The sequence below is a fragment of the Sphaerisporangium sp. NPDC004334 genome, assembly GCF_053602655.1.
Genome location: NZ_JBSGDZ010000016.1, coordinates 57,672 through 114,863 on the forward strand (window position 1 = coordinate 57,672; position 57,192 = coordinate 114,863).

50 protein-coding genes (1 of these 50 cut by a window edge) are annotated in these 57,192 nt (G+C 71.3%); 31 read left to right on the top strand and 19 right to left on the bottom strand.

What is annotated here, in order from left to right; translation table 11 throughout:
* The 3 genes in view from ACWEN6_RS21855 to ACWEN6_RS21865 are tightly spaced (at most 29 nt apart) and all read left to right on the top strand, a layout consistent with a single transcriptional unit that may run on beyond the window.
* On the top strand, window positions 1–678 hold the 3' portion of the coding sequence (locus tag ACWEN6_RS21855; protein WP_452572267.1) for a branched-chain amino acid ABC transporter permease. 432 nt of this gene lie to the left of the window's left edge; the window shows 678 of its 1,110 coding nt (coding positions 433–1,110); its start codon lies off the left edge, out of view; its stop codon occupies window positions 676–678.
* Between the two features lie 29 nt (window positions 679–707).
* The gene (locus ACWEN6_RS21860) at window positions 708–1,448 is read left to right on the top strand and encodes an ABC transporter ATP-binding protein (RefSeq protein ID WP_452572542.1); all 741 of its coding nucleotides are present in this window, start codon (window positions 708–710) and stop codon (window positions 1,446–1,448) included.
* Complete coding sequence (locus tag ACWEN6_RS21865; protein WP_452572269.1) at window positions 1,438–2,160, top strand: ABC transporter ATP-binding protein; 723 nt, start codon at window positions 1,438–1,440, stop codon at window positions 2,158–2,160. The genes ACWEN6_RS21860 and ACWEN6_RS21865 overlap by 11 nt, the downstream gene beginning before the upstream one ends.
* A 98-nt stretch (window positions 2,161–2,258) precedes the next feature.
* Here ACWEN6_RS21865 and ACWEN6_RS21870 read toward each other — a convergent pair whose 3' ends face one another.
* A complete protein-coding gene (locus tag ACWEN6_RS21870) occupies window positions 2,259–2,819 on the bottom strand; it encodes a DUF4352 domain-containing protein (protein WP_452572271.1) in 561 nt (186 codons plus the stop codon).
* Between the two features lie 886 nt (window positions 2,820–3,705).
* On the opposite strand from ACWEN6_RS21870, the gene ACWEN6_RS21875 reads away from it, so the two are divergent.
* The 7 genes from ACWEN6_RS21875 to ACWEN6_RS21905 all read left to right on the top strand — a co-directional run bounded on the left by ACWEN6_RS21875 (window position 3,706) and on the right by ACWEN6_RS21905 (window position 10,210).
* Window positions 3,706–4,245, top strand: coding sequence for a TlpA family protein disulfide reductase (locus ACWEN6_RS21875; protein WP_452572273.1), 540 nt, complete (start codon window positions 3,706–3,708; stop codon window positions 4,243–4,245).
* A gap of 44 nt (window positions 4,246–4,289) precedes the next feature.
* Window positions 4,290–6,191, top strand: a complete 1,902-nt coding sequence (locus tag ACWEN6_RS21880) for an ABC transporter ATP-binding protein (RefSeq protein ID WP_452572275.1) — start codon at window positions 4,290–4,292, stop codon at window positions 6,189–6,191.
* 33 nt (window positions 6,192–6,224) lie between these two features.
* Complete coding sequence (locus ACWEN6_RS21885; protein ID WP_452572277.1) at window positions 6,225–6,740, top strand: MauE/DoxX family redox-associated membrane protein; 516 nt, start codon at window positions 6,225–6,227, stop codon at window positions 6,738–6,740.
* Between the two features lie 66 nt (window positions 6,741–6,806).
* A complete protein-coding gene (locus ACWEN6_RS21890; protein WP_452572279.1) occupies window positions 6,807–7,307 on the top strand; it encodes a S26 family signal peptidase in 501 nt (166 codons plus the stop codon).
* Between the two features lie 413 nt (window positions 7,308–7,720).
* Window positions 7,721–8,557 (top strand): ABC transporter substrate-binding protein, encoded by an 837-nt coding sequence (locus ACWEN6_RS21895; protein ID WP_452572281.1) that lies wholly within the window; start codon window positions 7,721–7,723, stop codon window positions 8,555–8,557.
* A 4-nt stretch (window positions 8,558–8,561) separates the two neighbouring features.
* Window positions 8,562–9,413: an amino acid ABC transporter permease gene (locus ACWEN6_RS21900; protein WP_452572283.1), complete on the top strand. Its 852-nt coding sequence runs from the start codon at window positions 8,562–8,564 to the stop codon at window positions 9,411–9,413.
* 5 nt (window positions 9,414–9,418) lie between these two features.
* Window positions 9,419–10,210 carry an amino acid ABC transporter ATP-binding protein gene (locus ACWEN6_RS21905; protein ID WP_452572285.1) on the top strand — a complete coding sequence of 264 codons (792 nt, stop codon included), beginning with the start codon at window positions 9,419–9,421 and terminating at the stop codon, window positions 10,208–10,210.
* Window positions 10,211–10,453: 243 nt separating this feature from the next.
* On the opposite strand, the gene ACWEN6_RS21910 is transcribed toward ACWEN6_RS21905, so the two are convergent.
* Entirely contained in the window at window positions 10,454–10,873 is a 420-nt protein-coding gene (locus ACWEN6_RS21910; RefSeq protein WP_354919301.1) for a PaaI family thioesterase, read from the bottom strand.
* A 71-nt stretch (window positions 10,874–10,944) separates the two neighbouring features.
* Here ACWEN6_RS21910 and polA point away from each other — a divergent pair, with 71 nt between their 5' ends.
* Window positions 10,945–13,647 carry a DNA polymerase I gene (gene polA, locus ACWEN6_RS21915; protein WP_452572287.1) on the top strand — a complete coding sequence of 901 codons (2,703 nt, stop codon included), beginning with the start codon at window positions 10,945–10,947 and terminating at the stop codon, window positions 13,645–13,647.
* A gap of 300 nt (window positions 13,648–13,947) precedes the next feature.
* Here the strand turns inward: polA and ACWEN6_RS21920 are convergent, their stop codons facing one another.
* Complete coding sequence (locus ACWEN6_RS21920; RefSeq protein ID WP_452572289.1) at window positions 13,948–14,745, bottom strand: DUF2127 domain-containing protein; 798 nt, start codon at window positions 14,743–14,745, stop codon at window positions 13,948–13,950.
* A gap of 71 nt (window positions 14,746–14,816) precedes the next feature.
* Between ACWEN6_RS21920 and ACWEN6_RS21925 the strand changes: the two genes are divergently transcribed.
* The 4 genes from ACWEN6_RS21925 to coaE all read left to right on the top strand — a co-directional run bounded on the left by ACWEN6_RS21925 (window position 14,817) and on the right by coaE (window position 19,061).
* Entirely contained in the window at window positions 14,817–15,929 is a 1,113-nt protein-coding gene (locus ACWEN6_RS21925) for a polysaccharide deacetylase family protein (protein WP_452572291.1), read from the top strand.
* Window positions 15,930–16,151: 222 nt separating this feature from the next.
* Window positions 16,152–17,633: a 30S ribosomal protein S1 gene (gene rpsA, locus ACWEN6_RS21930; RefSeq protein WP_452572293.1), complete on the top strand. Its 1,482-nt coding sequence runs from the start codon at window positions 16,152–16,154 to the stop codon at window positions 17,631–17,633.
* A 342-nt stretch (window positions 17,634–17,975) separates the two neighbouring features.
* Window positions 17,976–18,434: a GNAT family N-acetyltransferase gene (locus ACWEN6_RS21935; RefSeq protein WP_354918854.1), complete on the top strand. Its 459-nt coding sequence runs from the start codon at window positions 17,976–17,978 to the stop codon at window positions 18,432–18,434.
* Window positions 18,435–18,455: 21 nt separating this feature from the next.
* The gene (gene coaE / locus ACWEN6_RS21940; RefSeq protein ID WP_452572295.1) at window positions 18,456–19,061 is read left to right on the top strand and encodes a dephospho-CoA kinase; all 606 of its coding nucleotides are present in this window, start codon (window positions 18,456–18,458) and stop codon (window positions 19,059–19,061) included.
* A 50-nt stretch (window positions 19,062–19,111) separates the two neighbouring features.
* Here the strand turns inward: coaE and ACWEN6_RS21945 are convergent, their stop codons facing one another.
* The gene (locus ACWEN6_RS21945; protein WP_452572297.1) at window positions 19,112–24,928 is read right to left on the bottom strand and encodes a WD40 domain-containing protein; all 5,817 of its coding nucleotides are present in this window, start codon (window positions 24,926–24,928) and stop codon (window positions 19,112–19,114) included.
* A gap of 318 nt (window positions 24,929–25,246) precedes the next feature.
* Between ACWEN6_RS21945 and ACWEN6_RS21950 the strand changes: the two genes are divergently transcribed.
* On the top strand, window positions 25,247–26,437 hold the full coding sequence (locus ACWEN6_RS21950) for an SLC13 family permease (protein WP_452572299.1): 1,191 nt from the start codon (window positions 25,247–25,249) through the stop codon (window positions 26,435–26,437).
* Here the strand turns inward: ACWEN6_RS21950 and ACWEN6_RS21955 are convergent.
* From ACWEN6_RS21955 to ACWEN6_RS21965, 3 genes are read right to left on the bottom strand one after another with little or no spacing between them, the layout of a single operon-like run.
* Window positions 26,427–27,236, bottom strand: a complete 810-nt coding sequence (locus ACWEN6_RS21955; RefSeq protein WP_452572301.1) for an inositol monophosphatase family protein — start codon at window positions 27,234–27,236, stop codon at window positions 26,427–26,429. The two genes, ACWEN6_RS21950 and ACWEN6_RS21955, sit on opposite strands and share 11 nt — an antisense overlap.
* A gap of 10 nt (window positions 27,237–27,246) precedes the next feature.
* On the bottom strand, window positions 27,247–27,897 hold the full coding sequence (locus tag ACWEN6_RS21960; RefSeq protein ID WP_452572303.1) for a hypothetical protein: 651 nt from the start codon (window positions 27,895–27,897) through the stop codon (window positions 27,247–27,249).
* Between the two features lie 7 nt (window positions 27,898–27,904).
* Window positions 27,905–28,933: a hypothetical protein gene (locus ACWEN6_RS21965; protein WP_452572305.1), complete on the bottom strand. Its 1,029-nt coding sequence runs from the start codon at window positions 28,931–28,933 to the stop codon at window positions 27,905–27,907.
* A gap of 161 nt (window positions 28,934–29,094) precedes the next feature.
* On the opposite strand from ACWEN6_RS21965, the gene uvrB reads away from it, so the two are divergent.
* Window positions 29,095–31,203, top strand: coding sequence for an excinuclease ABC subunit UvrB (gene uvrB, locus ACWEN6_RS21970; protein WP_452572307.1), 2,109 nt, complete (start codon window positions 29,095–29,097; stop codon window positions 31,201–31,203).
* Window positions 31,204–31,331: 128 nt separating this feature from the next.
* Here the strand turns inward: uvrB and ACWEN6_RS21975 are convergent, their stop codons facing one another.
* The 3 genes from ACWEN6_RS21975 to ACWEN6_RS21985 all read right to left on the bottom strand — a co-directional run bounded on the left by ACWEN6_RS21975 (window position 31,332) and on the right by ACWEN6_RS21985 (window position 34,205).
* Window positions 31,332–31,937, bottom strand: a complete 606-nt coding sequence (locus tag ACWEN6_RS21975) for a DUF4126 domain-containing protein (RefSeq protein WP_452572309.1) — start codon at window positions 31,935–31,937, stop codon at window positions 31,332–31,334.
* Between the two features lie 119 nt (window positions 31,938–32,056).
* Window positions 32,057–33,196: a nitronate monooxygenase gene (locus ACWEN6_RS21980; RefSeq protein ID WP_452572311.1), complete on the bottom strand. Its 1,140-nt coding sequence runs from the start codon at window positions 33,194–33,196 to the stop codon at window positions 32,057–32,059.
* A gap of 73 nt (window positions 33,197–33,269) precedes the next feature.
* On the bottom strand, window positions 33,270–34,205 hold the full coding sequence (locus tag ACWEN6_RS21985) for an acyltransferase (RefSeq protein ID WP_452572313.1): 936 nt from the start codon (window positions 34,203–34,205) through the stop codon (window positions 33,270–33,272).
* Window positions 34,206–34,358: 153 nt separating this feature from the next.
* Between ACWEN6_RS21985 and ACWEN6_RS21990 the strand changes: the two genes are divergently transcribed.
* From ACWEN6_RS21990 to der, 11 genes are all read left to right on the top strand, one after another.
* Window positions 34,359–36,029 (top strand): CTP synthase, encoded by a 1,671-nt coding sequence (locus tag ACWEN6_RS21990; RefSeq protein WP_452572315.1) that lies wholly within the window; start codon window positions 34,359–34,361, stop codon window positions 36,027–36,029.
* Window positions 36,026–36,682 (top strand): NUDIX domain-containing protein, encoded by a 657-nt coding sequence (locus ACWEN6_RS21995; protein WP_452572317.1) that lies wholly within the window; start codon window positions 36,026–36,028, stop codon window positions 36,680–36,682. The genes ACWEN6_RS21990 and ACWEN6_RS21995 overlap by 4 nt, the downstream gene beginning before the upstream one ends.
* Before the next feature lie 71 nt (window positions 36,683–36,753).
* Window positions 36,754–37,629, top strand: coding sequence for a site-specific tyrosine recombinase XerD (locus ACWEN6_RS22000; RefSeq protein ID WP_452572319.1), 876 nt, complete (start codon window positions 36,754–36,756; stop codon window positions 37,627–37,629).
* A 90-nt stretch (window positions 37,630–37,719) separates the two neighbouring features.
* Window positions 37,720–38,646 (top strand): ParA family protein, encoded by a 927-nt coding sequence (locus ACWEN6_RS22005; RefSeq protein WP_380827359.1) that lies wholly within the window; start codon window positions 37,720–37,722, stop codon window positions 38,644–38,646.
* Between the two features lie 85 nt (window positions 38,647–38,731).
* Complete coding sequence (locus ACWEN6_RS22010) at window positions 38,732–39,634, top strand: segregation and condensation protein A (protein WP_452572321.1); 903 nt, start codon at window positions 38,732–38,734, stop codon at window positions 39,632–39,634.
* Window positions 39,624–40,226 carry an SMC-Scp complex subunit ScpB gene (gene scpB, locus ACWEN6_RS22015; RefSeq protein ID WP_452572323.1) on the top strand — a complete coding sequence of 201 codons (603 nt, stop codon included), beginning with the start codon at window positions 39,624–39,626 and terminating at the stop codon, window positions 40,224–40,226. The genes ACWEN6_RS22010 and scpB overlap by 11 nt, the downstream gene beginning before the upstream one ends.
* A 947-nt stretch (window positions 40,227–41,173) precedes the next feature.
* Window positions 41,174–42,205, top strand: a complete 1,032-nt coding sequence (locus ACWEN6_RS22020) for a pseudouridine synthase (RefSeq protein ID WP_452572325.1) — start codon at window positions 41,174–41,176, stop codon at window positions 42,203–42,205.
* Window positions 42,206–42,254: 49 nt separating this feature from the next.
* On the top strand, window positions 42,255–42,614 hold the full coding sequence (gene aroH, locus ACWEN6_RS22025; protein WP_354846136.1) for a chorismate mutase: 360 nt from the start codon (window positions 42,255–42,257) through the stop codon (window positions 42,612–42,614).
* Complete coding sequence (locus ACWEN6_RS22030; protein ID WP_452572327.1) at window positions 42,611–43,705, top strand: prephenate dehydrogenase; 1,095 nt, start codon at window positions 42,611–42,613, stop codon at window positions 43,703–43,705. The genes aroH and ACWEN6_RS22030 overlap by 4 nt, the downstream gene beginning before the upstream one ends.
* Before the next feature lie 116 nt (window positions 43,706–43,821).
* Entirely contained in the window at window positions 43,822–44,457 is a 636-nt protein-coding gene (gene cmk / locus ACWEN6_RS22035) for a (d)CMP kinase (RefSeq protein ID WP_354846503.1), read from the top strand.
* Between the two features lie 62 nt (window positions 44,458–44,519).
* Window positions 44,520–45,971: a ribosome biogenesis GTPase Der gene (gene der / locus ACWEN6_RS22040; RefSeq protein WP_452572329.1), complete on the top strand. Its 1,452-nt coding sequence runs from the start codon at window positions 44,520–44,522 to the stop codon at window positions 45,969–45,971.
* Between the two features lie 27 nt (window positions 45,972–45,998).
* Here the strand turns inward: der and ACWEN6_RS22045 are convergent, their stop codons facing one another.
* From ACWEN6_RS22045 to ACWEN6_RS22055, 3 genes are all read right to left on the bottom strand, one after another.
* Window positions 45,999–47,585 (bottom strand): MFS transporter, encoded by a 1,587-nt coding sequence (locus ACWEN6_RS22045; RefSeq protein ID WP_452572331.1) that lies wholly within the window; start codon window positions 47,583–47,585, stop codon window positions 45,999–46,001.
* A gap of 44 nt (window positions 47,586–47,629) precedes the next feature.
* Complete coding sequence (locus ACWEN6_RS22050; protein ID WP_452572333.1) at window positions 47,630–48,475, bottom strand: LppX_LprAFG lipoprotein; 846 nt, start codon at window positions 48,473–48,475, stop codon at window positions 47,630–47,632.
* A gap of 299 nt (window positions 48,476–48,774) precedes the next feature.
* A complete protein-coding gene (locus ACWEN6_RS22055; RefSeq protein WP_354846150.1) occupies window positions 48,775–49,269 on the bottom strand; it encodes a MarR family winged helix-turn-helix transcriptional regulator in 495 nt (164 codons plus the stop codon).
* A 134-nt stretch (window positions 49,270–49,403) separates the two neighbouring features.
* Between ACWEN6_RS22055 and ACWEN6_RS22060 the strand changes: the two genes are divergently transcribed.
* A complete protein-coding gene (locus tag ACWEN6_RS22060; RefSeq protein WP_452572335.1) occupies window positions 49,404–50,456 on the top strand; it encodes a cation diffusion facilitator family transporter in 1,053 nt (350 codons plus the stop codon).
* Here the strand turns inward: ACWEN6_RS22060 and ACWEN6_RS22065 are convergent.
* Both ACWEN6_RS22065 and ACWEN6_RS22070 read right to left on the bottom strand, forming a co-directional pair.
* On the bottom strand, window positions 50,376–51,023 hold the full coding sequence (locus tag ACWEN6_RS22065; protein ID WP_452572337.1) for a 4'-phosphopantetheinyl transferase family protein: 648 nt from the start codon (window positions 51,021–51,023) through the stop codon (window positions 50,376–50,378). The genes ACWEN6_RS22060 and ACWEN6_RS22065 overlap by 81 nt on opposite strands.
* Window positions 51,024–51,158: 135 nt before the next feature.
* Entirely contained in the window at window positions 51,159–52,556 is a 1,398-nt protein-coding gene (locus ACWEN6_RS22070; protein ID WP_452572339.1) for an aminopeptidase P family protein, read from the bottom strand.
* 159 nt (window positions 52,557–52,715) lie between these two features.
* Between ACWEN6_RS22070 and ACWEN6_RS22075 the strand changes: the two genes are divergently transcribed.
* Window positions 52,716–53,144, top strand: a complete 429-nt coding sequence (locus ACWEN6_RS22075) for a CBS domain-containing protein (protein WP_452572341.1) — start codon at window positions 52,716–52,718, stop codon at window positions 53,142–53,144.
* A gap of 28 nt (window positions 53,145–53,172) precedes the next feature.
* On the opposite strand, the gene ACWEN6_RS22080 is transcribed toward ACWEN6_RS22075, so the two are convergent.
* Window positions 53,173–54,096 (bottom strand): NmrA/HSCARG family protein, encoded by a 924-nt coding sequence (locus tag ACWEN6_RS22080; RefSeq protein ID WP_452572343.1) that lies wholly within the window; start codon window positions 54,094–54,096, stop codon window positions 53,173–53,175.
* Window positions 54,097–54,194: 98 nt separating this feature from the next.
* Here ACWEN6_RS22080 and ACWEN6_RS22085 point away from each other — a divergent pair, with 98 nt between their 5' ends.
* Window positions 54,195–54,764, top strand: a complete 570-nt coding sequence (locus ACWEN6_RS22085) for a TetR/AcrR family transcriptional regulator (RefSeq protein WP_452572345.1) — start codon at window positions 54,195–54,197, stop codon at window positions 54,762–54,764.
* Between the two features lie 235 nt (window positions 54,765–54,999).
* Here ACWEN6_RS22085 and ACWEN6_RS22090 read toward each other — a convergent pair whose 3' ends face one another.
* The 3 genes from ACWEN6_RS22090 to ACWEN6_RS22100 form a co-directional block, all read right to left on the bottom strand.
* Window positions 55,000–55,443 (bottom strand): ester cyclase, encoded by a 444-nt coding sequence (locus ACWEN6_RS22090; RefSeq protein WP_452572347.1) that lies wholly within the window; start codon window positions 55,441–55,443, stop codon window positions 55,000–55,002.
* A gap of 78 nt (window positions 55,444–55,521) precedes the next feature.
* Window positions 55,522–56,682 carry an RNA polymerase sigma factor gene (locus ACWEN6_RS22095; RefSeq protein ID WP_452572349.1) on the bottom strand — a complete coding sequence of 387 codons (1,161 nt, stop codon included), beginning with the start codon at window positions 56,680–56,682 and terminating at the stop codon, window positions 55,522–55,524.
* A gap of 2 nt (window positions 56,683–56,684) precedes the next feature.
* Window positions 56,685–57,023, bottom strand: coding sequence for a YciI family protein (locus ACWEN6_RS22100; protein ID WP_380827342.1), 339 nt, complete (start codon window positions 57,021–57,023; stop codon window positions 56,685–56,687).
* Window positions 57,024–57,192: the final 169 nt, after the last annotated feature.

A 57,192-nucleotide genomic window follows, 5' to 3' on the forward strand; every position in this document is an offset into this window, starting at 1 on the left:
GTCACACTGGGTTTCGGAGAGATCGTCCGCATCGTGGCGCTGAACACCAACGAGATCGGCGGCGCCCAGGGGATCTTCGGCATCCCCACGCCTCCGCCGATCGGCGGGCTCGAGTTCAGCATCGCCAATCCGGTCTCGTACTACTACCTGGTGGTCGCCATGATCACCCTGGTGGTCGTCATCTCGCGCCAGCTGGAGAAGAGCCGCGTGGGACGGGCGTGGACGGCCATCCGGGAGGACGAGGACGCGGCCGAGCTGATGGGCGTGCCCACCTTCAAGTTCAAGCTGCTCGCGTTCTTCATCGGCGCCAGCATCGGCGGCTTCGCCGGCGTGGCGGAGGCTGCGAAGATCAACTACATCCAGCCGCAGAACTTCCCATTCCTGCTCTCCGCGACCATCCTGGTCTGTGTCGTGTTCGGCGGGCCGGGGAACATCCCCGGAGTCATCGTGGGAGCCTTCCTTATCGCCTGGTTGCCCGAGCGGTTCCGCGAGTTCCACGACTACCGCTACATGATCTTCGGAGCCGTCCTGGTGATCATGATGATCCTTCGTCCCGAGGGACTGATCCCCTCCCGAAGACGGCGTGCCGAGATGGCCGAGGGGTCCGGGGGAATGGGGTCCATGGGCGGAGAAGTGGCCGGCCCTGACGCGCCGATCGAGGCGGAGGTGGCCAAGTGACGGCGGTCCTGGAGATCAAGGGCGTCACCATGCGTTTCGGCGGCGTGGTGGCCATCAACGGCCTCGACCTGACCATCAACGACGGCGAGATCTTCGCCCTCATCGGCCCGAACGGCGCTGGCAAGACCACGGTGTTCAACGTGACCACCGGCGTCTACAAGCCGACACAGGGCCAGGTCGTGTTCGCCGGCCAGCCTCTGACCGGCCTCAAGCGGTTCCAGGTCACCAAACGGGGTGTCGCCCGCACGTTCCAGAACATCCGGCTGTTCCATAACATGTCGGCCCTGGAGAACGTCATGGTGGGTGCGGATACCCACCACAAGACCGGCGCGATCGGCGCGATCCTCGGGTTGCCATGGCACCGCCATGAGGAGAAGAAGGGCCGCGAGGAGGCGATGGAGCTTCTCGACTTCGTCGGTGTGGCAAACCGTGCGGACGAGACGGCCAAAAACCTTCCGTACGGTGACCAGCGGCGCCTGGAGATCGCCCGGGCCCTCGCCACCAAGCCCAAGCTGCTCCTGCTCGACGAGCCGGCGGCCGGAATGAACCCCGCCGAGAAGATCGGCCTGCAACAGCTCATCCGCAAGATCCGGGACGCGGGGCGCACCGTCCTGCTGATCGAGCACGACATGAGCCTGGTCATGGGGATCAGCGACAGAGTGGCGGTTCTCGACTTCGGCCAGAAGATCGCCGAAGGCCTCCCGGCCGAGGTCCAGCAGAACCCGAAGGTGATCGAGGCGTATTTGGGAGCTGCGGCAGATGCTTCTTGAGGTCAAGGACATCCGTGTCCACTACGGAAAGATCGAAGCCCTCAAGGGGGTGTCGATCGAGGTGGACCAGGGAGAGGTGGTCACCCTGATCGGCGCCAACGGCGCCGGCAAGACCACGACCCTGCGCACCATCTCCGGCGTCCGTCCCGTCTCCTCCGGCAGCATCACTTTCGCGGGGCAGGACATCAGTAAGATGCCCGGCCACAAGCGCGTCGTCGCGGGCATCGGCCAGTCCCCCGAAGGCCGGGGAGTCTTCCCCGGCATGACGGTGATGGAGAACCTGCTCATGGGCGCCTACACCCGCAAGGGCGACCTGAAGAAGGACCTCGGCGAGGTCTTCGAGTTGTTCCCCCGTCTGGCCGAGCGCAAGGACCAGGCAGGCGGCACGATGTCCGGCGGCGAGCAGCAGATGGTCGCCATCGGCCGCGCGTTGATGAGCAAGCCGAAGGTCCTCCTGCTGGACGAGCCCTCGATGGGCCTGGCGCCGCTCCTGGTCGCCCAGATCTTCGAGATCATCAAGGAGATCAACAACCGCGGCACCACCGTCCTGCTCGTCGAGCAGAACGCCGTGCAGGCGCTGCAGGTGGCGCACCGCGCCTACGTCCTGGAAACCGGCAGGGTCATCAAGAGCGGCCCCGCCCAGGATCTGCTCACCGACCCCGATGTGCGCGCCGCCTATCTCGGCGGCGACCTGGGGGCCGCGGCTCAGTAGAACAACGTCGACGGGGCCTGGCCGGATTCTCTCCGGCCAGGCCCCGCCGACGTTGCGACGCCGACGGGTGAGGTCGCCGGCCGGACATGAGAGGAACTTCAGCCGGGAAGCTGAGCGCGCGCGCCTTCCTTGTCCTTGAGATCGGTGAGCGTCGCCCCGCCGTACAGCACCAGTGCCTGCGGCCGCGCCTGCTTGGGAATGTCGTACCAGAGGTCGAACTCGAAGATGTCCGAGGCGCCCAAGTCGATCTTCTCCGGCTGCCGCTTGATCGTCATGGCATCGTAGTCGGGCAGGTAGGTCTTGCCGTCGCTCGCGACGAGTTGTTGCCGCCTGAGATCGAGCAGCGCGGTTGTCCGCCCATGATTGGACGCCGAGACCCGCACCCGTACGAACTGCCCGCGCGCCGCCACATCCGCGTGGCTTCCGGTGAGCTGCGGCATGTCGGTGGTGATTGCGAGCAGTGCGAATTCCGTGTCCCCGTCCGAAACGGGTCTCATCGCCAGCGGCCGCTCATCGAGTCGTACAGGGCGCGGGGGAAGCTGGTAGGTCCGGACCGGGCTCGCCGTCGGGGTGGGCGGTTGCGAAGACCCTCCTGAGCAACCGGTGACCGTACCGGCGACGGCGACTCCGACGAGCACCCATGAGTGACGCTTGCGCACACGGCAAGCGTAGAGCGCGGGCGGGAGCGGATCTCATCCGCTCGCACATCGATGCCGGATCGTTCCTTCGTGGTCTTCTTCGGGTTGGCCGTTACGACTGTTTTCTGCTTGTTCCTATTCGCCGTGCCGAGCATTTGAAACTCATGGTCACCGGCCGAACTCGGGTTTGATATTGACGTGCCATCAAGGATCTGATAGCAGGTCTTCTTTGCCGCATGCGGTCCAGATTTATGGCTCGCTGACACGTCTTGACTCGGAGAAGTTCGCCACGGATCATCGTACTGGACGACCTGGATTAACGGGCGCGCGCATCGGCGGCAGCCGGTTTCGGTTGGTTCTGCGGCGCGTTCTCGTTTCATCGACCGGAAGGAGTTCCTTGTGAATTTGATCGGGCGTATCAGCGACGCCTTGCTGTCGGCCGTCGCACCGAAAAGCAGGGCATTGGCGTCATGCGACCAGTGCGCTGGAGCGCACTATCGGTGGTGCATCGCAATCGTCGAGGGAAGCCACGTGACCTTCCAATGCAATCCTTGCGGTACATGCTGAGGAACTGACCACGCACGTGCCCTGATCGGACGCCCGGTGGTCACAGGGCGGGAGTGCGGGTCGCTCCGTACTCGGCATGGCCTCGCCGCACCTCGCGAGGTCATGCCTCAGGGGGATCCTCATGCGGTTGGCGCCGCCGGGCTCGGTTAGGCATCGTGTTCTGCCGCGGTTCCGTGGGAACGTGCTCTCTTGGCGCGCGACCGGTATGCCGGCGCGTGACCGTCAATGTTCTGGCCTATGCCGACGAGAATGGTCACCTATATCTCTACGACGGCCCATGTTGATTATTCCAATTGGCCGGATCGTGATTTGTGAACGTGTCTCGGTAAGGAGTTCCCGGGTGATCTCAAATATCGCCATCGTGTTCATCGGCGGCTTGTGCGTGCTGAATCTTGCCCTTACTTACGGTGTCATTCGCAGACTTCGGGAGCAATCGGCGACCGTGGTCGATGGTCAGAGGACGATTCGCGCCGGCATCGCCGATGTCGGCACTTCGCCGGATCCGTTCAGCGCCACCTTCACTGACGGGCGTGTGTTCTCTTCCGACAAGCTGCCGGACTGGACGATCGTCGCCTTCTTCTCCGAGTCCTGTGCGGCGTGCCATGAAGGACTGCCTACATTCCTCCGTCGGGCCAAGGAGCTCCAGGTGGACAACCAGGAGATCATCAGCGTCGTCACAGGTGACGAGCGGGCGACGGTCGCCATGGTCCGCCGGTTGGAGAAGGTCAGCAGTGTCGTCGTGGAGCCGTCGGACGGTTCAATGGTGAAGGCCTTCGGCGTGAGCCAGTTCCCTGCCTTGTGCCTGCTCGACGGATCGGGTGCCGTCGTCGCCACGGGGTGGGATCTCGACTCCCTCCTGACGCCCGCCGGGCGGTCATGACCTCCGGCTCGAAGGCGGGCGCAGGGAAGGCGCGTGGGGGTGTCGTGATCTCGGCGCTCGCCCTCGCATGGCGCGCGGCCCCAGGGATGTTCTTGCTCCAGATCGCGCTCACCGCCGCGAGCGCGCTCGTTCCGGTGGTCACGGCGTGGCTGCTGAAGCTGATCCTCGACGGCGCGGTCGGTGGAGCCGAATGGTCCGCTCTGCTGGTGATGGCGGCGCTCATGGCCGCCGTCACCGCATCAGGGACGGTCTTCCTCCACGGTGGCAACTATCTGAGGACCGAAGTCGAGCGCCGGGTGAGCCGTCTGTGCCGGTCCCGCCTGTTCGCGGCGGTCAACCGGTTCGTGGGTCTCGGCCGATTCGAGGATCCGAGCTTCCAAGACCATCTGAGAAGCGCACAGGACGTCGGGCCCACGGCCCCTGACGACATCATCAACGGTTTCCTGGGTGGCCTGCGTGGCTTGATCATGGCTTGCGGATTCGTGGTGGCGGTGGCGACGATCAACCCTGTGGTAGCGGTGGCCGTCATGCTGGCCGCGGTTCCGGCCCTGGCAGCCGAGCGGTTCCTGGTGCGCCGACGGGTGCGCGTCTTCTGGGCGATGAGCCCGGCGCTCAGGAGGGAACTGTTCTACGGCAGGCTGCAGAGCGACCTCAGGGCGGTGAAGGAACTCAGGCTCTTCGGCCTCGGGGATTTCTTCCGCGAGCGCATGCTCGCCGAGCGCCTTTCTGCGGACGCGGCGCAGCGAAAGGTCGACCGGCGTACCTGGACTCTTCAGGCCCTTTTGGGACTGCTATCGGCTCTGGTCGCGGGCGCTGTGCTCGTATGGGGCGTCGCGCAGCTGAGAACGGGCCTGCTGACGATCGGGGACGTGTCGGTCCTCGTGGCGGTGATCGCAGGCGTGCAGAGCGGGTTGTCGCAGGTGATCGGCGAGTATGCCGTAGTCCACCGAGGACTTCTACTCTTCGGGCACTACCTCGCCGTCGTCAATGCAGGCCCTGAACTGCCGGTGGCCGAGGACCCGCGTGCGATCGCGCCGCTTTCTCGGGGCATCGAGTTCCGTGATGTCTGGTTCCGCTACTCACCTGACCATCCATGGGTGCTGCGTGGGATCAATCTGCACGTCAAGAAGGGGGATGCCCTCGCGATCGTCGGGCTGAACGGTGCCGGGAAGAGCACAATGGTGAAGCTGCTGTTCCGGTACTACGACCCCACTGAGGGAGCAGTGCTCTGGGATGGAGTGGACATCCGCCTCTTCGCCCCTGAGGATCTCCGGCGCCGGGTCTCCGGAGTGTTCCAGGACCCCATGGAATACGACCTGACCGCCGCCGAGAACATCGGGCTAGGCGATCTTGATCACATGGGTGACCGCGCACGAGTGAGGGGCGCCGGCACGCTGGCCGGCATCGACATCGCGCTGCGTCGCCTCCCCGATGGCTACGACACCTTTTTGAGCCGCATGTTCGGTAAGCCGATGGACGCCCTGGGCGAGCCCGCGGCCGAGACTCGGGCGGTCGTCACGGATCCGCCGGAGGAGGAACCGCCCATGCGCGGTGAGGCCGACGCGGCACCGGCGGCCGCGGTGTCGTGTTCGACGGGCGCGGGCATGACGCTCTCCGGAGGTCAGTGGCAGCGCCTTGCCTTCGCTAGGGCGTTGTTCCGCGAGGGGCGCGATGTCCTGGTGCTGGACGAGCCCAACTCCGGCCTCGATCCGGCGGCGGAGAGCGAAATCCACTCGACGCTCCAGGCGCACCGTCAAGATTGGACCAGCATCATGATCTCCCATCGGTTGAGCGCCGTCCGGGAAGCCGATGTCATCGTGCTCATCGAGGACGGCCGTATCGCCGAGCAGGGATCGCATGCCCGGTTGATGGCGATGGACGGCCGGTACGCGGGGCTCTTCAGGACACAGGCGAGCGGCTACAGCGAGGTCCCGAGCAATGCGTGACATGCGAGACCGCTTCACGAGGATGGCAGACCGTTGATCACATATGTCGCGATCGTATGCCGCGTCGCCCTTGTCGTCGTCTTCGCGGCCTCCTTCTTCGGCAAGGTACGCAGCCGCAAGGCGTTCTACGAGTTCGCCTTGACGCTCCGAGCCGTGCCGATGCGCTCGCCCCGGTGGGCCATGCCGGTCGCGGGGGCGGTGGTGGCCGCGGAGGGCGCCGTCCCCTTGTTGTTGATCTCCACGGCCACAGCGCCGCTCGGCTTCTTCCTCGCTCTCCTTCTTCTTCTGGCCTTCTCGGCTGTGACGGCCTGGAGCCTTCGCCGTGGTGTCACCGTCCCCTGCAGGTGCTTCGGAACCTCGCGGTCCTCGCTCGGAATGCGGCATCTGGTGCGCAACGCCATCCTGATCGCCGCTGCGGCCGCAGGCCTCGCCGACGTCTCCGGTGGTCCTCTGCTTCCGGAGCACCTCCTCGTCGGTGCCATGGGGGGATTGCTGGTCGCCCTCCCGTTGATCACAATGGACCAGCTGGTCGAACTCTTCACCGTATGAGGCGCGAGGTGCGGGCCCGCTCCGCGATCGGCGGCCATGGAGGTCCGGAAGGTTGAGTGACGTTCGATGAACCCGTGGCTGTCGACCGCCGTCGTTGCCGTGTTCGCCGGCATCGTGATCGCGATGGTGGAACTTCGCCGCCGATTTCGGCTGGTGACCGTGTACGGCGTCAGCATGGAGCCGACGTTGTCGACCGGCGACAGAGTGCTGGTGCGCCGCTGCGGGCCGGCCGGCCTCAGCCGCGGCGACATAGTCCTTGTCGACATGGACAAGCCTTTCGGATGGCCCCCGGGAAGACCGATACTTCTGCCCAAGGGCTCGCAGTCGGCGATCATCAAACGGCTCGCGGCCTTGCCCGGTGAGCCCTTGCCAGATGACTTGGACGCGCGTCCGGGGGTCTTGACGGATGCCGTCGTTCCCGATGGCCACGTGGTGGTCGTCGGTGACAACCGCAGGGCGAGTGTCGATTCCCGGCAGCACGGCTATGTTCCCGTGCGTTTCGTGGTGGGGAAGGTGCTCAGGAGGGTGGAGACCCGAGGTTCCTCGAAGGTCGGCACCTCCGTCTGAGCCGGCATGCGCCGCAGGCGCCGTGACCTCGGGGCGGTCTGCCCGCATGATGCCGAGTGCGATGATCACGATCCTGGCCGGCGTGGCGCTTGGCGATGCATCCGTGTGAATCGACCGCCCTTGTTACTCCATGTCGCGCCGCCTCCCCTTGCCCCATGAGGCATCCTTGACGGCTCCGGGTTCCCGGAGCGGCTCCGAGCCGTGTGCGACGGGTGATTTGAACATCGGGGCGATGAACGGCCGGGCGGAGCCCGGAGCGCCAGGCGCGGTGATGTGTTGTGCGATCGTTTCTTTCCGGTAATACCCCTGGTGACCAGGTGCGGGACCATGGCCAGGGTTACGGTAACTTAACTTAACTCCGACATACAGCTAAAGAGGAGGACGTTGTGGTCTTTTGGTCCAGGCGTCGCCGTATGACATCAATCGGGGCGCTCGTCGTGGGCGCCGCGTGCCTTCTCTCCGCCTGCGGCGGCGGATCGGACACCGGTGCCACCGCCTCCAACGCGCCGGCCGGCAGTGCCCCGGCCGCCTCGGGGATCAAACTGATCAACCCGGGCAAGCTCACCACGTGCACCAACCTGCCCTACGAGCCGTTCCAGTTCAAGCAGGGCGCCAAGACGGTCGGCTTCGACGTCGACATCGTCGACCTGGCGGCCAAGAAGCTCGGCGTGACCCAGGACATCGTGGACATCGACTTCGCGGTGATCAAGAGTGGCGCGGCCCTGAACGCCGGCAAGTGCGACGTCGCCGCCGCCGGCATGACGATCACCCCCGAGCGTCAGAAGAACCTGTTGTTCTCCGACCCCTACTTCGACGCCACGCAGGCCCTGCTGGCCAAGAAGGGCACGGGCGCCAAGTCGCTGGAGGACGTCAAGGCCAAGAACCTCAAGCTCGGCGCGCAAGCCTCCACCACCGGCCTGGACTACGTCAAGGGCAAGGGCTTCGACCCGACCGAGTTCGCCGACTCGCCCAAGGAACTGCTCGGCCTGCAGTCCGGCCAGGCCGACGTGATCGTCCAGGACCTTCCCGTCGTGCTCACCTGGCTGAAGAAGCCCGAGATCGCCGACAAGTTCGAGCTGATCGCCAGCCTCGACACCGGCGAGCAGTACGGCATCGGCATGAAGAAGGGCAACGACGCCCTCGCCAAGGTGATCAACGAGGAGATCGCCAAGGCCAAGTCCGACGGCACCTACGAGCAGATCTTCGTCAAGTGGTTCGGCAAGAAGCCCGGCGAGCTCGGAGCCTTCTGATTCCATGACCGACCAGCCCATCACGGCCGAGTCGGCCGGACCCGCCGGGCCCGCGCCCGGCGGGTCGCGGCTCAGCCCCCGGAAGAAGCAGCGGATCAGCCGCGGCGTCCAGTACGTCATCCTGATCCTCGCGCTCGTCGCGGTCGTGCTCCTGACCAACTGGAAGAACCTCGCCGAGAACTTCGCCAGGTTCGATGTGGCGGCGCAGGCGTTCCCCGAACTGTTCACGGTCGCGCTCAAGAACACGATCATCTACACCGTCGGCGGCTTCGTCTTCGGCTCGCTGGGCGGGCTCCTGCTCGCGCTCATGCGGCTGTCCTCGGTGCGCCCGTATCGGTGGATCGCGATCATCTACATCGAGATCTTCCGCGGTCTCCCCGCGCTGCTGATCTTCTTGCTCGTGTTCTTCCTGCCGTCCGCCTTCCCCGGCTTCGAGGTTCCGGGCGGCACGTACGGCCAGGGCATCCTGGGCCTGACGATCGTCAGCGCGGCCTACATGGCCGAGACCCTGCGGGCCGGCCTGCAGGCCGTGCCCAAGGGGCAGATGGAGGCCGCGCGCTCGCTCGGGATGTCCCACGCGCGCGCGATGGTCACGGTGGTCATTCCGCAGGCGATCCGCATCGTCATCCCGCCGACGACCAACCAGTTCGTGGCGCTGCTCAAGGACTCCTCGCTGGTGCTGTTCCTCGGGGTGACCAGCCAGTACGTCGAACTGACCAAGTTCGGCAACGACCTGGCGTCGACGACGGCCAACGCCACGCCCATCATGGTGGTGGGGCTCACGTACCTGCTGGTCACGATCCCGCTGGGGTACCTGGCGGGACGCCTTGAGAAGCGTCAGGCGAAGGGGCGGTGACGGCGATGGCGCACGCGGTCGAGATCAAGGACCTGCACAAGTCCTTCGGCGACCTCGAGGTGCTCAAGGGCATCGACTTCACGGTCGACCAGGGCCAGGTCGTCTGCATCATCGGCCCGTCCGGGTCGGGCAAGTCGACGCTGCTGAGGTGCGTCAACCTGCTGGAGCAACCCAGCAAGGGCACGGTGCGCGTCGGCGGGGTCGAACTGACCGACCCCGACGTCGACATCGACGCGGCGCGGCGCAGGCTCGGCATGGTGTTCCAGTCGTTCAACCTGTTCCCGCACATGACGGTCCTGCAGAACGTCATGATCTCCCAGCGGCGGGTGCTCAAGCGGGGCAAGGGCGACGCCGAGCGCATCGCCCGCGACAACCTGGAGAAGGTCGGCGTCGCCGACAAGTGCGACGCCTTCCCGCCGCAGCTGTCGGGCGGCCAGCAGCAGCGCGTGGCGATCGCCCGGGCGCTCGCCATGGACCCCGACCTGATGCTGTTCGACGAGCCGACCTCCGCGCTGGACCCAGAGCTGGTGGGGGACGTGCTGTCGGTCATGCGCAAGCTCGCCCGCGACGGCATGACGATGCTGGTGGTCACGCACGAGATGAGCTTCGCGCGGGAGGTCGCCGACCGCGTGGTGTTCATGGACGGCGGGGTGGTCGTCGAGGAGGGGCCGCCGGAGCAGGTGATCGGCGCTCCGCGACACGAGCGCACGCGCACCTTCCTCAAGCGGGTGCTCGACCCGACGCATTCGGACGACGACGTGTCCGGCGCCGGCGAGACCTCGGCGCAGGCCCGCTGAGGCCCTCAAGACGGGCGCACCGGCCCCCGCGCGGCTTCTCGGCCGCCGGGGGCCGTTTCGGGTCCACAGGGCGCCCTCGGGAACGCAAGGAGCCCGCGGGTGGTCTTTGGGGCCATGTAGGGCTTCCCCGGCCGCACACGTTGTCTACTCGACCACCCACGGGCTCTGGCGTCACAACGCTAGCGAGCTATGAGGCTCCCGTGCAAAGAGAGTGGCAAATCGCAGCGTGATACGAGAGGAATGTCACGTGGCGTCACGGAGCATGCAGGTGAGGCGCGAGGTGCAGACCCGGCGTCCCTGCTCGTCGGTGATCTCGATGTCGTAGGTCGCGATGGTGCGCCCGCCATGAAGGCGCGTGGCGACCCCGGTGACGTGGCCGGAGGTGGCCGACCGGTGGTGGGTGGCGTTGATCTCGACGCCGACGGCCCGGCGGCCGGGCCCGGCGTGCACGGCGGCGCCGGTGGAGCCGATGGTCTCGGCCAGCACGCAGGAGGCCCCGCCGTGGAGCAGCCCGTACGGCTGGGTGTTGCCCTCGACGGGCATGCGCGCGACCACGCGCTCGGCGCTGACCTCCAGGAACTCGATGCCCATGGAGCTGATCAAGGCGCCCTTGTGGTCTCCGTCGTACACCGCGTCCAGGCGGGCCTGGTCCTCGGGCTTCATCATGGTCAAAGGGAGGCCTCCACTTGCACTGCCGGCCGTGTTCTGTCGTACATGGAGACTAGGCTGCGGGTGTGCCGAAGAAGGAACCGACCCCCTCACGCCCCTGCCTGCTCCTGCTGGACGGGCACTCGCTCGCGTACCGCGCGTTCTACGCGCTGAAGGACGCGAATCTCATGACGACCGAGGGCCAGCACACCGAGGCGGTGTACGGCTTCACCTCGATGCTGATCAACGTCCTTCGCGACGAGCGGCCGACCCATGTCGTCGTCTGCTTCGACAGGTCCGAGCCCACCTTCCGGCACGAGGCGTACGAGCAGTACAAGGCCAACCGGCAGGAGACGCCGGAGGACTTCCGCGGCCAGGTCAGCCTGATCTTCGAGGTGCTCGACGCCCTACGCGTCCCCCACCTCTCGCTCGCCGGGTACGAGGCCGACGACCTCATCGCGACCCTCGCCCACCGGGCCGCCGAGCGCGACATGAACGTCCTCATCGTCACCGGCGACCGCGACGCCCTGCAGCTCGTCAACGACCGCATCACGCTGCTGATGACCCGCCGCGGCATCAGCGACATGACCCGCTTCGACCCCGACGCCGTCGTGGAGAAGTACGGCCTCACCCCCACGCAGTATCCCGACTTCGCCGCGCTGCGCGGTGACCCCAGCGACAACCTGCCCAACATCCCCGGCGTGGGTGAGAAGACCGCCGCCAAGTGGGTCAAGGAGTTCGGCTCGCTCACCGAGCTGGTCGACCGGGTCGACGAGGTCAAGGGCAAGGTCGGCGACAAGCTCCGCGAGCACCTCGGGCAGGTCATCCACAACCGCCAGCTCACCGAGCTGCGCCGCGACGTCCCGCTGGACGTCGACGTGGCCGACCTCAAGATGGGCACCTGGGATCGCGACGAGATCCACAAGCTGTTCGACACGCTGCAGTTCCGCGTCCTGCGCGACCGTCTCTACCAGAGCATCGGCACCCCCGAGCCCGAGGCCGAGTCCGGCTTCGAGGTCGAGGTGGCGGCCCTCGGCCCCGACGAGGTCGAGGCGTGGCTGGCCGCCATGCCCGAGGGGCGCGCGGGGCTGGCGGTCAAGGGCGCCTACGGCAGCGGCACGGGCACCATCGAGGGGCTGGCCATCGCCGTGCCCACCGACGGCGAGGGGCGGCAGCGCGCCGCCTACCTCGACCTGAGCGCCCTCACCCAGGCCGACGAGAACGCGCTGGGCCGGTGGCTGGCCGACGAGTCCCGGCCCAAGGCCCTGCACGACGCCAAGGGCCCCCTGCTGGCCCTGTGGGCGCACGGGCTCGACCTGCGCGGTCTCACCTGCGACACCGCTCTGGCCGCCTACCTGGCGATGCCCGGGCAGCGCTCGTTCCCGCTGGACGACCTGGTGCTGCGCTACCTCCACCGCGAGCTGCGCGCCGAGGCCGACACCGGCGGCCAGGCGGCGCTGTTCGACGACCCCGCCGACAACGCGGGGGAGGAGCTCGCCGTCCGCGCCCAGGCCGTGCGCGACCTCGCCGAGGCCCTGGAGGCCCATCTCGCCCCCCGGGGCGGCACCCACCTGATGCAGGAGGTCGAGCTGCCGCTGGTGCGGGTGCTCGCCGAGCTCGAGCGGGCCGGCATCGCCGCCGACCGCGACTACTTCACCGGGCTGGAGGCCGAGTTCGGCGCCGCGGTCAAGCAGGCCGTCGAGGAGGCCCACCGCGTCGTCGGCGAGCAGTTCAACCTGGGCTCGCCCAAGCAGCTCCAGGAGATCCTGTTCGTCAAGCTCGGGCTGCCCAAGACCAAGAAGATCAAGACCGGCTACACCACCGACGCCGACGCGCTGGCCGCCCTGGCCACCCAGACCGACAACGAGCTTCCGACGATCCTGCTGCGTCACCGCGACCAGACCAAGCTGCGCACCACCGTCGAGGGCCTGATCAAGGAGGTCGGCGACGACGGGCGCATCCACACCTACTACAACCAGATCATCGCGGCCACCGGGCGCCTGTCGTCGGAGAAGCCCAACCTGCAGAACATCCCCATCCGCACCGCCGAGGGCCGCCGCATCCGCCAGGGCTTCGTGGTCGGCGAGGGGTACGAAAGCCTGCTGACGGCCGACTACAGCCAGATCGAGCTGCGCATCATGGCCCACCTGTCGCAGGACGAGGCGCTCATCGCCGCCTTCGAGTCCGGGCACGACTTCCATCAGGCGACCGCCGCCCGGGTGTTCGACATCCCGCCCGAGCAGGTCGACGGCGAGCTGCGCGCGCGCATCAAGGCGATGAACTACGGCCTGGCCTACGGCCTGTCCGACTTCGGGCTCGCCGGCCAGCTCACCATCCCGGTCGCCGAGGCCCGCGCGCTCAAGGAGGAGTACTTCGAGGAGTTCGGCGGCGTCCGCGACTACCTCGGCGCGATCGTCGCCCAGGCCCGCCACGACGGCTACACCGAGACCATCCTCGGCCGCCGCCGCTACCTGCCCGACCTCACCAGCGACAACCGCCAGCGCCGCGAGATGGCCGAGCGCATGGCGCTCAACGCCCCGATCCAGGGGTCGGCCGCCGACATCATCAAGGTGGCCATGCTGAACGTGCAGCGGGCCCTGCGCGAGCAGGGGCTGCGGTCCCGCATGCTGCTGCAGGTCCACGACGAACTGGTGTTCGAGGTGGCCCCGGGCGAGATGGAGCCGCTGCGCGAGCTGGTCGTCGGCCAGATGTGCGACGCCTACCACCTGCGCGTCCCACTGGACGTCTCGGTCGGCACCGGCCGCACCTGGCAAGACGCCGGCCACTGACGCCACCCGCCGGCCGCCCCCTGTCATCGGACCGGGCGCGTGCGGTGGTGTGGCACGCCGGTCGCCGTGGGGTGCGGGCCTTGGCCGGGTCTGGTCGGTCCTTGGGGGTGGGCGGGGTGCGTGTGGTGATGGCGTGCGGTGAGGTGGCACGCCGGTCGCCGTGGATCTGCCTGCGCCTGGTGCGCTCTCATCGCGGTGGGTGCCGGTGGATATCGGCGCCGGGTCGGCGGTACGTGGCGCGGTGATGGCGGCGCCGTTCACGGCGCCCGGCCCGGCGGACCCTCGCGCACGGCGCGCGTGTCAGTGGCCTGTGGTCTGGGCGGGGTGGCGGTGGCCTGAGAGCGAGGCTTCGACGGTGGCGGACTCTACTTCCAGCAGGCTCGTCTCATGCCGTTCGGCCTCGTGGGCGGCGCGGCCGCCGCGCAGGCCGAACAGCCGCTTGGACAGCAGGATGTACAGCACGGCCGCCAGGTTGACCAGCAGGATGACGACCCTCAGCCAGGTGACCTTCTCGACCAGCTCGTAGACCTCGACCGGGACGAACAGCGACGTCGCCACCACCGCGAAGTACTCGCCCCAGCGCTTGAGCAGCCACAGCCCGACGCCCTCGGTCATCAGCAGCGCCCCGAAGACCAGCAGACCGAGGCCGATCCACGTCAGTGTGCGGGTCTCGGCGGCCAGCACGGTGCGCAGCGTGTGCACCACGCCCGACTCCTCCAGGTTCCAGCCCAGCTTGTCGGCCAGCGGCTGGAGCAGGGGCAGGTCCTCGTCGAAGGCCAGGCCGATCGCGTTCTGGTGGGCGCGGAACCGCCAGATGCCGAACGCCGCCCCGAGCACCAGCAGACCTTTGGCCCACCGGAAGACGGCGAGTAGCCGCAGGATCGTGGCGTCGCGCAGCGCCTTGCCGCGCAGCACGATGGGCGCGTCCGCGGCGGGCCCGGAGCCGTGCGGCTCGCCGAGGGTGAAGTCGCCGCACCGAAGGCAGCGCCACGCCTCCCCGAGGGCGGTGTCGGCCCGCAGGCGCCCGCGCAGCGCCTCCTCGGTGGGGGCGTAGGTGACGTGCCCATGGCGGCCGCAGGCCCGCAGACTCCAGTTCACAAGCAAATTTCAACACATGCCCGGCGTGTGTGCTGGATCGCCACGAGTTCGATTGGTCTGTCCTAGGGTGAATGCCGACCAGCCGCCCGATCCAGGAGAACACCGTGCGGAGCACGCCCGGCCTGACCACCCTCATCGGCATCGTGAACGTCGGGGTGATGATCGTCGCCGTGGTGGCGCTGCTCGTCCTGCCGTTCAGTGGCGGGTCGCCCGAGCCAAGGCGCGCGGCCCCCTCGCCGTCCGCCTCCGCGGCCCCGGCCAGCCCCGCGCCGGTGGCGGCGGCGACCGTGGAGTCCGCCCGGAAGGTCAAGGCCAACGAGCTCGGCGCGATACCGGTGATCATGTACCACCGCATCCTGAAGAAGCGCCGGGCCTCCATCGACCGCACCCCGGCCCAGTTGCGCAAGGAGCTGGAGCGGCTGGCCAAGGGCGGCTACGTGCCGATCACGGCGGCGGAGTTCGCGGCCGGGCTGATCGACCTGCCGGCAGGCGCCCACCCGGTCGTGCTGACCTTCGACGACGGCCACCCCTCGCACTTCGCCCTGGACTCCTCGGGCACGCCGAAGAAGGACACCGTCGTGCGCATCATCTACGACGTCGCCGCCCGGCATCCGGGCTTCCGGCCGGTGGCGACCTTCTGGGTGAACGACCACCCCTTCGGACTGGTCTCCCATGATCGCCAGGCGGCGGCGGTGCGCTGGCTGGTCGACCGCGGCTTCGAGGTGGCCAACCACACCTTCGGCCACCCCGATCTGCACCGGCTGTCCGGCAAGAAGGTGACCGAGGTGATCGCCCGTGAGGAGCGGTTGCTGACCGGGCTCGGCGCGCCGGCCTCCTCCACCTTCGCCCTGCCCTACGGCAGCAACCCCAAGAAGCGGGCGACGGCCCGCTCGGGGAAGTGGAAGGGCATCTCCTTCCACTTCCAGGCCGTCTTCCTCGCCGGGGCGGAGCCGGCGATTTCGCCCTACGCGAAGGCCTACGACCGATACGACATCCCGCGAATCCAGTCAAACGGTAAAAAAGGGGAGTGTCGCAAGTGGTGCTCGGAGTACTGGCTGGGGTGGCTCGACACGCATCCTGATAGGCGATACACCTCCGACGGGGACCCGACGCACGTCTCCATGCCACGTCGACTCGGGAGTAAGATCCTGGCAAAGCTCGACAGGGTGAAGATCGTTTACTAGGGGCTTGCGGGGTTATGCGGGTGAGCGCCGGATTGACCACGCCCGCGTACTCTCATATGCTGATCGCTGCGCTGTGGGCTCGCGTGCGCCTCGGACGGAGCGGGCTCGCGCTCGGTCATGTCGACCACGGGTCATCCCGACCATCCTCGGCTTGAGCGATAAAGAGGGCCTGCCGCGCGTCCGCCACATCGACATCTGTCCGCGTTCGGAGCAATTCCACACATGACGAGCAGCACTGAGGCCACCTCGAGCACCCCGCAGGTAGCGGTCAACGACATCGGTTCCGAGGAGGCCTTCCTCGCCGCGATCGACGAGACCATCAAGTACTTCAACGACGGCGACATCGTCGAAGGCACCGTCGTCAAGGTCGATCGAGACGAGGTCTTGCTCGACATCGGCTACAAGACCGAGGGTGTCATCCCCTCGCGCGAGCTCTCGATCAAGCACGATGTCGACCCGGCCGAGGTCGTCGAGGTCGGAGAGCACGTCGAGGCCCTGGTCCTCCAGAAGGAGGACAAGGAAGGCCGGCTGATCCTCTCCAAGAAGCGCGCGCAGTACGAGCGCGCCTGGGGCACGATCGAGAAGATCAAGGACGAGGACGGCATCGTCACCGGCACGGTCATCGAGGTCGTCAAGGGCGGTCTGATCCTCGACATCGGGCTGCGCGGCTTCCTGCCGGCCTCCCTGGTCGAGATGCGCCGGGTCCGCGATCTGCAGCCGTATGTCGGCCGTGAGCTCGAGGCCAAGATCATAGAGCTGGACAAGAACCGCAACAACGTGGTTCTTTCCCGCCGTGCCTGGCTCGAGCAGACCCAGTCGGAGGTCCGCCAGACCTTCCTCAACACCCTGCAGAAGGGTCAGGTCCGCAAGGGCGTCGTCTCCTCGATCGTCAACTTCGGCGCATTCGTGGACCTCGGCGGCGTCGACGGTCTGGTCCACGTCTCCGAGCTGTCCTGGAAGCACATCGACCACCCCTCCGAGGTGGTCGAGGTCGGCCAGGAGGTCACCGTCGAGGTTCTCGACGTCGACATGGAGCGCGAGCGCGTCTCCCTCTCGCTCAAGGCGACGCAGGAAGACCCCTGGCAGCAGTTCGCCCGCACCCACCAGATCGGCCAGGTCGTTCCCGGCCGGGTCACCAAGCTGGTGCCGTTCGGCGCGTTCGTCCGGGTCGAGGAGGGCATCGAGGGCCTGGTCCACATCTCCGAGCTGGCCGAGCGCCACGTCGAGATCCCCGAGCAGGTCGTCCAGGTCGGCGACGAGATCTTCGTGAAGATCATAGACATCGACCTCGACCGTCGGCGCATCTCGCTGTCGCTCAAGCAGGCCAACGAGGGCGCGATGGGCGCTGACGTCGAGTTCGACCCCACGCTGTACGGCATGGCGGCGACCTACGACGACCAGGGCAACTACATCTACCCCGACGGGTTCGACTCCGAGACCGGCGAGTGGCTCGAGGGCTACGACAAGCAGCGCGAGGAGTGGGAGCGGCAGTACGCCGAGGCCCAGACCCGCTTCGAGGCCCACAAGACGCAGGTCGAGAAGGCTCGCGCCGAGGAGGCCGAGGCCGCGGGGCCGTCGTCCTACTCCGGTGAGACGCCTCCCTCGTCCTCTTCCAGCAGCGGCTCGGCTCCGGCCGCGGGCGCCCTGGCCTCCGACGAGGCCCTGGCGGCTCTGCGGGAGAAGCTGGCGGGCGGCCAGAGCTGACGCTCTGAACGACCGCTGACGGCGACGAAAGGGCCCCACTCCGGTGGGGCCCTTTTCGCGTCCCAGAACCCCCGCGCGGGCCCTGTGCGGCCCGGCGCGGCCCTGTGCGCGGCCCCTCCCTTCTGTGCCTGCCTGCGCGGCCCTGCGTGCCGCCTGTGCCTTCCTGTGCATGCCTGCGCGGCCCTGCGTGCCGCTGGGCCTCCCCGTGCGGCCCTGTGCGGTCCTGTGTGCTTCACCGGAGCTCGGACGTGCTCCCCGGGAGCGATTCGCCCCGAACCCGGCCTGTGGCCCTTTCCGCGCCGCCGAGGTGTGGCCGTCCGGGCGCGGCCCTACAGTGGGCGGGTGACGCCGATCGAGCGGGCCCGGCCCGAGGACGCCGGGGAGATCCTCACCCTCCAGCGGGCCGCCTATGTGGTCGAGGCGCAGCTGTACGGAGACCCGTTCATCGCGCCGCTGGTGGAGTCGCTGGAGGGCCTGCGCGGGGCGATCGCGTCGGCGACGGTGCTCAAGGCCGTCGAGTCCGGCCGCATCGTCGGCTCGGTACGCGGCCGGCTCGGCGAGCGCAGCGGCCTCATCGGCCGGCTCGTGGTGGCCCCGGACCGGCAGGGGCAGGGGCTCGGCACCGCGCTGATGAAGGCCGTGGAGGGCGAGCTGAGCCCGCAGGTCGAGGCGTTCGACCTGTTCACCGGCCATCTGTCGGAGGGCAACCTGCGCCTGTACCGCCGTCTCGGCTACCGCGAGACCCGGCGCGAGCGCGTCCACGAGCACCTGACCATGGTCCACATGCGCAAGCCCGCCTAGCGTTGGCTACGCTTTGCGTTCATGGTGAAGGTCGGGCTCACGGGCGGCATCGGGTCGGGCAAGAGCGAGGTCGCCCGGCGCCTGGCCGCGCGGGGCGCCGTGGTCATCGACGCCGACAAGATCGCGCGTGAGGTGGTCGAGCCCGGCACCAGCGGGCTCGCGCTCATCGAGGCGGCCTTCGGCCCGCAGGTCCTGCGCGAGGACGGCTCGCTCGACCGCGAGAAGCTCGGGCAGATCGTGTTCGCCGACTCCGGCAAGCTCGCGCGGCTGAACGAGATCGTGCATCCGAGGGTCGGCGAGCGGGTGGCCGAGTTGCAGCGCGCCGCGCCCGCCGACGCCGTCGTGGTCTACGACGTGCCGCTGCTCGCCGAGAACAACCTGGCGCCGATGTACGACCTGGTCGTCGTGGTGGACGCCTCCGACCGGACGCGGCTGGCCCGGCTCACCGGCCTGCGCGGCATGGCCGAACAGGACGCCGTCGCCCGCATCAAGGCGCAGGCCACCCGGGAGGACCGGCTGAAGATCGCCGACATCGTCGTCCCGAACGAGGGCGACCTCGACGACCTCGACGCCCGGGTCGACGAGGTTTGGGCCCGCATCCAGCGACACCGCACCGCCGACGCCTGACCAAGACGGCTCCGCCTCTTCAGGGACCCGGGCGCCGGGGGCAGAAGGGGTCAGAAGGGGGCGTCCAGGGCGATCTGCCGGACGGCGGGCAGGTACGGGTCCAGCTCGCCCGGGTCGAACCGGCACATGCCGATGACGTACCAGAACTGCCCGGTGACCTCTCCCTCGATCTTGTACCGGCCGTCCGGGCTGATCGCCGCCCACCCCTCCGACAGCCCGAGGAGCGTGGTCCGCTGGGTCGGCACCTCCGCGGTCAGGTCCCACAGGATCACCACGCCGTCGTCGCCCGCGCTGGCGAGCACGTCGCCCGCGGGGGAGAACGCCACCGACCAGACGCGGCGGGTGTGGCCGACCAGGGTGTGCAGATGGCGTCCCGACGCGGCGTCCCACAGCCGCACGACCAGGTCGTCGCCCGCGGTGGCGAGCCGGGTGCCGTCCGGGCTGAAGTCCACCGTCCAGAGGCGCCCGGTGTGGCGTCTCAGCGTGTGCAGCGGGTCGGCCGCCCAGGCGTCGCCCTCGGCGCCGAGCCGCCAGACGCGGGCGGTGCCGTCGTTGCCCGCGCTGGCCAGCAGCCTTCCCGTGGGGTCGAACCGCACCGCGTACACCCGGTCGGTGTGCCCTTCGAGGGCGGCCAGCCGCGCGCCGGAATGCACATCCCACAACCTCACCACGCGGTCGTCGCATCCGGTGGCGACGGTGGCGCCGTCCGGGCTGAACGCGATCGAGCGCACCCGCCCGCGGTGCTCGGCGAGGTTGCCGACCTCCCGTCCCGAGGTGCGGTACCACAGCCGGACGCTGTCGTCGTCGTTGGCGGTGGCGAGGATCTCGCCGTCCGGGCTGAACGCCTCGGCCCAGACGTGGTCGGTCTCCACGTTGAGCTCGCGCTCGAAGGTGCCCGCCGCCACGTTCCACAGGTAGACGCCGCCGTCGTTGCTCGCGGTGGCGAGCAGCGGACCGGCCGGGCTGAAGATCGCCGAGATGAGCCGGTCGGCGGCGCCGGTCAGCTCGCGCAGCCGGCGTCCGGTGCGCGGGTCCCACAGCCGGACGTACCCGTCGTTGCCGCAGGTGGCCAGCATGGTGCCGTCGGCGCTGAACCGCGCGGCGGTGATGCGGCGCCCGTGGCCGCGCAGCGTCTGGCGGCACTGGCCCGTCTCGGGGTCCCACAGGCGCGCGGTGCCGTCGTTGCTCGCGGTGGCGAGCTGCCGGCCGTCCGGGCGGAAGACGAACGGCCACACCGACCCGCGGTGGCCCGCGAGCTCGGCGCGCTGGCGGCCGGTGTCCGGCTCCCACATGCGCACCACACCGTTGCTGTCACCCGTGGCGAGCGTGTCACCGCCGGGGCCGAAGAGCACCTGGTAGACCGCGCCGGAGTGGCTCGGCAGCGCGCCCTCCGGCCGCCCGCGGCGCGGATCCCACAGGCGGACGGCGCCGGAGGTGTCACCGGAGACCAGCAGGTCCCCGGAGGGGTGGAAGTCCAGGGCATAGACCCGGCCGGTATGGCCGCGCAGATCGTGCAGTAGATCGCCGCTCGCCGGATCCCAGATCTTGACCGCTCCGGTGTGGTCGCCCGCGGCCAGCAGGCGGCCGTCCGGGCTGAGGGCGAGACGGTAGACCGTGCCCTGGTGGCCGGTGAGCCGGTGGCTGAGCCGCCCGGTGGCGAGGTCCCAGACGCGGATGGCGCCCCCCGCGTCGCCGGTCACGAGCCTGCCGGGCAGGAAGACCGCGGTGTAGATGGGGGTGGTGTGCCCGGGGAGCGAGGCCACCGGCTCGCCGGTGGCCGCCGACCACACGTTCATCACGCCGTCGGCGCCGCCCGCGGCCACCAGCTCGCCGGACGGGCTGAGCACGACCGGCCAGACCCCTTCGGCGTGCCCGGTGATGACCAGGCGCTCGGCCCCCGTGGAGGGGTCCCAGATGCGGATGGTGCCGTCCGCGGCGCCCGTGACGAGCATCCCCGGCCCGTACGCCACCTTGTACACCCGCCCCCGGTGACCGTGCAGTGTGCGCAGCGGTGATCCGCTGACGCTGTCGCACACCAGCACCCCGCCGTCCTCGCTGCCGAAGGCCAGCAGCCCGCCGTCGGGGCTGTAGGCCACCGGCTCCGGCAGCCGGCTGCTCTGGAAGTGGTAGCCGTAGGGCACGCCGACGAGCGGGGGCGCCAGCTCGGGCGTCACGGGGTGGCCCGGGGCGATGGCGGCGCCGCGCAGGGCGGGGGCGGTCGCCAACGCGGGGGAGGCGGTGACGTCGATCAGCGCCGCGCGGTCCCAGCGGCCGCCGTCGGTGGCGACGTCGCGCAGGTCGGCCCGGGGGAGCCGGGCGCGGGTCAGGTCGGCGCCCCGCAGGTCGGCGCCCGCGAGGACGGCCTCGTCGAGCCGCGCGCCGTTGAGGCGGGCGTCGCGCAGGATCGCGCGGGTCAGGTTGGCGCCCACGAGCTGGGCGTCGGTCAGGTCGGCGCCGCTGAGGTCCACCCCCGCGAAGTCGCGGTAGGACAGGTCTTCGCCGTGCAGCCGCGCGCCCCGCAGGTCGGTCCTGGCGGGCGTGCGCAGCCTGGTGGTGATCTTGATGGCGTTGGCGCGCGCGGTGTCGTCGGCCGCGGGGTCGGCGAGCGTGCGGGCCGCCCACGCCTGGAGCCGGCCGGTGTCGGCCAGGTCGCACAGGAAGTCGACCATCAGCGCCGACAGCGGGCGCAGCGCGAGGTGTTCGCCGAGCGTGCGCGCGATGTGGCAGGCCACCATCCACTCCATCACCGAGGAGTGGATGAAGCCGAACAGTCCCTCGTCGGTGCGGACGAGCAGGCTGCCGGTGCCCATCGCGTGCGCGGTCTGGCCGGCCGGCAGGCGGCCGCCGGCCGGCTCGGCGAGCGTCTCGGCGACCTCGGCGAGCTCGGACGGCCGCAGGTAGGACTCGCCGTTCTCCCACAGGCGCAGCGCCAGCGTGGTCGCCGCCCGCCGCAGCTCCTCGGCGCTCAGCCCGCCCGGCGCGCCGGGCACGTGCGTGCGCCGCTCCTCGAACAGCAGCCAGTTGTCCAGGATCTCCGAGTACAGGCCGGCGGCGCTGATGGCCTCGCCCGCCTGGGCCACCGCGCGCAGCCGCTCGTCGGGCAGGTCGGCGATGAAGCTCAGCATGCGGGGGTTCTGCGCGAGGTCGAGCAGGTCGGAGATGCCGGTCAGCAGGCTCATGCGGTCGGCGGCGGCCCGCTCGTCCCCGCCGTACCGGTTGGCGAGATAGGCGCGCACCTGCGCGGGGGTGAACTCCTCGACGCTGAGCACCCGCCGGTGCGGCAGCGTGCCGACCCGCTCGCCCAGCGCGGTCAGCACCTGGGCGTGCGACTTGAAGTGCTGGGTGCGGCTGGCCACCACGATCTTGGCCTTGTCCTCGGCGGCCTGCAGCAGCGTGTCGAGGTGGTCGGCCGCGCGCTCGTAGGTGACCCGGGTGACCAGTTCGTCGAACCCGTCGAACAGCAGCACGATGCGGCCCTGGCGCAGCATGTAGTGGAAGGCCTTGAGGTCGATGAGCTCCTCGCCGTGGTTGGCCAGGTGCGCGGCCACCAGCCCGTCCACCGAATGCGCCTTGTCCAGCGCGCGCAGCTCGATGAGGATCGGCGTCAGATGGGGCAGCTCGGCGGGGATCCTGCGCGCGACCTCCCGCAGGGCGAAGGTCTTGCCGCGCCCGAAGTCGCCGAGCAGCAGCACGAACCGGCCGTGGTCGGCGGCCAGCAGCCGCATCAGCTCGCCGGTGAGATCGTCGCGGACGCCCTGGCCGGCGCGGTCGACCTCGCGGTAGCGCTGCGCCACGTACAGGCCGGGGGGATAACGCCGGTCGCTCACCAGCCGCGCCGTCTGGTCGGCGACGTGGTCGGACAGGTCGAGCAGCCCCTGGAACTCGGTGAAGCTGCGCAGCCGCACGCCGCGCCGCAGGGCGTCGTCGCGGACGGCGCGCGAGGGGCCGGGCCCCTGGTACACCAGCTCGGAGCCGTGCTCCAGGCCGGCGGCGTGCACCTGGCGCAGGAAGGCCGACACCTCCTCCGCGGAGACCGGGCCCGCGTGCGCGCCGATGAGCTGCTGGCGGACGAAGCCGTCCTCGGCGACGGTGACCAGCAGGTGCGGCGGCTCGCCCGGCACCTTGCGGATCTTGGCTCGGTCGCTGCGCGTCTCGCACACCTCGGCGACGCGGTCCAGCAGCAGGCTCGACGGGCTCGCCTCGCGCTCGGGCTCGGCGCCGGAGTCCGGAGGGGCCTGCAGAGGGTCCAGAGCGGCCTGCTCGACGGCGCTCACCGGTGGGAAGGTGCCGTGCACGGAGCGCCGATCGTAGGCGATCTCGTCTGGAGGGGAGATCTCCTCGCGGTCGCGCGCCCAGCGGCGGATGCCGTCGGGGGTGATCTCGATGATCTGGTGGCGCCCCGGCGCGAGGGACGGCACGCAGGGCAGCTCGCCGATGTGGCCGACCTCGTCGGGGCCGCCGCCGTGCAGCAGCAGGTTGAGCCGGGTGCCGAGCAGCCGTTCGAGCGTGCCCCGGTCGCGCAGGGCGGAGGGGGGATGGCCGACGGCCCCGACGCGCAGCCAGCCGGTCTCCTCGAACGGCCGCAGGCGCTCGGCGAACCAGGCGGCCTGGGCCTGCCCGATGTGGCCGTAGGCGTCCTCCTCGCGGTGGCTCATGGCCATGGTGGAGTTGAGCCCGGCGACCACGACCTTCAGCTCGGGGTCGGCGAACAGGCTCCAGGGCTGGGCGCTGTCGAACTCGGGGTCGGCCAGCCCCTGGTAGAGGTCCTTGAACAGGCCGGAGTAGTGCCGCCACTTGGGCCAGTAGGGCGGTTCGGGCGCCACGTCGTCGGCCTCGCAGGTGGCGAAGTACGCCCGGCTCGCCGCCTTGGTGACGTCGCGGGGGCCGGGCACGATGACCAGCCTGCGCTGTTCGAGGCCGAGGAGCACGCGCAGCCCGGTCAGGAACGCGAGCGCCTCGCCGTACTCGCGGACGCTGCCCGACTCGGTGATGTCGCCGGTGACCAGCAGCAGGTCGGGACGGGGGACCCCGGCGTCGGCCAGGCGCGTCAGATCGGCCCACACGCTGGACTGAAGCTCGCCGGCGCCGAGCGGCTCGTCCGCCTCGGCGAGCCCGCGCCCGAAGCGCGGCCCGGCGACGTGCAGCACCGTGACCGCCCGGCGTTCGCGCCGGACGGACGCCGCCGCCGGGAACGCGGGCGGGGTCACGGGCGTCCTGCGCCGGTGCCGCGCGCCCGGCGTCTCCCCGCCCCCGCCGGGGACGCGGCTCACGGCGTCCGGGCCCGGAAGCGGCACGCCGATCGCGGCGCCGGCCGCCGGGTGGGGAACGCCGATGGCGCCCTGGTGGGCGGGGCGCCCGCCGGCCGCGTCCCGCACCAGGGTGCCGGGGATGGTCTTGGCCGGTCCGCCGGGGAAGCCGGGCTGCTCGGCGGGCTTGGCCCGGCCCGCCAGCGTGTGCCGGATGCGGTCCAGCAGCAGCGACCTGGCCTGCCCGGCATCGGTCACGCCGACCAGGTCGACCCACGTGATCGTCGACAGCAGCCCTTCGAGCGGGCACTCCTCGATGCGGATCGTCACCAGCCGGTTGCCGGGATTGTCGGGGTCGGCGCGGAAGGCGGTGAGCCACTCCTGCCGTCCGAAGCGGGACCCGAGGTAGTTGTTGGACAGCACCGCCACCATCAGCTTGGCCTGGCTGACGCCCCGGTCCATGAAGTCGACGAAGTTGGTGCCGGGGACGAAGTCCCACGCCTGGAGCATGGTGCGGTATCCGGCGGTCTCCAGCTGCCAGGCGATCCAGCCCGCCCACCGCTCGTCGGCGGGGGAGTAGCTGACGAAGATGTCGATCCGCGCGCCGTCGCCACCGTCCATGCGGACTCCCATCGCTCGCCTGCGCCACCCGGCGTGACCCCCGGCGTGACCGCCCTGTGCTCGACGTCCTTTTCCGCGCTCGCGCCGCGCGCTCGCCCCGGCGTGCCTCCCGGCTCGCCGCGACGGCCCGTCCGCGTCGCCCGGCAGTCCCGCCCGGCAGTACGGCTCATCAGAACCGTTCATCAGAACCGCTCATCAGAACCGCTCATCGGAACCGCCCGTCAGGGCCGCCCCCGGGGCGCCGTGCTGTCAGGAAAGCCATTATCCTCTGCTGCGCCGGGGCTTTGGAGGATTTCGATCTCTCATGGGTATGCGATCATGGCCAGCGTGATACGGCGGCTGGCGGTGCTGGACTGGGTCCGGCTCGGGGTGCTCGCCGTGGGCCTGGCATGCGTCGCGACCGGGTTGCTGCCCGCGGAGGAGGCCCTCGCCAACGTGCGGCGCATCGGGCCGCTGCTGCTCTTCCTGGCGGCGGTCATCGTGCTGGCGGAGCTGGCCAAGGAGGCCGACGTCTTCGACGTCCTCGCCGGCCGGCTCGCGATCATCGGACGCGGCAACTATGCCGCTCTTTTCCTGCTCTGCACGGCTTTCGCGTCATTTGTCACGATATTTCTGAACCTGGACACCACGGCGGTGCTGCTCACGCCGGTCATGCTGGCCCTGGCGCCCCGCGCGCGCATCGCCACCCTGCCCCTGGCGATGACCACCATCTGGCTGGCCAACACCGCGAGCCTGCTGCTGCCGGTCTCCAACCTGACCAACCTGCTCGCCATGGACCGGGTCGGGCTGTCCACCCGCGACTTCGCCGTGCGCATGTGGGCGCCGCAGGTCGCCTCGATCGCCGTGACCATGCTGTTCCTGTGGGTCTTCTACTGGCGGCGCGGCGAGCGGGGCGCCGACCGGTACCAGCCGCCGTCCCCGGCCCCGGTGGGCGACCGGGTGCTGTTCTTCGTCGCGGGCGGCGCCTGCCTGCTGTTCATCGCGGCCATCCTCGCCGGGATCCCGATCGGCGCGGCCGCGGCGGTGGCGGCCGTCCTGGTGATCGCGGCCTTCGCGTGGCGCGACCGCTCCAAGCTGACCTGGGGGCTGTTCCCCTGGCAGCTGCTGGTCTTCGTGACCGGGCTGTTCCTCGTGGTGCCCACGCTGAGCCGGTACGGGCTCGACGACCTCATGCGCGCGATCATCGGCGGCACGGGCGACACCGCGGGCGACTACCGCGCCGCCGCGGCCGGGGCGGGGCTGTCCAACCTGGTCAACAACCTGCCCGCCTACTACGCCGGCGAGCGGGTGATCCCCCCGGCCAACCACGACCAGCTGCTCTCGCTCCTCATCGGCACCAACGTCGGGCCGGTGATCACCCCGTGGGGGTCGCTGGCGACGCTGCTGTGGTTCGAGTGGTGCCGCCGCCGCGCCGTGAAGGTGCCCTTGCTCAAGTTCGTGCTCACCGGCGTCGGCCTGTGCGCCGCCGGCATCGCCGCCACGATCACGGCGCTGCTGCTCACCGCGTAGCGGCGGCGACCAGCCCGAGCAGGTCGTCCATCAGCTCGGGGCCGGCGGCGACGAAGTTGCGGCGGTGCGCGGGCAGGTCGGTGCGCCCGTCGAAGGGCCTGCCGTCGAACCCCCGCACGCACAGGCCCGCCTCCTGCGCGATCAGCAGGCCGCCGGGCAGGTCGACCGCCTCGGCGCGGTAGCCCACCACCGCGTCGATGTCGCCCCGCGCGAGCATCACCCAGCCCAGCAGCGGGGCCCACAGTTGCAGCACTCTGCGCGCCCGCAGGTCGAGCGCCGCCTTCAGCGACCGCATGGCCGGATCGTCGCGGACGACCTCGTGCCCCTGGGTCCAGGCCAGCACCGGCCCGTGCGTCCCCGCCGGGCGCTGTGGGCGGCGTACCGGCCCGTGGGGGCCGAGCGCGCCCTGCCCCCGCACCGCCGACCAGGTCTGCCCGCCGACGGGGTCGTGGACGACGCCGAGCCGCGGCAGCCCCTGATGGCACAGCGCGAGCCCGACCACGTACAGCGGCAGGCCGATCGCCAGGTTGTTGGTGCCGTCGAGCGGGTCGACGAACCACGTCCAGTCGGCGCCCGCGTCCCCGGACGCGCCGGACTCCTCGGCCACCACGCGATGCGCGGGGAAGGCGGCCTGGATGCGCTCCAGCAGGAGCTTCTCGGCGGCGACGTCCAGGTCGGTGACCAGGTCGCCGCCGTTCTTGGCACGGATCGCGAACGTGCCCGAGGCCCGTTCCCGCAGCAGCGTCCCCGCGGCCTCCGCGGCCTCCACGGCCACCCGCCGGGCGTGTTCGAGATCCATCGGGACCCTCCTATGCTCGCGCCAGGTGCTCCGCGGCCAGCCGGGCGGCCCGCGCGGTCTCCTCATCGTCGCAGCGGCGCCGGACCACCCGGTGGGGGCGCGTGCCGAGCGGCCCGAGGGACAGATCGGCCATGCCCGGACGCCCGTTGCCCAGCGCGATCGTCGCGGTGTCGGTGCCCTCGGGGATCACGCTGCGGTGGAACACCCCGGCGCGCAGGGTGTAGACCTCGCCGGCGCCGTAGAGCGACGACGCCCCCGGCGCGTAGGAGACGGTGCGCCCGGTGGGGCGGATGCTGTCCACATCGCCCGCGCTGACCACCTCGAACACCCGGTGGGAGGCTCCGGCGGCGCGGTCGGCCACCGTGGCCAGCTCGTTGCGCACCTGGCCGAACAGGACATAGCTGATCAGGTCCCAGCTGTGGCAGTGGACGCCGGAGGTGGTGGTGGCGACGCTCGGCACGTCGGTCGACCAGATGTGGACGCACACGCCGTGCTCGCCGCTTCGTTCGACCGGCAGGCACAGGAACCCGAGCGGATGGCGCACCGCCCTGATCGCCGACCGGCCCGCCGCGATGTCCCGCAGCAGGCGCAGCACCCGGCCGGGGAGGGCGCGGGGCGCCGCGCCCGACGCCAGCTCCGCGTACAGGTCGTCGTACCTCACTCGGGCCTCATGCCGAGTAGGGGTTCTTCGCGCGGATGGCCTTGCGGATGATCTCGACCACGTCGCGGTCGCCGTAGGCCTTCGGCAGGCCGAGCCCGAGGGCCTCGAACAGCTTGCGCACCTCGTCGACGGTGGGCTCTTCGCCCACCTGCGTCGCCTTGGCCGACTCCAGGGGGACGCGCCTCGCCTGGTCGAGGCTAGCGATCAGCTCGGTGGCGCAGTGGTCGTAGTAGAAGCTGCCGCGCCGGGTCACCAGGGCGCGGTTGGGGTCCTCCACCGTGATGATCACATGATTCGCGGACAGGTCCCACCGGAACGTCGTCATGGTCGCCGCCAGCCCGAGGTGGATGTCCAGCAGGCTGAACCGCTGGCGGTACCAGCAGGCCGCCAGGATGGTGGCGTAGGACTCCTTGCGCGTGCGGTCGACCGTCCAGTACTCGCCGGTGCCGTCGGGCGCGTCGGACACCGACCGGCGGAAGCGCACGTACGCCTCGCAGACGCCGAGGTGGGTGGGGTCGATGATCTCCAGGCGCACGAGCAGGGCCTTGCGCTCGCGGCGGGCGGCCACGACCAGCTCGGGGAGGGTCACCGCCCGCACGTAGGTGCCCGTGCCGCCCTTGAAGTACCAGCGGTCGGTGGAGCGCCGCGCCTCGGCGTGTGCCTCGGCGATCTCGTCGGCGCCGTTGAGCACCTGCACCACCTGCAGGTCGTCGAGCACGCGCTTGGCGCTCTGGACGACCGCCTCGAGGTGGGTGAGCCGGTCGAGCCGCGCGGGAAGGTCGGCCAGCGCGCCGGAGGTCGTGCGGAAGTTCTCCTTGATCGTCTCCTCCATGGGCTCCTGCCGCCACCGGTCGCGCAGGATCGCCGCGGTGAGCAGGCCCAGCACGAGCAGGGTCACCCCGCTGATCAGCTCGCTCTTGGGCTGGCCCATGATCTGGTCGCTCGCGGTCAGGCCGAGGAAGGCGATGAAGACCGCCAGCACCAGGGCGATGACGCCGTCGGCGTTCTTGCCGACCCAAGCAACGAACCTGCCCATGCGCTCCATGGCGCCCGCCCCGCCTCGACGATCAGTAAGCCCCGTGGTCATGGTAACGGGAGGGTAAACCGGAGGCCAGTGCCGGGCTTCGCGACGCCGATGGCGGCCGGCCGCCGTCGCGGCGGCGGAATTGTCGGTGGCGGCGCGTAGGTTATGGAGATGTGAGGCCGGTAACTGATTTGCAGCGCAGGGTGGCGCCCTTCCAGGTCGTCACCGACATGACCCCCTCGGGCGACCAGCCGACGGCGATCGCCGAGCTCGAGCGGCGGGTCAAGGCCGGGGAGAAGGACAACGTCCTGCTGGGCGCCACGGGCACCGGCAAGACCGCCACCGTGGCCTGGCTCATCGAGCGGCTTCAGCGCCCCGCTCTGGTGATGCAGCCGAACAAGACGCTCGCCGCGCAGTTCGCCAACGAGCTTCGTGAGATGCTGCCCGGCAACGCGGTCGAGTACTTCGTCTCCTACTACGACTACTACCAGCCCGAGGCGTACGTCCCGCAGACCGACACCTACATCGAGAAGGACTCCTCGATCAACGACGAGGTCGACCGGCTGCGCCACTCGGCGACCAACTCGCTGCTGACCCGCCGCGACACCGTCGTGGTGGCCTCGGTGTCGTGCATCTACGGCCTCGGCACCCCGCAGGAGTACGTCGACCGCATGGTCCGGCTCAAGGTCGGCCAGCAGATCGAGCGCGACCAGCTCCTGCGCCGCCTGGTCGACATGCAGTACGCACGCAACGACCTGTCCTTCACCCGGGGCACCTTCCGCGTGCGCGGCGACACCGTCGAGGTGATCCCGCAGTACGAGGAGCTCGCCGTCCGCATCGAGATGTTCGGCGACGAGATCGAGAAGCTGGCGACGCTCCACCCGCTCACCGGAGAGGTCATCACCGAGGACGAGGAGCTCTACATCTTCCCCGCCTCCCACTACGTCGCCGGCCCCGAGCGCATGGAGCGCGCGATCGGCGACATCGAGGCCGAGCTGGCCGCGACCCTGGCCACCATGGAGAAGCAGGGCAAGCTGCTGGAGGCCCAGCGGCTGCGCATGCGCACCACCTACGACATCGAGATGATGCGCCAGGTCGGCACCTGCTCCGGCATCGAGAACTACTCGCGGCACATCGACGGCCGCGAGGCGGGCACCGCGCCCAACACCCTGCTCGACTACTTCCCCGAGGACTTCCTCCTGGTCCTGGACGAGTCCCACCAGACCGTGCCGCAGATCGGCGCGATGTACGAGGGCGACGCCTCGCGCAAGCGCACCCTGGTCGACCACGGCTTCCGCCTGCCCTCGGCCATGGACAACCGCCCGCTCAAGTGGGAGGAGTTCCTCGAGCGCATCGGGCAGACCGTCTACCTGTCCGCCACACCGGGGCCCTACGAGCTCGGCCGCAGCAAGGGCGAGGTCGTCGAGCAGGTCATCCGCCCAACCGGCCTGGTCGACCCCGAGGTGGTCGTCAAGCCGACCAAGGGGCAGATCGACGACCTGGTCCACGAGATCCGCGAGCGCGCCGAGAAGGACGAGCGGGTCCTGGTCACCACCCTGACCAAGAAGATGTCGGAGGACCTCACCGACTACCTCCTCGAGCTCGGCATCCGCGTGCGCTACCTCCACAGCGAGGTCGACACGCTGCGCCGCATCGAGCTGCTCCGCGAGCTGCGCATGGGCGAGTTCGACGTCCTGGTCGGCATCAACCTGCTGCGCGAGGGCCTCGACCTGCCCGAGGTGTCGCTGGTGGCCATCCTCGACGCCGACAAGGAGGGCTTCCTGCGCAGCGAGACCTCCCTGATCCAGACGATCGGCCGCGCGGCGCGCAACGTCTCCGGCCAGGTCCACATGTACGCCGACCGGGTCACGCCCTCGATGGAGCGCGCGATCGAAGAGACCAACCGGCGCCGGGCCAAGCAGGTCGCCTACAACGAGGCGAACGGCGTCGATCCGCAGCCGCTGCGCAAGAAGATCGCCGACATCCTCGACTCCCTCGTCCGGGAGGACGCCGACACCGAGCAGCTCCTCGGCGGCGGCCGCCAGCAGAGCCGCGGCAAGGCGCCGGTCCCGGGGCTGAGCGCCCGCCAGACCGGCCAGCACGCCAAGGCCATCGCCGGCGAGATGCCGAGGGCCCAGCTGGAGTCGCTGGTCCAGTCGCTGACCGAGCAGATGCACACCGCCGCGGCCGACCTGCAGTTCGAGGTCGCCGCCCGCCTCCGCGACGAGATCAAGGAGCTCAAACGCGAAGTCCGCGACATGCGGGAGGCCGGCGTCCACTGACCGGCGTCCACTGACCGCCGTCCACTGACCGGCGCCCACCCAGTGGCCGAGGTCCTGCGCTTACGCGGGCCTCGGCCGGGTGTGAGACGCCGCCGGCGGCGGCGTCCGGCCCCGGGGTGGCGGGGCGGTCATGAGGGTTGCGGGAGGCGGGGGGCCATCTTGCGGGCGCGGCGCCGGCGCAGGAGGCGGAAGGCCCACCAGGCCGGGACGGCCAGCACGACCAGCCCCACGACGACCAGCACCGGGAAGAAGACGGCGACCAGGCTCATGCCCAGCGCCCCGGCGTCCTCCATGGTGCTGACCACCGGGGCTCCGACACCCGCGGTGGAGACGTTGACGACCGGCCGGGCCGTGGCCTTCATCACGTGCACCGCCAGGGCGACGCCGATGCCGAGCACCCAGCTCACCCAGGGGTTGTGCGCCATCCAGGTGGAGTGGTCGAGCTGCGAGGCCGCCTGTGTGGCGCTGAAGGCCACGCCGCCGGCGGCGGGACGCACGGCCGTCTGGATCATGTCGTTGACGTGGTCGACGACCGGCACCTTGTCGAGCACCATCTCGGCCACCAGCAGCACGCCGATGATGGCCAGCACCCACCCGTTGGTCAGCCACGCGTAGTCGTGCGGCAGCCGGACGGCGTTCGTGAAATTGGCCAGCAGGCCGACCACCAGCAGCGGGATGTAGGCGTTGAGCCCCGCGGCCGTGGACAGCCCGAGACCGGTCAGCGCCGCGAGCATCGCACCTCCACCTTTCCATGCTTTCCGATGGAGAAGACGAATGAGCAGATGCCCATCGTTCCCGTCGTCAAGCACGGCCCCGCGAAGTCGTGTGAATGTTCGAACGGGCGGCGGCGGGATCAGGCGCCGGTGATCCGCCGCAGCCGGTCGACGGCCGAGGCGAACTCTTCGATGATCTCGTAGGCGACCTGGCGGGACGGTTTGACCTGGTCGAGCTGGCCGACGACCTGGCCGACGAAGTAGTTCGCCAGTTCCCGGGCGCCCGGCTCGCCGTTCTCGGCCGCGTCGCCGATGCGGGCCAGAGCCCCCTCGGCGAGGAGCATCTGCAGGGGCATCGGCAGCGGCCCGGGGCTCTCTGGGGCCTCGTCCCATTCGGTGGTCCAGGCCGAGACGAGCTGCCGCGCCGGCTTGCCGGTGCGCGCCCTCGACCGCACGGTGTCCAGGGAGGTGGCGGCGAGCATCTTGCGCTTGACGACCGAGGGGGTCTCGGCCTCCTCGGTGGTGAGCCAGACCGAGCCGCACCACACGCCCTCGGCGCCTAGGGCCATCGCCGCGGCCATCTGCCGGCCGTTCGCCACGCCGCCCGCCGCGAGCACCGGGATCGGCGCCACGGCGTCCACGACCTGGGGGACGAGCACCATCGTGGACACCTCGCCGGTGTGCCCGCCGGCCTCGGTGCCCTGGGCGACGATCAGGTCGGCTCCGGCTGCGACCTGGCGGCGGGCGTGCTCGACCGTGCCGACCAGCGCGGCGATCGGCACTCCGGCGGCGCGGGCCTTGGCGACCATGGCCGGGGGCGGCGGGCCGAGCGCGCTGGCGATCAGGCGGATCGGGTGCCGGAGCGCCACGTCGACCAGACCGGTCGCGCCGGAGTGCGTGACCCGGCGCCCGACCTCGTCGGCGTGGCCGCCGACCGAGCCGAGCGTGAAGGGCTTGCCCTTGCCCACGCCGTACTTGGCGAACAGGTGGGTGACGAAGTCGCGGTGGACCTCGGGGATGTGGTCGAGCAGCCGCTCGGCGGGGTCGGCCGCCGCCCGGTCGATGCGCGTGGGGACGAGCACGTCCACGCCGTACGGCCGGCCGCGCACCTGCCGGTCGATCCAGCACAGCTCGCGGTCGAGCTGCTCGGGGGAGTGGGCCGCCGCGCCGAGGACGCCGAACCCGCCCGCGTTGGTCACCGCGGCCACCACGTCCCGGCAGTGGCTGAAGGCGAACAGAGGGAACTCGACCTCGAACATGTCACTGATTCCCGTCCGCATGCCGCGACGGTAACCCGCACGACCGCCCCGGTCCAGGTCCGTTACCGGACGATGCGTGCCGGGCGGCCGGCGGTCAGGTGCGGGGCAGCGAGGCGGCCCGTTCGGAGACCGGCTCGGGAATCGGCGCGGAGGCGGGTGCGGCGACCGGCGCGGGGATCGGCGCCGGCATCTGTCCGGGGACGGGCGAGTGGTCGTCCATGAGTGCCGGGTCGTCCAGGTCCGCGGGGTCGTCCGGGATCGCGGGGTCGTCCAGGTCCGCGGGGTCGTCCGGGATCGCGGGGTCCTCCCGGATAGCGGGACCGTCCGGCGCCGGGAGGATCTCCGCGGCCGCGAGGTCGGCCGGAGATGGGGAGTCACCGGGAGGCGGTGGGGCCTCGGAGGGGGAGTGCCAGCCGGTTTCGGGGGTGTAGCGGCGCACGACGCGGGCCGGGACGCCGGCGATGACGCAGTGGTCGGGGAACTCGCCGCGCACCACCGCGCCGCCGGCGACGACCGACTGCCTGCCGATGCGGGTGCCGGGCAGGATGACGGCCCCGGCGCCGATCCAGGAGCCGGACCCGATGGACACCGGGTTGTTGCGCGGCCACTGGCGGCCGATGGGCAGCTCGGGGTCGTCGTACACGTGGTTCTGGTCGGTGATGTAGACGTACGGTCCCGTGAACACGTCGTCGCCGATGTCGATCGACTGGTGGCCGACGATGTGGCTGCCGCGCCCGATGGAGCAGCCGCCGCCGACGCGGACGATCGACCGGGGGCCGAGGTCGACCCCCGGTCCCATGCCGGCCGAGATGGAGACGCGCTCCCCGACCAGCGTGTGGTCGCCGATCTCGATCCACGCCTCCCCGAAGATCGCTCCCTGCGGGAACGAGAGGCACGCCCCCTCGCCGAGGCGGCGGAAGCGGTACCCGGCCGGGGTCTTGGGCGTGACCGCTCCGGTCGCGCGGATCGCGGCCCACGCGCGGTGGATGAGGCCGTTGATGATCCGGCGTAGTGCATCACGGGGTGACATAACCGGAAAAGTTACCGCTTGGTTAGCATGCAGGGAACGGACGCCCCGGACCGTTCGGGCACTTCGCGAGCGTCCTTTGATATCCTGAGAGCCCGTGGACACGAGGTCGCCCGTCGGACGGCCACGATCAGAACGGACCACGGGAGACCCTCCTTGCGCAGCGCCGCAAACACCAAGCATCTGTTCGTCACCGGAGGCGTCGCCTCCAGTCTCGGCAAAGGGCTGACAGCCTCGAGCCTGGGGCGCCTGCTGAAGCTCCGCGGCCTGCGGGTCACCATGCAGAAGCTGGACCCCTACCTCAACGTCGACCCCGGCACCATGAACCCCTTCCAGCACGGCGAGGTCTTCGTCACCGACGACGGCGCCGAGACCGACTTGGACGTGGGTCACTACGAGCGGTTCCTGGACACCGAGCTGCACGGCTCGGCCAACGTCACCACCGGCCAGGTGTACTCCAACGTCATCGCCAAGGAGCGGCGCGGGGAGTACCTCGGCGACACCGTCCAGGTGATCCCGCACATCACCAACGAGATCAAGGACCGCATCCGCGGCATGGCCGGCCCCGACGTGGACGTGGTCATCACCGAGGTCGGCGGCACCGTCGGCGACATCGAGTCGCTGCCCTTCCTCGAGGCCGTGCGCCAGGTCCGCCACGAGGTCGGCCGGGACAACGTCTTCTTCCTGCACGTCTCGCTGCTTCCGTACATCGGCCCGAGCGGCGAGCTGAAGACCAAGCCGACCCAGCACTCGGTCGCCGCGCTGCGCAGCATCGGCATCCAGCCCGACGCCATCGTCTGCCGCTCCGACCGGCCCATCACCACCTCGCTCAAGCGCAAGATCAGCCTCATGTGCGACGTGGACGAGGACGCCGTGGTGTCGGCCGTGGACGCGCCGAGCATCTACGACATCCCGAAGGTCCTGCACTCCGAGGGCCTGGACGCCTACGTGATCCGCCGCCTCGGCCTGCCGTTCCGCGACGTCGACTGGCACGAGTGGGACCAGCTCCTGCGCCGGGTGCACCGCCCGGCCAAGGAGGTCACGATCGCGCTGGTGGGCAAGTACATCGACCTGCCCGACGCCTACCTGTCGGTCACCGAGGCGCTGCGCGCCGGCGGGTTCGCCTGCGACGCGCGGGTCAACATCCGCTGGGTCAAGAGCGACGACTGCGAGACCCCCGAGGGCGCCGAGCGCGAGCTCGACGGCGTGGACGGTGTGCTCATCCCCGGCGGCTTCGGCGTGCGCGGCATCGAGGGCAAGCTCGGCGCGGTTCGGCACGCCCGAGAGCGGCAGGTCCCGCTGCTCGGCATCTGCCTGGGCATGCAGTGCATGGTCATCGAGGCCGCCCGCAACCTGGCCGGCATCGAGGGCGCCGACAGCACCGAGTTCGACCCCGGCACCGCCGACCCGGTGATCAGCACCATGGCCGACCAGGAGGACGTGGTGGCGGGCGAGCGCGACATGGGCGGCACCATGCGGCTCGGCCTGTACCCCGCCCGGCTCGCCGAGGGGTCGATCGTGCGGGGGCTGTACGGCACGGGCACGGTGAGCGAGCGCCACCGCCACCGCTATGAGGTCGGCAACGCCTACCGCGAACGGCTGGAGAAGGTCGGCATGGTGTTCTCCGGGCTGTCCCCGGACGGCAGGCTCGTCGAGTACGCCGAGCTGGACGCCGACACGCACCCGTTCTTCGTCGGCACCCAGGCGCACCCGGAGTTCCGGTCCCGCCCGACCCGCGCGCACCCGCTGTTCCGCGGCCTGATCGACGCGGCGCTGACCTACGCCGACGTGCGCGAGGCCGTCGCCAAGGCCGGGCGGGGCGCGTGAGCCCCGCCCCGGGCCGCCCGCCCGCCCGCGAACCGAGCGCCGAAGACGTCCAGGACGTGCCCGCATCCTGGGAGGTGCGGGGCGAGCGCGTCCACCTCACGGCGCGGGTGATCACGGTGCGCACCGACACGGTCAGCATGCCCGGCGACGAGGTCGCCGAGCGCGACTACGTCGTGCATCCCGGTTCGGTCGCCGTCGTCGCGCTCGACGAGGACGACCGGGTGCTGCTGCTGCGGCAGTACCGCCATCCGGTGCGCAAGCTGCTGTGGGAGCTGCCCGCCGGCATCCGGGACGTCAAGGGCGAGCCGCCGGCCGAGTGCGCGGCGCGCGAGCTGGCCGAGGAGTCCGGCTACCGGGCGAAGACCTGGCACACGCTGCTGGACACCTTCACCTCGCCGGGGATGTCCGACGAGAGCATCCGCATCTTCCTGGCCCGCGATCTGGAGGCGATCCCCGAGGAGGAGATGGCGTTCGTGCGCCGGCACGAGGAGGTGGACATGCCCGTCGTATGGGTTCCGCTGCTCGAAGCCGTGCATAAGGCGCTGAGCGGAATGATCCACAATGGTCCCGCCGTCGCGGGTATTCTCGCCGCGTACGCCGCATTGCCGGACGGCTTCGCCACCCTGCGTCCCGCCGACGCCGAGGAGGCCTGACAGGAGGTCCCGTCCTGAGCGCACACGCCGACGCCGAGGCCGCGTCCGCCGCCTACCTCGCCCACCTCGCGGTGGAGCGGGGCCTGGCGGTCAACACCCTCGCCTCCTACCGGCGTGACCTTCGGCGTTACCTGGAGCACCTGCGCTCGCGCGGGTGCCCGTCCCTGGCCCAGGTGGCCGAGGCGGACGTCGAGGCGTTCCTGACGGCCCTGCGCGAGGGCGACGAGCGTCATCCCGCCCTGGTGGCCAGCTCGGCCGCCAGGGCCGTCTCGGCCGTGCGCGGGCTCCACCGGTTCGCCGCGCGCGAGGGGATGACGGCGCACGACCCCGCGCGCGAGGTGCACCCGCCGAGCCGGCTGCGCCATCTGCCCAAGGCGATCGGGGTGGCCGAGGTCGAGCGGCTCATCGCCGCCGCCGGGCCGAAGGACGCGCCGCTGACCCACCGCAACCGGGCCCTGCTGGAGGTGCTGTACGGCACGGGGGCGCGCATCTCCGAGGCCGTGGGGATGACCGTGGAGGACGTGGAGCCCGAGCGGGTGCGGCTGCGGGGCAAGGGCGGGCGCGCCCGCGTGGTGCCGATCGGCCGGTTCGCCCGGGAGGCCCTCGGCGCCTACCTGGCGCGGGCACGGCCGCTGATCTGGGCGCAGGGGGGCGGCAGCGCGGCGCTGTTCCTCAACGCCCGCGGAGGCCGGCTCACCCGCCAGGGGGCCTGGGAGGTGCTGCGGTCGGCCGCCGAGCGGGCCGGGCTGACCGGTGTCTCGCCGCACATGTTGCGCCATTCGTTCGCAACTCACCTCCTTGACGGAGGAACGGACGTTAGGGTTGTCCAGGAACTGCTCGGCCACGCCTCGGTCGCGACCACCCAGGTCTACACCCTCGTCGGGGTCGACCGGCTCCGCGCGGCCTACGCGGCGGTCCAAGACGGGGCCGATCGTCCAACTTCATAGCTCTCGGGCGCGTCGCCTTGCCGCTTACGTGCCCACCCCATAGTGTCCGTCCGGACGGTCCGGTTCGGGGCCGTCAGGGAGGTTCAACTGGTGACTGCGACCACAGACGCTTCAATCCGGGAGATTCCCGGTGCCCCCGAGGGTGGATGGGGTGACACCAGGAGCGACGGGATCCTTGGTCCCACCGGCCGGCCGCGTCCCGTCTTCCCAGATCCGGTGCCCCCGACCACGCACGGCCCCGCGAGGGTCGTGGCCATGGTCAACCAGAAGGGCGGCGTCGGCAAGACCACCACGACGATCAACCTCGGGGCCTCGCTCGCCGAGTGCGGGCAGAAGGTCCTGCTCGTCGACTTCGACCCGCAGGGCGCGCTCTCGGTCGGTCTGGGCATCGACCCGCGCCCGCTCGAGGCGACCATCTACGACCTGATCATGGAAGAGCAGGACGTCACCGCCGAGGACGTGCTGCTGGCCACCAGCGTCGAGAACATGGACCTGCTGCCCAGCAACATCTTCCTGTCCGGCGCCGAGATCCGGCTGGTCAACGAGGTGGCCCGCGAGTACGCCCTCGGGCGCTCGCTGGAGCCGCTGCTCCCGCACTACGACATCTGCCTGATCGACTGCCAGCCCTCGCTCGGCCTGCTGGCGGTGAACGCGCTGACCTGCGCGCACAGCGTCATGGTGCCGCTCGAGTGCGAGTTCTTCGCGCTGCGGGGCGTCGCCCTGCTGATGGAGTCGATCACCAAGGTGCAGGAGCGCCTGAACAAGAACCTCGAGATCGACGGCATCCTGGCCACCATGTACGACCCGCGCACGCTGCACGCGCGCGAGGTACTCCAGACGATCATGCAGGGCTTCGGCGACAAGGTCTTCCACACGGTGATCAACCGCACCGTCCGGTTCCCCGACGCCACCCTCGCGGGCGAGCCGATCACCCAGTTCGACTCCGCCTCCATGGGCGCCACGGCCTACCGTGAGCTGGCCCGCGAGGTCCTGGCCCGCTGGTCACAGGAGGGCTGATCCGCCCGCACCGCCGACCGGTCCGCACCGCCGGCCGTGAGGGCGGTCCCGCGCGGCGGCGGCCGCCGTGCGGGACAATGGGCCGGTGACCCCACAGCCCGAGACGGCGCAGGCCAGGCCGGACGCCTTCCAGGTGCACCTGGAGGTCTTCGAAGGCCCCTTCGACGTGCTGCTCGCGCTGATCTCCAAGCACAAGCTCGACATCACCGAGGTGTCCCTGCACCAGGTGACCGACGAGTTCATCGCGCACATCCGCTCCCGCGGCCCCGAGTGGGATCTGGACCTGGCCAGCCACTTCCTGCTCGTCGCCGCCACTCTCCTGGACCTCAAGGCCGCCCGCCTGCTGCCCACGGGCGAGGTGGAGGACGAGGAGGACCTGGCGCTGCTGGAGGCCCGCGACCTGCTGTTCGCCCGCCTGCTGCAGTACCGCGCCTACAAGGAGGTCGCGAAGGTCTTCGCCGGTCGGATGGCCGAGGAGGCCCTGCGCTTCCCCCGGTCGGTGCCGATGGAGCCGCAGTTCGCGGGGCTGCTGCCCGAACTGGTGCTCGGCATCGGCCCCGAGCGGCTGGCCAAGATCGCGGCGAGGGTGTTCACGCCGAAGGCCGCGCCGTCGGTGTCCACCGCCCACATCTACCAACCGGTCGCCAACGTCCGCGAGCAAGCGGCTATCCTTGTGCAGCGGCTCCGGCGCGTGCGCACCGCGACGTTCCGGGCCCTGACCGCCGACTGCGCGGGCACCTTCGAGGTCATCGCGCGCTTCCTGGCCGTCCTTGAGCTCTACCGGGAGGCCGCGGTCTCCTTCGAGCAGATAGAGCCGCTCGGAGATCTGCACGTGACCTGGACGGGCGCCGACGACGGAGACGTCGCGGTGGTCGACGACTACGACGAGGGCCCCGCGGGCGACCGCGACCGGCAGGACGGCGACGACGCCGACGGCCGGCCGCACCCCGAAGGCCGAGAGAGCGAAGATGCAGCCGATGAGTCCTGACGCCGGGCGCCCGCCCGGCGACGCGCCCGTCCCCGCCGGCGAGACCGCCGAGCCGGGCCTGCGGGCCGGCCTGGAGGCCATCCTGCTCGTCGTCGACGAGCCGGTCGCCGAGGTCACCCTGGCCCAGGTGCTCGAGCGCCCCTCGCGCGAGGTCGCCGAGGCCCTGCGCGAGCTGTCGGCGGAATACACCGCCGAAGGGCGGGGTTTCGATCTGCGGGAGGTCGCCGGAGGCTGGCGTCTCTACACGCGGGCCGGGTGCGCCGCGGTGGTGGAGCGCTTCGTCCGCGACGGGCAGCAGGCCCGTCTGACGCAGGCCGCCCTGGAGACCCTCGCGGTCGTGGCCTACCGCCAGCCGGTGAGCCGGGCGAGGGTCGCCGCCGTACGAGGGGTCAACAGCGACGGCGTCATGCGCACGCTGGCGGCGCGCGGGCTGGTCGAGGAGGCCGGCACCGATCCCGAGAGCCAGGCGGTGCTCTACCGCACGAGCTCGTACTTCCTGGAGAGGCTGGGGCTGCGGAGCCTCGACGAGCTGCCCGCGCTCGCCCCGTTCCTCCCCGACGACGTGGAAAACCTAGAGGAGCATCAGAAGTGAACAACAGGCGTGGTACCCCGTCCGGTGATGGACGCGGTCGAGGACGCGGCGGCGCCCCCGGCGGCGCCTCAGGCTCCCGTGGAGGGGCCGGAGCCCGTGGCGGCTCCGGCGGCTTCCGGAGCGGAGGCGGCCCGCGAGGAGGCGGCCAGAGCGGCTCTCGCGCGCGATACGGCAGGCCGGGCGACGACCGAGGCGGGGCGTCCGGCGACGACCGCCGTGCCCCGTTCCGGGGCGACGAGCGGCGTGGCTCCTTCGGCGACGACCGCAGGGGCTCGTTCCGTGACGACCGGGGCGGTTCGTCCCGTGGTGACGACCGCCGGGGCTCCTTCCGCGGCGACCGGGGCGGTCCGTCCCGTGGTGATGACCGCCGGGGTTCCTTCGGTGGGGACCGGGGCGGTGCCCCGCGCGGCGATGATCGCCGTCCCCCGTTCCGGAGTGACGAGCGGCGCGGTTCCTTCGGCGACGACCGCCGGGGTTCCTTCCGCGATGACCGGGGCGGTCCGTCCCGTGGTGATGACCGCCGGGGTTCCTTCGGTGGGGACCGGGGCGGTGCCCCGCGCGGCGATGATCGCCGTCCCCCGTTCCGGAGTGACGAGCGGCGCGGTTCCTTCGGCGACGACCGCCGGGGTTCCTTCGGTGGCGACCGGGGCGGTCCGTCCCGTGGTGACGACCGCCGGGGTTCCTTCGGTGGCGACCGGGGCGGTGCCCCGCGCGGTGATGACCGCCGTCCCCCGTTCCGGAGTGACGAGCGGCGCGGCTCCTTCGGCGACGACCGCCGGAGTTCCTTCCGCGACGACGACCGCGCGGCTCCGCGCGGCGGCTCCCGCGAGCGCTACGGCAGGGACGAGACCGGCCGCGACCGGCCCGTCCGCGACGAGGGCCGTTTCGCCGGCGGCTCCGGCGGCCGGTACGGGCGCGACGACCGGCGTGAGGGCCGGCGCGACGAGGTGCAGACCATTGGCGGCTCGCTCGGCGGCTCGTCCGCCGGCACCCGTGGCCGCTACGGCCGCCCCGAGGGCGGCCGGGCGCAGGACCGCTTCGGCCGTGGCGCCGCGCCCGCGGGCCGCGACGCGGCCGGTCGCGGCGGCGCTCCCGCGGCGCGCGGGAAGGCGACGCGCTCCGGCGCCCCGGCCGGGCGCGGGCAGGCCGCCCGTCCCCAGCGCGGCGGCGCGTTCAAGACCGCCCGCCAGCCGCTGCGCGACCCCGACTTCTTCCCCGCCGGCTACACCGACGAGCGCGACACCACCGAGGTGCCCGACGGCATCCGGCTGCAGAAGGTCCTCGCCCAGGCCGGCGTCGCGGCACGGCGCACCTGCGAGGAGATGATCGGCGAGGGACGGGTCACCGTGGACGGCCAGGTCGTGCGGCGCTTCGGCGCCCGCGTCGACCCGGCCAAGCAGGTCATCCACGTCGACGGCAAGCGCATCCCGACCGCCCCCGACCTGGTCTACTTCGCGATCAACAAGCCGATCGGCGTCGTCAGCACCATGTCCGACCCCGAGGGCCGTCCGTCGCTGGCCGACTACGTGGCCGACCGCACCGAGCGGCTGTTCCACGTCGGGCGCCTGGACACCGAGACCGAGGGCCTGATCATCCTCACCAACGACGGCGAGCTGGCCCACCGGCTGACCCACCCGAGCTTCGGCGTGCAGAAGAAGTACTGGGCCAAGGTGCCCGGGCCCATTCCGCGCGACCTGGGCCGCCGGCTGAAGTCGGGCGTCGAGCTGGAGGACGGCCTGGTCAAGGCCGACGAGTTCAAGATCGTGCAGGAGCACGGTCAGCAGGCCCTGGTCGAGGTCGTCCTGCACGAGGGGCGCAAGCACGTCGTGCGGCGCATGCTGGAGCTCGCCGGTCACAACGTAATCGACCTGGCCCGCATCGAGTTCGGGCCGGTCAAGCTCGGCCGGCTCAAGCCGGGCACCCTGCGCGCGCTCACCCTCGTGGAGGTCGGCGAACTCTACGCCACCGTGGGAATGTAGCCTGGCGGGAAGCGGAGCACGACCCGACGCCCTGCGAGAGGGGAAAGCCATGGTGCGGGCCATCCGAGGCGCCGTCCAGATCGATTCCAACGATCGGGAGGCGATCCTCGAGGGAGTGACCGAGCTGGTCAGCGAGGTCATGGAGCGCAACAGGCTGACCACCGACGAGGTGATCAGCGTGATCTTCACGGCCACTCCCGACCTCACCGCGGAGTTCCCCGCGCTCGCCGCCCGCAAGCTCGGCTTCCACGACGTGCCGCTGATCTGCGCCAGCGAGATCGACGTGCCCGGGGCGCTGCCCCGGGTCGTCCGGCTGATGGCCCACGTGGCCACCGACCGCCCCCGCCAGCAGATCCAGCACGTCTACCTGCGCGGCGCCGCCGCGCTGAGAGTGGACATCGCCCAGTGAACGAGCGGCCGCGCGGCATCCAGAGCGTCCTGGTCGTCGGCACCGGGCTGATCGGCACGTCGGTCGCCCTGGCCCTGCGCGAGCACGGCGTCACCGTCAAGCTCACCGACCAGAGTCCCGGTGCGGTGCGCGTGGCGTGCGAGCTCGGCGCCGGGGACGAGTGGGAGCCGGGCGGCGACCGCGTCGACCTGGCCGTGATCGCCGTGCCGCCCCAGTTCGTGGCCGACTGGCTGCTCGACCTGCAGAAGACCGAAGCCGCCCGCTTTTACACCGACGTGGCCAGCGTCAAGGCGCTGCCCATCGAGCAGGCGCGCCGGCTCGGCTGTGACATGAGCGCCTACGTGGCCGGGCACCCGCTGGCCGGCCGCGAGCGGTCCGGGCCCGGCGCGGCCCGGGCCGATGTGTTCCTCGGCCGTCCCTGGGCGTACTGCCCCGGGCGCGAGACCTCGCCGCGCGCCGTCGCGGCCGTGCTGTCGCTCATCGAACTGTGCGGCGGCAACGCCGTCAAGGTCGACCCGGTGGCGCACGACGAGGCCGTCGCGCTGATCTCGCACGCCCCGCACGTGGCCGCCTCCGCCGTCGCCGCGCGGCTGGTCGGCGCCTCCGACACCGCGCTCGGCCTGGCCGGGCCGGGAGTGCGGGACGTCACCCGGGTCGCGGGCGGCGATCCCGACCTGTGGACGGTCATCCTGTCGGGCAACGCCCGCCCGGTGGCGGAGGTCCTGGAGGCCGTCGCCACCGACCTGGCCGCCGCGGCGGCGGCCCTGCGCGCGGTCTCGGTGGACGACGACGGGGCCATCGCGCGGGTCACCGAGCTGCTGCGGCGCGGAAACGCCGGCCGGAGCCGCATCCCCGGCAAGCACGGCGGGCCCGCGCGGGCGTACGCCGTGGTGCAGGTGCTCGTCGGCGACCGGCCCGGCGAGCTGGCGCGCCTGTTCCAGGTGGCCCAGGACGCCGGGGTCAACATCGAGGACGTCCGCCTGGAGCACGCCCCCGGGCTGCCGCTGGGCGCCGCCGAACTGTCGGTCCAGCCCGAGTCCGCCGAGGTGCTCGCCGAGGCCCTGCGCTCGCACGGGTGGCACGTGCCCTAGTCCCGTCAGGGGCTTGGGCCGACGATGCCCGGGTGGTGGAGGATTCCCGGTACCCTCATTGCGGACAACTCAATCGGGACGCAGAGGGAGATGCCGTGACCGCACTGGTCGTCGCCATGGACGGCCCTTCGGGGTCGGGCAAGTCGAGTGCGTCGCGCGGGGTGGCGCGCGCGCTCGGGCTGCGCTATCTCGACACCGGGGCGATGTACCGCGCGATCACCTGGTGGATGCTCGAGCACGGCGTCGAGGTGGCCGACGCGGCCGCGGTCGCCGGCCGGGCCGGCGAGCCGGTGCTCGTCATCGCCACCGACCCGGACGCCCCGGGCGTCACGGCGGACGGCCGCGACGTCTCCGCCGAGATCCGCACCGGCGAGGTCACCGCGGCGGTGTCCGCGGTCAGCGCGGTGCCCGAGGTGCGCGCCCGGCTGGTCGCCGAGCAGCGCGCCATCATCGGCGAGGGCGACATCGTGGTCGAGGGACGCGACATCGGCACCGTGGTGGCCCCCGGCGCGCCCGTCAAGATCTACCTGACCGCGAGCCCCGAGGCCCGCGCCCGGCGCCGCACCGCCGAGCTGACCGGCACCACCGTGGAGGCCCAGCGGGCCGCGATGGCGCGGCGTGACACCCTTGACTCGACCCGCAAGGCCGACCCTCTGGTGATGGCGGCGGACGCGGTCGAGCTGGACACCACGGAGCTCAACCTCGAAGAGGTCGTCTCCGAGGTCCTCAGACTTGTGAAAGAGCGCACCTGATCCGGTGACGCGCGAGCGGGACGCCCTCCGGGGCGCCGCGCCCGCCCGCCGCCGAGGCAAGGATGGGCCCCGATGGAAACGGACGTGACGTGACGGGGGAGTACGACGACGAGGCCGGCTGGATCGAGGCCGACCTCGCGGAATTGGAGCAGGACGGCGCGCCCGCCGAGGCCGAGCCGGACGCCGGCCCACTGCCGGTGGTCGCCGTCGTGGGGCGTCCGAACGTGGGCAAGTCCACGCTGGTCAACCGCATCATCGGCCGCCGCGAGGCGGTCGTGGAGGACGTGCCCGGCGTGACCCGCGACCGGGTGACCTACGAGGGCACCTGGCGGGGCCGCCGCTTCACCCTGGTGGACACCGGCGGGTGGGATCCCGACGCCACCGGCATGGCGCTGCGCATCGCCGAGCAGGCGCAGATCGCGGTCGAGCTGGCCGATGTGATCCTGTTCGTGGTGGACGCCACGGTCGGGGTGACCGACGCCGACGAGACCGTCGCCGCGGTGCTGCGCCGTTCGGGCAAGCCGCTCGTGCTGGCCGCCAACAAGGTGGACGACCAGCGCATGGAGCTGGAGGCGACCTCCCTGTGGTCGCTCGGCCTCGGGGAGCCGCAGCCGGTGTCGGCCCTGCACGGCCGTTCCAGCGGAGACCTGCTGGACGTCCTGCTGCAGATCATGCCCGAGGCCCCGCCGCAGCGGTTCGGCGCCGAGCGCGGGCCCCGCAGGGTCGCGCTGGTCGGCAAGCCGAACGTCGGCAAGTCCTCGCTGCTGAACAAGCTGGCCGGCGAGGAGCGGGTGCTGGTCGACCCGATGGCGGGCACCACCCGCGACCCGGTCGACGAGCTGGTCGAGCTGGGCGGCAAGACCTGGCGCTTCGTCGACACCGCGGGCATCAGGCGCCGCGAGCGCGAGCTGCAGGGCGCCGACTTCTACGCGGGCATGCGCACCAAGGCCGCCCTGGAGCGGTCGGAGGTCGCCGTCGTGCTCATCGACGCCTCCGAGGTGCTCACCGAGCAGGACCTGCGCATCATCAGCATGGTCATCGAGTCGGGCCGCTGCATGGTCGTCGCGTTCAACAAGTGGGACCTGGTCGACGAGGACCGCCGCCACTACCTGGAGAAGGAGATCGACCGCCAGCTCGTCCGCGTCCCGTGGGCGCTGCGGGTCAACATCTCCGCCAAGACCGGGCGGCACGTCGACCGGCTGGTCCCGGCGATCGAGCGGGCCCTTGAGTCCTGGAGCACGCGCGTGCCGACGGCTCGGCTCAACACCTTCCTGTCGGACCTGGTCGCCGCCACCCCGCCGCCGGTGCGCGGCGGCAAGCAGCCCAAGATCCTGTTCGCCACGCAGGCGTCGACCGAGCCGCCCAAGTTCGTGCTGTTCACCTCGGGCTTCCTGGAGGAGACCTACCGCCGCTTCATCGAGCGCCGCATCCGCGAGGAGTTCGGCTTCGCCGGCTCCCCGGTGGAGGTCAGCATGCGCATCCGCGACAAGCGCGGCGCCGCCAAGAAGAAGTAGCCGCTCGCCTCTCCCCGCCCGCCCGGCTCACGGCCGGCGGCGGGGGAGGGCGAGGGCCGTCACGGCGCCCACGGCGCACAGGACGGCGGTCAGCAGGAAGATCTCGGTGTACTCCGTGTGCAGCGCCTGGACGACCTTCGCGCTGTACTCGGCCAGCCGCCGGGCGTACTCCGCGCGTTCCACGCCGAACGGCAGCGGCGTGTCCAGATGGGCCGTCAGCGACTGGAAGCGGTGGAACCCCCAGGCCGACAGGGCGGCGACGCCCAGCAGCATGCCCATCATGCGGGTCACCACGACCGCCGCCGAGGCGACCCCGTGGCGTCCGGCGGGGGTCGCCCGCAGCACGGCCGAGGACACCGGCGCGATCACCGCGCCCAGCCCCAGGCCCGCCACGGCCAGGTCGACGTCCACGCGCGACAGGCCGAACGGGTAGGAGGCGGCCGCGGGGTCCAGCGGCCAGCGGGAGATCAGGAAGTACCCGGCGGCGGCCACGACCAGCCCTGCCACGGCGACCGCCCGCTCGCCGAACCGGCGAGCCAGCACCCCGCCCGCCAGCGCGGCGAGCGCGAGGGCGACCAGGAACCGCGAGAGCACCAGCGCACCCCCGACGGTGTCCTCGCCCAACAGGGTCTGGGCTGCGAGCTGCACGTCCACCAGGGTGACCAGCAGCGCCGCCCCGGTGAGGAAGCTGACCCCCAGCGACGCCCAGAACGGGGCGCGCCGCACGCCGGCCATGTCCAGCAGCCGCACCGGCGCGCGCAGCTCCCACGCGACGAACCCCGCGACGGCGACCACGCCCGCCGCGATCGCCGGCACGCCCCAGGAGGGCAGGACCGCCTTGTCGGGCTCGGGGTTGTACAGCCCGGCCACGAGCAGGCCCAGCGCGAGGGCCAGCAGCAGCCCCCCCACCACGTCGACGCGCGTTCGGGGGCCGCCGCGCGGCGCGGGCGGCGGCACGGCCCGGTGGACGGCCACCGCCGCGATCAGGGCGAGCGGGATGTTCACCCAGAAGATGCCCCGCCAGCCCACCAGCGCGGCCACCCCCGCCCCGTACAGGGGGCCGAGGACGCTGCCCAGCTCCTGCGCCGCGCCCACGGCCCCCAGGGCGACCGGGCGGGCGTGTTCGTCCCACAGGTCGCCGACGAGCGCCATCGTGATCGGCAGCAGCGCGCCGCCCGCGATGCCCTGGAGCGTGCGGCCGGCCGTGAGCAGCGGGACCGACGTGGCGAGCGCGGTGACCGCGGAGCCGGCCGCGAACCCGGCCAGGCAGGCGTGGATCAGCGGCCGTCGCCCGTACCGGTCGGAGAGCTGGCCGAGCAACGGCATGGCGGCTACGTAGCCGAGCAGGAAGCCGGTGACGATCGGGGTGGCCCGTTCGAGGTGGTTGACGGGCACGCCAAGGTCGCGGGCGACGTCGATCAGGACGGTCACCACGACGTAGGCGTCCAGCGCGGCCAGCAGGACGGCCGTTCCACCGACGCCCAGGGCCACCCGCCGGACCGCGACCGGGCCGGCGGGCGCGGCCGTCGAGCCGGGCTCCGCGCGGGGCGCCGGAGAGGAAGCGGGGACCGGTTCGGCGGAATGACCCAAGGGCTCGCGCTCGGTGTGGCTCATGGGCTCGCGCTCAGGGTGGGGCATGGATTGGCGCTCGGGGTGGGTCATGGGCTCGTGCTCGGGGTGGATCTGGCGCTCGGGGTGGCGATGGTCACCGGGGCGTCGTAGTCGTCGAGGGCGACCAGGACCGTGCCGGTGTTGGCGCCGCTGCCGAGCGGCAGGCTCGCCTTCAGCAGGCGGCCGGTGTCCTTGGCCACCCACACCTGCCCCGTGACCCCCTGGTTCACCCCCGGCACCAGCGTGATGATGACCTGCTGCGACAGCGTCACCGCCACCCGGTAGGCGTCCACGCCGCCGACCTTCTCGGCGGCCTCGGTCTTGGGGGCGGTGGCGGTGGACAGCAGCCGGGCCACCCCGGTGTCGGGGTTGAGGATGGCCGAGGGGTCGTAGATGCCGGCCAACTGCTTGCGGGTCATCGTCTGGTAGCCGCCGGTGGGGCCCTTGAAGTAGACGGTGTCGCCGGTCAGGACGAAGTTGAGCTCCTGAAGGTTGCCCAGGACGTCGATCTGCAGGGTGCCCTTGGCGTCGCCCTCACGGGTCAGGGCGCCGTCGGCGTTCTTGACCGGCACCGGGGGCTTGCCCTCGGTCGTGATCGTGAAGGCGACGGTCTTGACCTCGCGCATCGCCGCCGCGGCCTTGTCGAGCAGGTCGCGTCCGGCCGGCAGCGCGTCGCCGCCAGGCGAGGACGTGCAGGCGGAGGTGCAGGCGAGGGCCAGCAACAGCGAGGCGATCAGCCACGTCGCCAGCACCGGCGCCCGCCGCGGCGGCGGCGCGCCGTCGCGGGAGGCGGTACGCGGCGAGGGGCCCGTGCGCGCGGGGGCGAGCCGGGAGGGACCGTCGCCGGGGGATGCGGCGAGGCGGGACCGGGAAGCGAGCGACCTATTCGACACAGCCGGGATGCTAGCCACCGCGAGCGGCGCATCCACGACTTTCCCAGGTATCGGTTTGGGGTCGGACGGCCCCGGACCCGCCCGGCCAGGCCGGACGGCGGAGACAAGGCGGGCGGGCGGCGGGGACGACATGGGTGGCCCGCCGCACTCCAACGCGCCCGTGGCATCGGGGACGCCCCCTGAAGAAGTGGCCCCCGTGGCATCGGGGACGCCCCTGAAGAAGCGGCGCACCCATGGCGTCGGGGACGGCCCCTTGAAAAGCGGCGCACTCGTGGCGTCGGGGACGGCCCCTGAGGAGGCTAGGCGCGTTCTTCGGCGCGCAGGCGCAGCAGGTGCTTGACCACGGGGGTGTAGGCGACCTCCAGCGCCTGCACCAGCTCAGGCGTGAGGCGGTCGATGAAGTGGTAGCGGACGTTGGCGACGTGCATGGGCGCCACCCGCTGCATCGTCTCCCACCCCTGCTCGGTGAGCACCGCGAACGTTCCCCGCCGGTCGTCCGGGCAGCTCTCCCTGCTTACCAGGGAGGCGGCCTCCATGCGCGCGATCTGGTGGGACAGGCGGCTGCGAGACTGGATGGTGGCCTCGGCCAGGTCGCTCATGCGCATGCGATGACCCGGGCTCTCTGACAGGTTCACCAGGATCTCGTAGTCGTTCAGCGACAGTCCGGACGCCTGAAGCTCGCGGTCGAGCCGATGCTCGAGAAGCTTGTGGGCCGCCAGGTGGGCGCGCCACGCTCGCTGCTCCCCGCCGCTCAGCCAATTGGTGTCCAGGTCGTCGGATTCCGCCGTGCTCATGGTTGTGAATCTATCTCTCCGGGAGCGTTCATGAGGCGGTTGACCTCGGTCGGATCCCCGGATCGCCCGTTATTTGGGAAATTTTCCGGCTGGAACGATGTATCCCGGCCCAGACGGGGGGAAGGAGCGGCGAGATGAGCGAGAAGGCGACGGAGCCGGATTCCGGCCAGGAGAGTTTCCTCACGGTCGCGGTGGCCGCGGGCATCAACCTCGCGATCGCGGTGGCCAAGATGGTGGCCGGCCTGATCAGCGGCTCGGCGGCCATGCTTTCGGAGGCCGCGCACTCGGCCGCCGACACGGTGACCGAGGTGCTGTTGCTGGTCGCGGTCCGGCGCAGCGGGCACCCGGCCGACTCCCGGCATCCCTTCGGGCACGGAAAGGCCGGGTTCTTCTGGGCGCTGATGGCGGCCGGCGCGACGCTGCTGATCGGCGCCGGGTTCTCGATCACCCACGGCGTGCAGACGATCAGGGACGGCGAGGACCTGGGCGACCTCAAGGTGTCCTACATCGTGCTGGTGATCGCCTTCGTGCTGGAGGGCGTCTCGTTCTTCCGCGCCGTCCACCAGGTGCGAGGGGAGGCCGACCGGCTGAACGTGAGCCCGCAGCGGTACGTGGCGCACACCACCGACACGGCGGTCAAGGCGGTCGTGTTCGAGGACTCCGCGGCGCTGGTCGGCATCGGCGTGGCCGCCCTCGGCCTGCTGGGCTTCCAGCTCACCGGGTCGGCGGTGTGGGACGGCCTGGCCTCGATCGTGATCGGCCTGCTGCTGCTCGGCGTCGCGCTGTACCTGATCAAGGCGAACGCCTCGCTGCTGATCGGCCAGGCGGCCCCGCCGCGCGTCCAGCGCGCGATCCTTGAGGAGATCACCGGACGGGCCGAGGTCAACCAGGTCGTCGAACTGCTGACCATGATGCTCGGCCCGGACGACGTGCTGGTCGCCGCGAAGATCGATTTCGTGGACGAGTGCACCGGCGACCGGCTGGAGCAGGTCTCCGACGACATCGAGCACCGGCTGAGGGATCGTTTCCGGGGCGTCACGCACGTCTTCCTCGACCCCACGCCGGGGCCCGACGCTCCGCGCCGCGCGGCGCGGCCGCCGGTGCCCTCAGCCGTCGATCCGGCGCAGCTCGGCCGGGTGGTCGGTGACGGCGCAGCCGATGACGGCGCCGGCCGTCCACTCCAGTAGCCGGCGCCCGCGCCAGCCGGACGAGCCCGACGGATCCACCTCGCCGTCCATGTCGGAAAGGTCGGTCAGCGGAAAGTCGTCGATCGTCAGCTCGCCCCGCTTGACCAGGGCTTCCTTGCGCACCCACTGGCGGATCACCCGCCGCTTGTCGTGACCGATCAGGGCGAACTCGGCGGGGGACAGGGTGAACTCGACCAGGCCGCGGTCCACGTCGCCCCGCGGCACGTGCTCGGCGTCCACGCCGACCCGGCCCGGCCCCGCCGCCGCGCACACGTACCCGGCCGTGTGCGACAGGCTGACGCCCAGTTCGGGCACCTCGGCGATGGACGGGCGGCCGTGACCGGGGCCGTGCTTGTCGCAGTACTGGATCAGGGTCAGCTCCTCGGCGGGCCGTCCGAGGAGGGTGGCGGCGCACTGCCTGACCAGCAGGTGGGCGGCCACGAAGTCGTCCCGGTCACGTTCGCGGACGAAGCGGGACGCCCGCTCGCGCTCGGTGTCGGTCAGCGTGCCGCCCACAGCGGCCAGCACGGCGTCAGCACGCCCGGCCATCACGATCGAATCGCGCACCCGCCCACCCTAACGGCCCGCCGATCACGCCGGGCGCGCGGACCCGACCCGGCCCGCTCGGCCGTCCGGGATGACGCCGAGCGGGCCTGCCAGCCGTCGTCGATGACGCCGAGCGGGCCTGTCGAGCGTCCGGGGTCAGCCGAGCAGGGCTCCCATCCAGGACTCGACCTCGTCGGGGTGGCGGGGGAGGGCCGAGGACATCAGCCGGGCGCCGTCCTCGGTGATCAGCAGGTCGTCCTCGATGCGCACGCCGATGCCGCGCAGCTCCGGCGGCAGGGTGAGGTCGTCCGGCTGCAGGTAGAGGCCGGGTTCGACGGTGAGCACCTGACCGGCCTCCAGCACGCCGTCCAGGTAGACCGACGTGCGGGCCCTGGCGCAGTCGTGGACGTCCAGGCCGAGCATGTGCCCGCTGCTGCACAGCGTGTAGCGGCGGTGCAGGTCCCCGTCGGCCGAGTCCAGAACGCCCCACTCGCGCAGCCCTTCGGCGATGACGCGCATCGCGGCGGCGTGGAAGTCACGGAAGCGGGCCCCCGGCCGCAGGACGGCGATGGCCGCGCTCTGGGCCTCGTACACCAGCTCGTAGACCTGCCGCTGGACGGGGCTGAACCGGCCCGACAGCGGCAGGGTGCGGGTGACGTCGGCGGTGTAGAGGTCGTCGGACTCGACGCCGGCGTCGAGCAGCAGCAGCTCGTCGCGGTTCAGGGCGCCGTCGTTGCGGATCCAGTGCAGGACGCAGGCGTGCGCGCCGGAGGCGACGATGCTGTCGTACCCGGTCGCGTTGCCCTCCAGCCGGGCCCGCAGCCCGAAGACGCCTTCGACGTACCGTTCGCCGCGCGGGTGGGCGAGGGCCTGCGGCAGCGCGCGCACCACGTCCTGGAAACCACGGCCCGTGGCGTCGACGGCGTGCTGCAGCTGGGCGACCTCCCAGTCGTCCTTGATCAGCCGCATCTCCGACAGGAACGCGGTCAGCTCCTCGTCCCCCTCATGCGGCGCCACCCGCGCGTCGACGGAGGCGTCCACCTCGCGCAGCACCCGGGCCGCGCCGGTCAGGGCCTCGGGCAGGCGGTCGATCGGCGCGCACTCGATCTGGTACAGCGCCTCGGCCTCGGCCAGGGTGGGCCGGGCGCCGACCCAGAACTCGCCGTACTTGCGGTCGCGGTAGAACTCCTGCCCTGCCGCGCCCTCCGCCGAGCGGAGCGACCGGGGGCGGGTGAACAGCGTCGCCGCCCCCGAGGGCGCGATGACCAGCACGTCGCCGGGCTCCTGCCCGCCGGTCAGGTACGCGAAGGCGCTGTGGGGGCGGAAGCGGTGGTCGGAATCGTTGCTGCGGACCTTCAGCGTCCCGGACGGGATGACCAGCCGCTCGCCGGGGAACCGCTGGACCAGGGCGGCCCGGCGCTTGGCGGTGTAGGACGCCGGCGGCAGCGCCGCCAGGTCCGGGCGGCTCGTGTCGGCCCAGCCGCCGGTCATGAAGGCGGCCAGTGCGTCGGATATGGGCAGGTCGTGGCTGCCGATGTTCAGTCGATCGCTCATCTCGCGGTCCCCTGGAGAGAAGTGGTGGGTGGCATGGTACTCATGCCGCCCCCGGACCGCCGGGCCGGCTTTGCCCACACTCGCGCTTAACGTTGGCACGAGGTGGGGAAGTCACTGATACTCTCCCTGGCCTCTCCTTACCGTGACGAGGTGGTGTCGATGCTCATCAGCGCGATCCTGCGAAGCAAAGGAAGCACGGTGGCGACCGTGCGGCCGCAGGCGACGGTCACCCAGCTGCTCGCAGCCCTGGCCAGCCACAACATCGGCGCCGTCGTGGTGTCGGAGGACGGCGAGACGATCGTCGGCATCGTCTCCGAGCGCGACGTGGTGCGCGGGCTCCACCAGCGCGGCCCCGGCGTGCTGGAGGAGCCGGTGTCGTCGATCATGACGACTCCCGTGCGCACCTGTGAGCCGGACGCCGACGTCGAAGACCTGCGCAAGATCATGACCGACCACCGCATCCGCCACCTCCCCGTGGTCAGCCAGGGCCGCCTGGCCGGCATCGTGAGCATCGGCGACGTCGTCAAGAGCGCCATCGAGGAGCTGGAGACCGAAAAGGCCCACCTGGTCGACTACCTCCACGGCTGAGCCTGACAGTCCTGGCAGGCGTCAGGCGTCAGGCGGCGGGCCGAAGGTGCTCGTGTGCCCAGTCCTCGAAGGTCGTGAGCGGGATGCCATAGGCCCGCGCGAATTCCGGGCGGGCCGGCTGGCCGGCCACGTCGATGAATTCGTGCGACCTGACGCCTGCCGGCGGCATACCGGCGGCGATCGCCTCCTGCGTGGTCATGTCGGGCGCGGCGATCTCGGTGCCGAGCGCGCGGGAGAGGACCTCGGCGATCTGCGTCATCGTCAGGTAGTCGCCCGCCAGTTCCAGCTCGACCTGGTGGAACCGCTCCGGCGCGGTGAGCGCCGCGGCGGCCGCCGCGCCGATGTCGCGCACCGCGACGAGGGAGAGCCGGGTGCCGGGCTTCAGCACGGTCACCAGTCCTCCCTCGACACCGCGGGGCAACAGGTACGCCGTGGAGGGAAGGAAGTTCTCCATGAAGAAGCCCGGCTTGATGATCGACCAGTACGGGAAGCCCGCCGCGCGCACCAGGTCCTGAGCGCCGGCCTTGGCGGCCATGACCGGCTCCATGGATGCCCAGCGGCCTTCGGCCCATCCGGGAACGCTGTCGCGCTGTCCGGCACCGGAGACGGAGGTGTGCACGAACTGCCGCACACCTGCGGCCAGGGCGCCTTCGACCAGGTTGTCGGCCTGAGTCAGCTCGCCGTCGAAGTCCAGGCCTTGCTCGGTCACGGGCGTCTGCACCGAGAAGACGGCTCGGGCGCCTTTCGCCGCCCTGGTCACCGACTCGCGGTCGAAGAGGTCGCCGGTGACCAACTCGGCGCCCAGCGATTCGATCGCCCTGGCCCGGCCGGAGGCGGGGTCGCGGACCAGCGCCCGGACGGGGACGCCGGAGGCGAGCAGGGCGCGGGCCGTCGCGCCGCCTTGCTGTCCGGTGGCGCCGGTGACCAGGACGGGTGCGGATTCGATGGACATGGATCTCCTGTCATGATGGATAAACGGCGGACCCCGCCGTTTAAGACTTTCGGTAGAATACGGCGGGCCCCGCCACTTAGCAACCGTGAGGAGAGACCATGCCCGCCCTGCGTGCGGATGCCCGGCGCAACTACGCGCGCCTGCTCGCCGTGGCCGAGGAGGCGATCGCCGCGCACGGCCCCGACGCGTCCCTGGAACAGATCGCCCGTACGGCGGGAGTCGGGTCCGCCACCCTGCGCCGGCACTTCCCCAACCGCCACGCGCTGCTGGAGGCGGTCTTCCGCGAACGGGTCGGTATGCTCTGCGCCCGCGCCCGGGACCTCACCACCGGGGCCGGCACCCGGGATGCGCTGCTGGAATGGCTGAACGCCGTCACCGCGGACGCCGCCACCATCCGGGGGCTGGCCATCGCGCTGACCCGCGACCAGGCGGCCGGTCCGGACGTGGCGCACGAGCACTGCGCCTCGGCGCAGCTCACCGAGGCGGGTGACCCACTGGTACGCCGCGCCGCGAACGACGGCGCGCTGGCCCCGGGCGTGACCATCACCGACCTGCTCACCCTGATCACCGGCATCGCCCTGGCCACCGAACATCACACCGACCCCGCCGCCGAGGCACACCGCCTGCTCGGCCTGGCCATGGCGGGGGTCAGCCCCCGTCCGAACTGAGAAGACCCCACAGGCCGATCTCGGCCCGTCTTCGGTGACGCCCGGCCGCCTCGGTGAGGAGGCGCAGGCACGGATCCGCCGGGCGCCGGGCGGCCGCCCCCGCTCACCGCCCGGGCCTCCGCTCTGTGCGTGGTCGTGCCCGGGCGCCGTGGCGGTGGGTGGGACGTGGTGCGGTGCGCGGCGCCCGGGTACGGCGGTGCCCCCGCGTCCTTCGCCGCGCGGGCGCGAGTCCTGGTTACGAGAAGGCGCCGGAGATGATCCCGAGTTGCCGCATCTGGGACAGGACGTCGACGACGCCCCAGGTCTCGGCGATCCGGCCGTCCGCGAAGCGGAAGACGAAGATCTCGTTGTAGGAGATGGACCGGCCGGTGGGAGCCAGGCCCATGTACTCGCCCTGGTGGGTGCCGGTGACGGTGTTCCGGTAGACGATCTTGTCTCCTTCGGCGATCACGTCCTCGACCGCGATGTGCAGGTCGGGAAAGGCCCGCAGGAGCCTGCCGAACACCTCCTTCAGTGCCTGCGCCCCCGTCGCGTCGATCGGCAGCGGGGTGCGGACCACCACATCGGGGTCGACGACCTCGTCGATCGTCTTGAAGACGAGTTCCGCGTCGCCGCTGTTGACGGCCTCATGAAGGCGGGCGAAGACCCCCAGGTCATGGGTCGGCCGGGTCGCTGACATGTCGTTTCTCCTCTGGTTCGGACGAACGTCGCTCATACTCGGGCGACGAACGACCACCCACCCGGGGGACAGGCCGGGTCAGAGTTGTTCGAGCCGCCCGGTGAGGAACCGCCGCTCGGGGGTCGAGGTGGCCAGGTCGAGCGCTCGGCGGTACGCCGCCCGGGCCTCGTCCTCACGGCCGAGACGCCGCAGCAGCTCGCCGCGGGTCGAGTGGAAGTAGAGGTAACCGTCCAGGTCCAGGCGGTCGACGGCGGCCAGCGCCGCGGCGGGGTCGCCCGCCTGGGCGAGCGCCGCGGCGCGGTTGAGCTCGACCACCGGGGAGCCGGTGAGGTCGGCCAGCCGCCGGTACATCCGGGCGACCCGCCGCCAGTCGATCCGTTCCCGCGCCTGCAGCGAGGCGATCACGGCCTGCACGACGTAGGCGCCTCGCCCGCCCAGCGCGAGCGCGCGGCCGAGCACCACCCGTCCCGCCGCGATCTGGCGCGCGTCCCACAGCGACCGGTCCTGATCGTCGAGCAGCACGAGGTCCTCGCCGGAGAACCGGGCCCGGCGCCGGGCATGGTGGATCAGCATCAGCGCGAGCAGCCCGTGCGCCTCTGGCTCGTCCGGCATGAGCGCGGTGAGCACGCGTCCGAGGCGGATGGCCTCGCCGCCGAGGTCGACCCGGCCGCTGTAGCCCTCGTTGTAGATCAGGTAGACCACGGCCAGCACGGCGTCGAGGCGGTCGGGCAGCAGGTGCGCGCCGGGAACGGCGAACGGGATCCCGGTCGCCTTGATCTTGGTCTTGGCGCGCGACAGGCGCCGCTTCATGGTCTCTTCGGAGACCAGGAACGCGCGGGCGATCTCGGCGGTCGAAAGGCCGCCCAGGGCCCGCAGCGTGAGCGCCACCTGCCCCTCCAGCGGCAGCGCCGGGTGACAGCAGGTGAAGATGAGCTCCAGTCGCTCGTCCTTGATCACGGTGTCGTCGACCTCGTCCATCATGACGGCCTCGGCCGCCGGCAGCAGGTGGATCTTCTCAGCCAGGGTGTGCTCCCGGCGGATCCGGTCGATCGCCCGGTTGCGGGCCGTCGTCGTCAGCCACGCGCCCGGGTTGTCCGGCACGCCGGACGCGGGCCAGCGCTCCGCCGCGATCGCGAACGCCTCCTGCGCGGCCTCCTCGGCCCTGTCGAAGTCGCCGAGGAACCCGACCAGCGAGGCCAGCACCCGCCCCCACTCGTCCCGGAAGACCTGCTCCAGCACGGTCAGCGCCGCACCACCGGCCTGATCTCCACCGCGCCGCCCATCCGGGCGGCCGGGACGCGGGCCGCCATCTCCAGCACCTCGTCCAGATCGGCCGCCTCGACCAGGCAGAAGCCGCCGAGCACCTCCTTGGTGTCGGCGAACGGGCCGTCGGTCATCAGCGTCCGGCCGTCGGCCACCCGCACACTGGTCGCCGTCTCGGCCGGTTGCAACTGCGCGTGCTCGATGCACCGGTCGTCATCGGCCAGCGCCAAGTAGTCCGCGTACACCGCGTCCATTTCCGCCTCCGACAGCGACTCCACGTAGCCGGGCGGGGTGTAGATCATCAGCGCGTACCGCATCGCGACCTCCGAAGTCAGGGGCTCTCCCCTTGCACGACGAACGGGCGACGGCGCGGGGGACACCACAGGCCCATTCTCGCCCGGCGATCACCCCGTTCTCGCCTCCTGCTCGGTTCGTTCCGTCCGTGAGGTCTCGTCCTGACGACGCGACAAGACGCGACAAGACGCG

Excerpts from the sequence above, each read along its gene's own strand:
- ACWEN6_RS21860 (WP_452572542.1), top strand. The coding sequence starts at position 708 with ATGCGTTTCGGCGGCGTGGTGGCCATCAACGGCCTCGACCTGACCATC.
- ACWEN6_RS21865 (WP_452572269.1), top strand. The coding sequence starts at position 1,438 with ATGCTTCTTGAGGTCAAGGACATCCGTGTCCACTACGGAAAGATCGAA.
- ACWEN6_RS21890 (WP_452572279.1), top strand. The coding sequence starts at position 6,807 with ATGAACCCGTGGCTGTCGACCGCCGTCGTTGCCGTGTTCGCCGGCATC.
- ACWEN6_RS21895 (WP_452572281.1), top strand. The coding sequence starts at position 7,721 with ATGACATCAATCGGGGCGCTCGTCGTGGGCGCCGCGTGCCTTCTCTCC.
- ACWEN6_RS21900 (WP_452572283.1), top strand. The coding sequence starts at position 8,562 with ATGACCGACCAGCCCATCACGGCCGAGTCGGCCGGACCCGCCGGGCCC.
- ACWEN6_RS21905 (WP_452572285.1), top strand. The coding sequence starts at position 9,419 with ATGGCGCACGCGGTCGAGATCAAGGACCTGCACAAGTCCTTCGGCGAC.
- ACWEN6_RS21910 (WP_354919301.1), bottom strand. The coding sequence starts at position 10,873 with ATGAAGCCCGAGGACCAGGCCCGCCTGGACGCGGTGTACGACGGAGAC.
- ACWEN6_RS21925 (WP_452572291.1), top strand. The coding sequence starts at position 14,817 with ATGCCGACCAGCCGCCCGATCCAGGAGAACACCGTGCGGAGCACGCCC.
- rpsA (WP_452572293.1), top strand. The coding sequence starts at position 16,152 with ATGACGAGCAGCACTGAGGCCACCTCGAGCACCCCGCAGGTAGCGGTC.
- coaE (WP_452572295.1), top strand. The coding sequence starts at position 18,456 with ATGGTGAAGGTCGGGCTCACGGGCGGCATCGGGTCGGGCAAGAGCGAG.
- ACWEN6_RS21945 (WP_452572297.1), bottom strand. The coding sequence starts at position 24,928 with ATGGACGGTGGCGACGGCGCGCGGATCGACATCTTCGTCAGCTACTCC.
- ACWEN6_RS21950 (WP_452572299.1), top strand. The coding sequence starts at position 25,247 with ATGGCCAGCGTGATACGGCGGCTGGCGGTGCTGGACTGGGTCCGGCTC.
- ACWEN6_RS21955 (WP_452572301.1), bottom strand. The coding sequence starts at position 27,236 with ATGGATCTCGAACACGCCCGGCGGGTGGCCGTGGAGGCCGCGGAGGCC.
- ACWEN6_RS21965 (WP_452572305.1), bottom strand. The coding sequence starts at position 28,933 with ATGGGCAGGTTCGTTGCTTGGGTCGGCAAGAACGCCGACGGCGTCATC.
- ACWEN6_RS21975 (WP_452572309.1), bottom strand. The coding sequence starts at position 31,937 with ATGCTCGCGGCGCTGACCGGTCTCGGGCTGTCCACGGCCGCGGGGCTC.
- ACWEN6_RS21980 (WP_452572311.1), bottom strand. The coding sequence starts at position 33,196 with ATGCGGACGGGAATCAGTGACATGTTCGAGGTCGAGTTCCCTCTGTTC.
- ACWEN6_RS21985 (WP_452572313.1), bottom strand. The coding sequence starts at position 34,205 with ATGTCACCCCGTGATGCACTACGCCGGATCATCAACGGCCTCATCCAC.
- scpB (WP_452572323.1), top strand. The coding sequence starts at position 39,624 with ATGAGTCCTGACGCCGGGCGCCCGCCCGGCGACGCGCCCGTCCCCGCC.
- aroH (WP_354846136.1), top strand. The coding sequence starts at position 42,255 with ATGGTGCGGGCCATCCGAGGCGCCGTCCAGATCGATTCCAACGATCGG.
- cmk (WP_354846503.1), top strand. The coding sequence starts at position 43,822 with ATGGACGGCCCTTCGGGGTCGGGCAAGTCGAGTGCGTCGCGCGGGGTG.
- der (WP_452572329.1), top strand. The coding sequence starts at position 44,520 with ATGGGCCCCGATGGAAACGGACGTGACGTGACGGGGGAGTACGACGAC.
- ACWEN6_RS22045 (WP_452572331.1), bottom strand. The coding sequence starts at position 47,585 with ATGAGCCACACCGAGCGCGAGCCCTTGGGTCATTCCGCCGAACCGGTC.
- ACWEN6_RS22055 (WP_354846150.1), bottom strand. The coding sequence starts at position 49,269 with ATGAGCACGGCGGAATCCGACGACCTGGACACCAATTGGCTGAGCGGC.
- ACWEN6_RS22060 (WP_452572335.1), top strand. The coding sequence starts at position 49,404 with ATGAGCGAGAAGGCGACGGAGCCGGATTCCGGCCAGGAGAGTTTCCTC.
- ACWEN6_RS22070 (WP_452572339.1), bottom strand. The coding sequence starts at position 52,556 with ATGAGCGATCGACTGAACATCGGCAGCCACGACCTGCCCATATCCGAC.
- ACWEN6_RS22075 (WP_452572341.1), top strand. The coding sequence starts at position 52,716 with ATGCTCATCAGCGCGATCCTGCGAAGCAAAGGAAGCACGGTGGCGACC.
- ACWEN6_RS22080 (WP_452572343.1), bottom strand. The coding sequence starts at position 54,096 with ATGTCCATCGAATCCGCACCCGTCCTGGTCACCGGCGCCACCGGACAG.
- ACWEN6_RS22085 (WP_452572345.1), top strand. The coding sequence starts at position 54,195 with ATGCCCGCCCTGCGTGCGGATGCCCGGCGCAACTACGCGCGCCTGCTC.
- ACWEN6_RS22090 (WP_452572347.1), bottom strand. The coding sequence starts at position 55,443 with ATGTCAGCGACCCGGCCGACCCATGACCTGGGGGTCTTCGCCCGCCTT.
- ACWEN6_RS22100 (WP_380827342.1), bottom strand. The coding sequence starts at position 57,023 with ATGCGGTACGCGCTGATGATCTACACCCCGCCCGGCTACGTGGAGTCG.